This window comes from Micromonospora sp. CNZ286 (genome assembly GCF_014207755.1).
Window position 1 is genome coordinate 6829664 of sequence record NZ_JACHIZ010000001.1, and the last position, 55547, is coordinate 6885210.

Here is a 55547-nt window from a genome sequence, read left to right on the forward strand (position 1 = left end):
GCACGGCCAGGAAGCTGGCCAGGGCGGCCGCGCCGAAGTCGAGCAGCAGCAGGAATGCGATGTAGGGCCGGTGCCACCGGGACACCCGGCGCCGGGCTCGGGCCCACGCCGACCGGGGTACGCCGTTGTGCGACGGCGGAGTCGGCGGCTGGATCTCAAAGCTGTCGACGTGCCGCACGCTCTTGCTCCGGCCTCTGTCGGTTACCGGGCGCTGGAGGCTTGTCGTCACCTCAACCCATGTCCTCCCGCATGACCCGCGTCCTCACTCGGCGTGAGGGCCCGGGTCGCTCACCGTCCCAGTCTCCCACGCGGGCCCGGCCCGGACCGGCCCCCGCGAGGAAGCCGTTCCGCTGGTGCTCGGTGAGATCTGGCCGGCTCCGAATCAGTTGTGAAGCCGGGGACCGAGCCACTATACCGATGGATGACGGCTCGGGTAGAGGGGCGGACCGGGAGCATCGGCGATCCCGGGTCGATTCCACTCGGTAACCGGCGAATGCCATTACTCACCGTACGAGGCGGGACAACCTTCGGTCAGCCAGCGGCTTGCCACCGGTCTGACAGGTGGGGCAGTACTGAAGGCTCGAATCGGCGAACGAGACCTCCCGCACCGTGTCGCCGCAGACCGGACACGGCAGCCCCTTGCGGGCGTGCACCTTGAGGCCCGAACGCTTCTCGCCCTTCAGCTCCGCGGCCCGCTGCCCCATCGACCGGCGTACCGCGTCGCCGAGGACCGTCCGCGTCGCCGCGTGCAGACCGGCGAGCTGGTCGTCGGTGAGCCGGTCGGTGATCGCGAACGGCGAGAGCCGCGCCGCGTGCAGGATCTCGTCCGAGTACGCGTTCCCCACCCCGGCGAGCACCGACTGGTCGGTCAGCACGCCCTTCACCTGACCCCGGCGGCTGCGCAGCCGTTCGGCGAAGGTCGGCAGGTCCGCCTCCAGCGCGTCCGGCCCGAGCTTCGCCACGCCCGGCACCTGCGCCGGGTCGGTGACCAGGTAGGCGGCCAGCTTCTTCTGGGTGCCGGCCTCGGTCAGGTCGAAGCCGGAGCCGTCGTCGAGGCGTACCCGCACCGCGATCGGGCCCTTGCCGGGCCGCAGCGGGGTCGCCGCCGGGAACGCCTCCCGGTAGTGCAGCCAGCCCGCCCGGGCCAGGTGGACCACCAGGTGCAGACCCTCGTCGAACCGCACGTCCAGGAACTTGCCGTACCGGCCGGCGCCGGTGACCGCACGGCCGGCGACCGCGCTCGGCGGCGGATCGTACGTCTTCAGGGCGCTGATCGCGGCGACCTCGAACCGCTCGACGCGGCGGCCCACCGCACGCTCGCGCAGGTAACCGGCGAGCGCTTCCACCTCCGGAAGTTCGGGCACGGTACAACGGTAGCCTTCTTTCCCGTGAGCGCGAGGAATGAGCTGGCGAGTCCCATGCGCGAGCGCGAGGAGTGAGCTTGCGAGCCCCGCAGCCGCGAGCAGAGATCGGCACAGTCGCGAACGAAAGGCGAGCTCTGTGAGAATCGTGGTGGCGCACAACCGGTACCGGGAAGCCCAGCCCTCCGGCGAGAACACCATCGTCGACGCGGAGATCGCCCAGCTCACCGCCGCCGGCGTGGAGGTGCTGCCGTTCCTGCGCAGCTCGGACGAGATCCCGTCGATGTCCAAGCCGGCCAAGGCGCTGCTGCCGATCTCGCCGATCTGGGCGCCGAAGGCCCAGCACGACCTCGACCGCCTGCTCACCGAGCACCGGCCGGACGTGTTGCACCTGCACAACCCGTACCCTCTGCTCTCGCCCTGGGTGGTGCGGACCGCGCACAAGCGCGGCGTGCCGGTGGTGCAGACGGTGCACAACTACCGGCAGGTCTGCTCCTCGGGCCTCTACTTCCGCGACGGCGTGATCTGCCAGGACTGCCGGGGGCGGACGCTGGGCGTACCGGCGATCGTGCACCGCTGCTACCGCAACTCCCGGGCGCAGAGCGCGCTGATGGCGACCACGCTCGCCGTGCACCGCCCCACCTGGAAGTCGGTGGACCGGTACATCGCGCTCACCACGGCGGTGGCTGATCATCTGCGCGACTACGGCATCCCGGACGAGCGGATCGTGGTCAAGCCGAACGCCGTGCCCGACCCGGGCACCCCGGCGCCGTCCGGGAACGGCTTCCTCTTCATGGGCCGGCTCAGCCCCGAGAAGGGCCTCGATCTGCTGCTCGCGGCGTGGCGGCGGCACCCGGTGGGTGCGCTCGGCCCGCTGCGCATCGCCGGTGACGGCGAGCTGCGTCCGCTGGCCGAGGCGGCCGCCGCCGAGCGGCCCGACGTGCTCTACCTGGGTCAGCTCGACCGTTCCGGGGTACGCGCGGCGCTGGCCGACAGTTCCGTGGTGCTGGCCACCTCCACCTGGCACGACGTGCTGCCCACGGTGATCATCGAGGCGCTGGCGGCCGGTCGGCCGGTGCTCGGCACCGCGCTCGGCGGCATCCCGTACCTGGTGGGCGCGGACGGCCCGCGTGAGCCCGCCGGCACCGGCCCGGCCGAGGTGGCCACAGCGGCCCCGGGCGACGGGCGGGTCGCGTTGCCGTCAGGGGTGCAGCGCGGCGAGGCCGGCTGGGTGGTGGCGCCCGAGGTGGACGTGCTCGCCGCCGCGCTGCCGCTGGCCGCCGCCGAGGCACGCATGCTCGCCGGTCCGGCCCGGTCCCGCTACGAGCGCACCTTCCACCCCGACGTGATCACGAAGCGCCTGATCGACATCTACGCCGGCCTGGCCGGAGGTCGTCCCGCGCGCTGACCGAGGTGTTAGGAGGGGCCCCTTTCAATGCACGAGGCGTTAAGAAGGGGCCCTTCCTTACCGCAGGGAGGCGCGGGCGGAGAAGGCGATGCTTGCCAGCAGGAATCCGCCGTTGACCACGGTGAACGCGACCATCAGCCAGAGCGCCAGCGCGGGGGCGAAGGCCAGCACCAGGCCGGCCAGGAAGATCACCGCGCCGTAGTCGCGGACCAGCTTGACCAGGCGTACCGGGAGCGAGGTCGAGGTCACCATGCTCGCCGCGTTCGGCCCCGACTGCATCACCGAGGTCACCAGGTTGACCATCCAGGTGCCCGCGAACACCGCCACCAGCCAGACCGGCGTGGACGGGCGCTGCGCCACGGCTGTCGCGCCGATGGCGGCCACCAGCGCGATCTGGGCGGCCACGTCGCAGAGCACGTCGATCCGGGCGCCGGCCGCGCTGCCCTGACCGGTCACCCGCGCGAGCTGCCCGTCGGCGCAGTCCAGCGCGTACGCGATCTGCCAGGCGACCAGGGCGACCAGCCCGACCACCCAGGCCGGTACGGTGCCGGCGGCCACGTCGTCGGCGAGCGCCACCACTGTGACCGAGGCGGCCAGCCCCAGCACCAGGTTGGCGAGCGTCAGCGCGGTCGGGCGCAACCCGAGGCGCTGCGCGGCCAGCGCGAAGGCCGCCCCGATCCACTGGCTGATCGACTCGCTGAACAGGCCGCCTCCCCGGTTGACCCGGTGGAAGTCGGCGACGGTGGGACGGGGCTCAGCCAATGTGGTCGCGGAGGGCACCGGCGTAGTCTGCCAGCCGCTCCCGCGTCTCGGTAGCGGACATCGCGAGGTGTTCGAGGATGGTGTAGCGGTCCGGCCGGGTGGCCGGCGCGAACTGCACCGCCTCGACGAACTGGTCGTCGGTCAGCTCGACCTCGGCCGGCAGCCGGGGCAGCCCGTGCCGGGTCAGGCAGGCCGCCATCTCGGCGAACCGGCGCTCGTCGCCGCGCAGGTAGGTGCAGAACAGCGCGCCGAGCCCGGCCAGCTCGCCGTGCGAGGCGGTGCCGGGGAACAGCGCGTCGATCGCGTGCATGATCTCGTGGCAGCCGCCGCTGCACGGCCGGCTGGTGCCCTCGATCGCCATCGCCAGACCACTGGAGATCAGCGCGTCGGCGAGCACCGTGACGAAGCCGTCGTCGCTCATGTCGCCCGGGTGGTTGAGCACCGCCTCGGCGCCGGCGCGCGACAGCGAGGCGGCCAGCCCGTCGACCCGCTCACCGCGTACCCGCCGGGCCAGTTCCCAGTCCGCCAGTGCGCTGATGTTGCTCACCACGTCGCCGACGCCGGCCCGGTTGTGCCGCTCCGGCCCGGCCTCCACGAAGTCCAGGTCCACGATCACCGCGATCGGGATGTGCACACCGTAGGAGCCCTTCAGGCCCTCCGTGATCAGGCTCGCCACCGGGGAGGCGATGCCGTCGTTGGCGAGGCTCGTCGCCACCGACACCATCGGCAGCCCTCGCCGGGTCGCCGCGTACTTGGCCACGTCGATGGTCTTGCCGCCGCCGATGCCGACCACCGCGTCGTACGACCGGGTGCGCAGCTTCGCCCCCAGGTCGTCGGCGGCGTCGAGCGTCCCCCCGGCCACCGTGAACACGTCGGCCGAGCGCAGCGACGGCCGGATCAGCTCGGCGATCCGTTCGCCCTGCCCCGGCCCGACCACCACGGCGACGTCGCCACCGGCCGAGATCCGCCCGTCGGAGAGGATCGCCGCCAGGTCGGCCACCGCGCCCCGCCGCACGTCGATGTGCAGCGGGGTGAGGACGCTGCGGGCTAGTAGCGGCACGCGATCTCCCGCGCCCGGGCCAGATCGGCGTGGTTGTCGACCTCGACCCAGGAGACGTCGCCGATCGGGGCCGCCCGCACCTCGCCGCCGCGCTCGGCGAACTCCTGGTAGCCGTCCTCGTAGTAGAGGTTCGGGTCGCGCCGCCAGGTCGCCTCCAGCGCGTCCGCGAGCGGCTCGGCCACCTGCGGCTCGATGAGCGTCGCGCCGATGTACTCGCCGTACGCCTCGCCCGGGTCCATCAGCTTGGTGATCCGGGTGAGCTGGCCGGCGGCGTCGAAGGTGGTCTTCATCTCCTCCTCGGCCAGCGGCTTGAGCGTGTCCACGGCGAGCAGGATGCCCGGGCCGCGCTCGGCCAGCAGCGTCTTCTCCACGCTCACCGGGTGCACGGTGTCGCCGTTGACCAGCAGCACGCCCCGGGAGAAGTGCTCACGCGCCAGCCAGAGCGAGTACGCGTTGTTCCACTCCTCGGCCTTGTCGTTGTAAACCAGGGTGATCGTGACGCCGTACTTCTCCTCCAGGGCGGCCTGGCGCTGCCGCACCGCGTCGGCCGCGTAGCCGACCACGATCACGACCTCGTTCAGCCCCACCTCGGCGAGGTTGCGCAGCGCGATGTCGAGGATGGTGGTCTCCCCGTCGACCGGCACCAGGGCCTTGGGCAGGGTGTCGGTGTACGGCCGCAGCCGGCGCCCCGCACCTGCGGCGAGCACCATCCCGATCATGCCGACACGCTCCTCTTCTCGACCCGATTCCACCCGGCGAGGATATCGCCGGGCACCGACCGGGAGTGGTTCAGCCCGTCAGCCCGATCGAGCGCAGCGCCGCGAAGCCGTCCTCCGCGATCCGCCGGATCATTCCGTCGTTGACATCCCGGTGCTCGTCGAGCAGCGCGATCTCCGACTCCGCAAGCCAGCGGAACTCGGTGTGCTTGCCGGCTTCCAGCCGGGGCCGGCTCAGGTCGCCGTCCACCCGGACCAGGAAGTCGGTCTCCACCCGGGTCAGCCCGTCGTCGGCGGTGTACCGGTATTCGCCGACCAGGCCGAGCACGTGCGACAGGGCCCAGCCGGTCTCCTCGGTGACCTCCCGGCGCAGCGCGTCGTCGATCTCCTCGCCCGGTTCGAGGTGGCCGCCGACGATGTCCCAGCAGTTCGGGAAGAGGCGTCGCTCGGGGGATCGGCGTTGGATGAAGATGCGGCCGTCGTCGTCGACGATCAGCGCGCCGGCGCAGCGGAGGGGCTCGGTGGGCACCCTCCGACAGTAGCCATCCGGGCCGTCTCCGGCGATGCCCGTTCTTGTCCCGGTACGCATCGATGGCCCACCATGTCCGTACTCAGTCGCCGTCCCACAGGGGTGATGTGTGATGCAGGTACGGGAAGCGATGTCCAGCGAGGTACTCGTGGTCGGGCCGGAGCACACGCTCCGGCAGGCCGCCCGGATGATGTCGGCCCGCGGTGTCGGGTCGGCGGTCGTGATCGACCCGGACTCCGAGGGGGTCGGGATCATGACCGAACGCGATGTGCTGAAGGCGATCGGCGCCGGGCTCGACCCGGATGTCGAGCGCACCGGGGCACACCTGACCTGGGACGTCGTCTACGCCGGCCCGGACTGGACGGTCGAGGAGGCAGCCGCGGCGATGGCCCGGGGCGGGTTCCGTCACCTGGTCGTGCTCGACGGCCGGGAGGTGGCGGGAGTGATCTCGGTACGGGACCTGATGCGGGTCTGGGCGGGTGAGCACGCACCGACCCGTACCTGATCCGCCCGGCGCGTACGCGCCGGGGAAAGGGCGATGGCCCGGCCGATATCGGCCGGGCCATCGTCGTATCTGTTCCGTTCCGGTCGTGCCCGCCCGTCAGGGGCCGACGAAGACCGAGGTGCCGCGCCAGTCCACGTCGTCGACGCTCGGACCGCTGCGCACCGTGGCGGAGCCGGTCGGCACGCCGTCGGACCACGCCATCGAGGACAGGGTGCCGGTGCTCCGGGAGACGACGTAGAGCGTGTCGCCGTCCAGGAACAGGCCGCCCGCGTCGGCGAAGGCCGTGGTGCCGGTGACCGTGTTGCGCTCGGCGCCGACGGTGCCGGTGTCCGGCGCGAACCCGCGCCAGAACAGCGTGCTCTGACCGGCCAGCGAGTAGTAGATCCGGCCGCCCTTGTAGAACATGGCGGTCACGTTCGGCAGTTCGGCGGAGAAGTTACCGGTCATGCCGGCGTACGTGGAGCCCTCCGGCGCGGAGCCGGTGACGACCAGGTCCCACTTGGCGTCGTGGTACGGGTCCAGCTTCTTCGGGGTGCCGAACTCGCTGCCGTCGAACGAGCGCTTGTAGAGGTCGCCGCCGACGCCGTAGAACAGGTCACCGCCGACCCAGAAGGCGCCCTTGACGCCCGACCAGCCGGTGTTGTCCGCGTTCGGCACCGACATCGCGTTGCCGACCGAAGTCGCACCGTCGTACGTGCGCTTGGTGATGCTGTCGACGGTGGTGGCCGGCGGCACCGGGGGCAGCTTGACGATCTCGATGCCCTGCACCAGAGGGTTCTCCAGGACGCGACCGAAGTCGATGTCGATGTTGCCGTCGCTGGTGATCGGGAACGCGCGCATGGTGCCCCGGTTGGTGGCGCCGATCGCGGCGATCGGGTCGAAGTTGCTCAGCTTGACCACGCCGTCGATCGTCACGTTGAACTTGCGCTTGCCGGCGGTGGCGGTGCCGGCCCAGCGGTTCGCCAGGTAGAGCCGCACCTGCACCGGCGTGCCGGCCGGGACCGGGAAGTCCCACTGCATGTCCGGCGCGGGCGACTCGTCCCACCGCTCCGCGTTGAACAGCTCCACCGGGGTGCCCGACGGCACCGTGCCGTCGAGGGAGGCGTTCGTGGTGTAGCTGGTCACCTGGTTGCCGGCGTTGTGGTAGGTGCTCGGCGCGGCGGCGGTGTCCGCAGCCCAGGCCGGGCCGCTCGGCGCGGCCAGCTGGTCGCCGCCCGCGTTGACCCGGTAGAGCACGTCGGAGGCGTCCGGCGTGGGCGCGGTCTTGACGATCTCGATGCCGTGCAGAAGCGGGTTCTGGAGCACCCGGCCGAAGTCGATGTCGACCACGCCGTCGCTGACCACCGAGATGGACTGCATGGTGCCGCGGTCGGTCCCGCCGGCGGTGACGACCGGGTCGAAGTCGTTCAGCTTGAGCACGCCGTCGATGCTGACGTCGAACTTGCGGGCGCCCGGCTTGCTCGTGCCGGACCAGCGGTTGGCCATGTAGATCCGGACGTCGACCCGGGTGCCGGCCGCGACCGGGATGTCCCACTGCATGTCCGGCGCGGTCGCCTCGTCCCACCGCTCGGTGTTGAACAGCGTGGCCGGCGTGCTCGCCGGCACGGTGGGGTCGAACGTCGCGTTCGTGGTGTAGCTGGTGACCTGGTTGCCCGTGTTGTGGTACGGGCTGGGCTCGGTGGCGCTGTCGGCGGCCCAGTCCGGCCCGCCGTCGGTGGCCGGGATGGCGGGACCACCGGCGTTGACCCGGTAGAGCACCTCGGTCTGCGCCGCGCGACCGGCCTGGTAGACGTTGCCCGGCAGACCCTTGGTGCTGGTCGAGTGCGGGGCGTTGCCGCCGTCCAGCGGGAAGAAGGCGAGCCGCTTGCGCTGGTAGTCGAAGTTGCCGATGTACTCCTGGTCGCTGCCGAGCCAGAGGCCCTCCTGGGTCACCAGCATCTCGGTGACGCCGTAGCCGCGCGGGTGGCGGCCCGGGTTCCAGGACAGCGGCAGGCCGCTCACCGGGTCGAGCGCCGCGATGCTGGCCCGCGGCACCGCGCCCGGTCCGGCCTTGTCGCGGGCGAGCGGGTTGTTCGACCAGCGGAAGTGACCGCCGACGTAGACGGCCTTCTCGCTGATGCCGACCGAGAGGAAGGTGTCGCCGCCGCTGAAGTTCGTCCAGGTCGGCTTCTGGCCGTCGCCGCTGGCGGCGGTCTCCCAGCGGGCCGCGGAGTCGCAGAGCGTGCCCGGGTACGACGCGCCGGTGGTGACCACGACGAAGTACTTGCTGTCCGGGGAGAACTGGATGTCGCGCACCCACGAGTCGAACGCGGCGTACTTGCAGGCCGCGGAGTAGCCGTCGGTGTTCCAGTCGGCGACGGTCGTCGAGCTCTCGCCCAGGTTGATCCGCACGATCTGGTCGTGCACGACGTCGTCGGCCTTCTTGAAGTTGCCGATCACCACGAGGTGCTTGCCGTCGGGGGAGACGGCGAGCTTCTCCGTACCGACACCGGCCGAGGCGCCGTTGTTGGTCGGCGTCCAGTTGTGGTGCTCGGTGAGCGACACGGTGAGGTAGTCGTCCACCGCACCGGTGGTCGGGTTCAGCGAGGCCAGCCCGTTGCGGTTGGTCGTCGCGGTCACAGTGGTGAAGATGCCGCCCACCAGCAGGTGGCCGTCGACGAGCGCGATGTCGTTCACGGTGCCGTTGAACGCCGGGCCCTTGAACCCGTCGACGGGGGTGCCGTCCGCGACGTTCAGCAGGGCCAGCTTGCGGAAGTTCTTGTCGCCGACCTTGTTGAACTTGCCGGCGACGTACACCGTGCCCGGGGTCGGGCCGGCGATGACGGCGGTGACGTCACCGTCGAGCACCGGCGCGAACGCGTTGTCGATCTTGCCGGTCGCCTTGTCGAAGGCGAGCAGTCCGCGGCGTTCGACCGGGGTGGGTGAGGAACCCCGGTTCTGCGCGTTGGTGAACGAGCCGCCGACGATCACCTTGCTGCCGGCGTCGTGGATGGCCACGACGTTGCCGTCGTTGATGTTCGGCGTCTTCTCCGAGGGCACCTCGCCGACCATCGTGCTGTGGTCGGGCGCGGACGCCGCGGCCGGCGCGGCGAGCGCCGGTACCGGTGTGAACAAGGTGGCGATGCCGAGCACGGCAGCGCCGAAGGCGGACACCGAGCGGTGTCTCAGGATCGAGGAAGCCACAGGCTACTCCGGGGGGAAACGTCGGAGGCGCTGCGATCGTGGTCGGTGCCGACATGAGGCGGGGCGTCACCCGACCGACCGCAGACGTGAGAGCAATACCTTCTCGCATTCGGCCGTCGCCCGTCCACCCGGGTTGGGCCTTTTTGACCGAGGAAACGCACCGGGTCACACGAAAAGACGAACGACGATCACCTGGTGGACACGGAGGGTGTTCCTGAGGAAACACTCAGGTCGGGCATCGGCGGCTGGAAGTACGGATCGGTCGCCATCTCCCGGAATACCTGCTCGCTCTCCGGGTCGTTGCCGAAGGTGCTGTCGTAGATGGGCTTCTCCGTCTGCCGGGCCGCGAAGTAGACCGCCGCCTTGATCTGCGGGTGCTTCTTCAGGTACGGCCCGACCTCGCGCATCCATTCGGCCCGCTGGCCCGGCCGCCCGTCCTGGGTCAGGCCGTACTCGCCGATGATGACCGGTCGCGGGTGCTTCTTGGCGAACGCCATGAAGTGGTCCATCCGGTTGGAGAAGCTGTTCCACTCCGGACTGGGATAGACGTCCGCGCAGAGCCAGTCGACCTGGTCGTCGCCCGGGTAGTAGGCGGCGGCCCGGCGCTGCGGCTCGGCGAACCCGTCCGCGTGCGGGCACCACACCCACCCGGCGTTGGTGACGCCCATCTCGGCGAAGATGCCGCGGACGTGCTTCCAGGCGGCGACGTAGTCCTCCGGCGAGTGCATGCTCGCGGCCAGGTTCGGCCGGTCCATCTCCCACCGGTAACGCAGCAGCACCGGAACGCCGAACTCCTTGACGTCCTTCGCGCGTTCCCGGATCAGCGCGTCGTAGACGCCGCTGACCGTGGACCGGGTGTCGGTGCCCTGCCACGAGATCATCTGGAGCTTGCCCCGGGACTGGAACAACTTCTCGGTGGCGCTCGGGAACGGCTCGTTCCACTCGTGGAACATGTGCGCGATGGCGAGCTTGCCGCCGGCCGCCTGGTTGAACGCGTCGAACGCCGCGGCCCGCCCGCTGGCGTTGTGGTACTGCGGCTTGACCCAGGTGCCGAGCCAGGCCCCCTTCTCCGGCGGCTCCGGCCCCCACCCGGTGGTGCGGACCGGAGCGGTCCGCGGTGTCACAGTCGGCGGGGGCGGCACCGCCGTCGCCGTCTCGTCGGATCGCTCCGAGCCGATGTCACAGGCCGCCACGGCCGGGGCCAGGAATGCCAGGCCCAGCACGGCAGCCATCGTCAGTCGTAACCGTCGTACCACCGCAACCTCTCCCCAGGACGGTCGCCGGCCACGGTATGGGGCCCTGACGGATCCGCGTGGGCGGAGAGGCACGCCGGGCCGGGCGGGCGACCCCTGGCACTCTACCTGTGACGCGGCGCTCAGGCGGGGTAGCCGAGTTGCGTCAGCAGCGGCCCGGCCTGAGCCATCACGTCGGCCAGATCCTTTTCGGTCAGTCGCTGCCGCCACCGGCCCACCGAGCCCGGCCGCGCCTTGGCGAAGCGGGCGTGCAGCGCCTCCCGCCCGGCCGGGTCACCGACCTCCAGGAAGTCGGCCACGACCTCGGCCGCCTCGGCCGGGCGGGTGACGATGTCCTCGTACCGCAGGTGCCGCACCCGTTCCGCGGGCAGCTCGGCGAGCTGCGTGAGCGCGCTGCTGGTGAACCGCCGCCACATCCAGGCCGACCGGCCCAGGTCGGAGACCTGCGTGAACTCCTCGCGCCGCTCCGGCTCCACCCAGAACCGGGGCGCGGCGCCCCACGGCGTACCGCCCCGGCCGCTGCGGCCGGTGCCGGTGGACGCGGCGTTCAGCCAGGGCTGCTCGGCGTGCGACACCGCCACGTCCCGCCCGTCCCGGTAGACGTGCAGGAAGACCGCGTCCGGGAAGACCTCGGTCAGGAACGGCACGATGAAACAGTTCTCCGGGTCCTTCTCGGCGAACCGCAGGCCGCCGTGCCCGGACGCGGCGAGCAGCGCGCCGTAGTAGCCGCGGAAGTAGCGGGCGGCCCGCTGCGGCGTCCAGCTTCCCTCGTAGACACAGCGGGCGACCGCCTTGGTCAGGCGCGGTTCGAAGTGGTACGACACGTCCGGCAGCGCGCCGACGCAACTGCCGAGGAACGTGGTGCCGGAACGCGGGGCGCCCAGGATGAAGATCGGACGCTCCACCTTCAGGGTGAGCCGGCGGCCGCCCCCCTCGACCGGCCGTTCCAGCTCGCGGCGTTCCTTGCGGTCCGCCAGGAGACCGACCGCGGCGAGCTTCGCGGCCTTCACGGTGGACAGGCCGGAGTGCGGGGCGGGGGAGTCGCTTGTCATCGAAGGTCCCATCGGTGCGCAGGATCGGTCAGGACTGGGCGGCCGGGTCCGCCCCGGCCCGGTTACGGCCGCGGCGGAGGGCGCGCAGCGCGTCGAGGTGCAGGGTGCGCCGCCAGCGCCAGACGCCCGTCGCGTACGCGACCAGCCCGGCGACCGTCACCAGCGCGAGTACCAGCGGACCGGCGCCGAGCAGGGTCGCCAGGCCGAGCGGCAGACCCAGCGTGACCACCGCCAGCGCCATCGCGGCCCGGGTACCGGCGCCGAACGGGTGCAGCCGCATCGACCACCAGAGCTGGGTCAGCGGCACCAGGTTGGTGACCAGGATGGAGACGGTCCAGGCCAGGGCCGCGCCGAGGATGCCGTACCGCGGGATGAGCACCAGGTTGCCGACCACGTTGAGCACGGTGCCGGTCATCGCGTTGTAGAACGTCCACGCGGTGCGCCCGGCCATGTTGAGCACCATGTCGACCATGCCGCAGCCGGTGGCCAGCAGCATGGTCAGCGCCAGCAGCACCACGACCCGACGTCCGTCGCCGTACCCGGATCCGAACAGTGCCAGCATCGGCGTGGCGAACGCCGCGAAGATCAGGTACGCGGGCCAGGAGAGCAGCACGAGCCAGCCGGTGGCGGCCTGGTAGAGCTGGCGCGCCTCGGCCCGGTCGTCGCGGGCGAACGCGGCGGCCAGCCGGTGCTGCACCGAGCTGGACAGCGCGACGCTGGAGAGCTGACCCAGCGCCAGGAACCGGGTCGCGGCCGTGTAGATCGCCGCGTCCGCCGGGCCGCGCAGCGCGCTGAGCAGCACGATGTCCAGCCGCTGCACCACGATCGCGGCCAGGCTGCTGACGGCGCGGGGCCCGGTGAACCGCCAGAACGGCCCGGCCAGCTCGCGCGCCGGCACCGGCCGGGTCACCTGCCGCCCGGCCCGGCCGACCAGCCGGCTCAGCCAGAACAGCGCGACCACCGCGGCGATCAGGTACGGCACCACCCAGGCCAGCGGCAGCGCGACGGTGGCGGACATGCCGAGCCAGGCGGCCACCGCCACACCCAGGAACTGCACCAGCGTGCGGCCGAGCCGCTCAACAGTCAGCAGCGGGCGCATCTGGCCGAAGCCGCGGCAGGCGGCGAGCGCGTAGTCGTTCAGCGCGGCCAGCGGCACGAACGCCAGCAGGATGCGCAGCGCGGTCACCGCCTCCGGCCCGGCCTCCGGCATGGTGGCCCGGGCCAGCGCCGGTGCGGCCAGCCAGCCGGCCAGCCCGAGCAGCGTGCCGACCACGAGCACCGGCAGCAACCCGACCAGGATGGTGCCCCGGATCTGGTCGCGGCGGTCGAGCGTGCGCTGGCGGCTGACGAAGTAGACGGTGCCGACGTCGGTGCCGAGCCGGGCCGCCGACGCGGCGATCATGAACGCGCTGGTGGCGGCGAAGAACATGCCCGCCTCGCGGACCGACCAGCCGCGGGCGATGACGATGTTCAGGCCGAAGCCGGCGACCGCGGCCAGCCCGACCCCGACCAGGTTGGCGAAGCCCTGCCGGGCCGCGCCGCCCAGCCCCGCGCCCGGCCCGGGGGGCGGTGCGGTGAGCGTCGGGGTGCCGCCGGCGTCCGCCCGCGTCACCGCCGCCACGACGGCACGCGTCCCCACCACGTCGCCAGCCGCTCGTCGTACGGCGCGAAGTGGTCCTCCAGCCGGGTCCGCAGCTCCGCCGACATGGGCGAACGGGAGCGCGAGTTGTGCTTGCCGAACGCGATGTCCGCCCAGCGGGGCAGCCCGAGGAAGTCGCAGACCGCGTCGAAGGAAGGGCGCGGGTCGGCGAAGAAGTCGTCGCTGTCGATGACGTGCATGCGGTCCCGGCCGACCAGCGCCTCCAGGCGCTCCAGCTGCTCGATGTAGCGGCCGCGGGCCAGGTACGCGTTGTGCTGGAGGTGCTCGCTGGCGTACGACGCGGAGCTGATCATCCGCTCCCGCTCGCCCGCCGTACGGGACTCCTCCAGCGCGAGCGCCCGCTCGAAGTCCGCCTCGGTCTCGTAGCCGCGGGCCAGCTCGTGCGAGTGCGCGGAGTAGGCGCGCTCCACCGGGTCACGCAGCAGCACCAGCAGCTTCACCGAGGGCAGGTCCCGGGCGATCCGTTGCCCGGCCAGCGGATGGAACATGTAGTACGGGCTGGACTCGCCGGTGATCCCGCGTACCCCGATCTGGGCCTTCACCGCCTCGGCCTTGCCGGTGGTGGGGAAGTGCCCGAGGTACCAGCTCATCCCCCGGTGGTAGTCCATGTCGAAGTAGTGCACGCCCTTGTGGTAGGCGGGCGGCAGCACACCGGGATGCTGCGACAGCGTCTTGAACAGCGAGGTGGTGCCGCAGCGCTGCGCCCCCACGATCAGGAATCCCGGCACCATCCGCGAACCGGCGGTCAGCCGGCCGACCGTCCGGCTCACCGACTTCACCGCGCGGAGCGCCTGCTCCTTGGCCAGCGTCACGTCCCCACTCCTCACTCTCACCCGGCCCGGCGGGCCAGGTGTTCCTCGACGGCGGGCAGCAGCCAGGTGTCGACGTGCCCCAGTCGCGCACCCGCCTCCGCCTGCCGGTCCCGCAGGTAGCGCGCCGCGAGCTCCACCAGGTAGAGCACGGCGACCAGATCGGCGCCCCCGCCGGTCTGGTCGAACGGCGCCAGGGTGGCCCCGGCGCCGGCGATCAGCGCTCGGGCCGCCTCGACCGGTTCCACCCCGTCGTGGCTCATCGCGCCCTGCACCGCCAGGTGCAGCGCGTCGTACCCGGCCGGCACGTCCGCCTCGAACCGCTCCCAGTCCCAGACCAGCACCCGGCCGTCGGCCAGCACGGCGCTGTTGCCGCCGTTCCAGTCACCGTGCCAGGCGCCGAAGGCCACCACCGGGTCGGCGTCCGCGACGGACTTCAGCGCCGCGCGCAGCCGCCCGGCCTCCGGCCGGGGTCCGAGCGCGTCCACCGCCTCGGTGAGCCGGGCCGCGTGCCCGCTGGCCGCCCAGGACTGCCGGCGTACGCCGAGACAGCCCGCGACCGCCACCATCGCGTCGCGTTCGGCCGCCTCCGCGGCGGCCGGGGTGGCCCGGGGCAGCCGCACCGGCAGCGCCTCCTGGACCAGCAGCGCGTGGCCGTGCCAGTCGCCGTGGTGGCGTACCCCGGCCAGCACCACCGGGCCGAGCGGCACCTCGGCGAGGCGGCGCAGCGCGTCCGCCTCGGCGTGCACCAGCGCGCGGGTCAGCGGGTCGACGCCGAGCTTGGCGTACCCGAGGGCCCGGCCGTCCGGGGCGAGCAGTTGCAGCACCGGCTTGCGGTTCGCCCGGGCCGGCCCGATGTGCAGGCTCACCAGCGCCGGCTCGCCGAGCACCTCGGTCAGGTGCGCGTCCAGCCCGCCGCCGTCGACCACCAGCCGGTCGCGGAACACCAGTGGGCCCAGCCCGAGCCGGAACGCCGTGGACAGCCCTTGCCGGACCAGCTTGGCCTTGCGGCCGACCGCCTCGGTGGAGTGCCGGACCGCGCTCGCCGCCGCCCGGCCCGAGCCGGTGGGCACGAGCAGCCGGGGGCGGGACGCCGAGGGCACCACCACCCAGCCGGCGCCGCCGCGGCGCAGGCTGGGCTCGGCCGGCGCGGGCCAGATCAGCCCGGCCAGTTCACCGAGGTACGCGGCACGGCCGTCGCCGTCCGGGGGTACGCGGAACACCATCAGCTGTCACCGGTCTTTTCCAGTCGGGCCCGTAGCCCGGCGATCGTGCCCTGGGGTGGCGCCGGCGCGAGGGACCGGCGTATCCGGTCGTTGCGGGCCAGCAGGGCGACAGTGATCAGGGCGTAGGCGAGTGTCGCTTCCATCGCACCGTAGGTGAACTGGAAGAAGAGCATGAGGATGAGGATGAGCGTGCCGGCGATGCCGATCGCGCTGTGGTCGCGGCGGTAGCGCCAGATGCAGTAGATGAAGAAGGCGTTGTAGCAGATCGCGCCGACCCAGCCCTGCCCGACGAGCAGCGCCCAGACCTGGCCGTTGCTGCCCAGTTCCCGGTTGCCGCACTGCTTGCAGTCCTCGGACTTGCCGATGGCGATGGACCGGTTGCTGCCGATCAGCGCCCGGTTGCCGCCGTACCCGAGGATCGGCGAGTGGTTGGCCGCGGCGACCGCGCCCTGGGACAGCGTGGTCCGGATGTCGTCGCTGTGGCCGTTCTGGAGGCGTTCGTCGAAGGTGCGGCCGAGCGGTGTGGCGACGATCAGCACCCCGATCAGCCCGACCGCCAGGGCGAGCCCGCCGAGCACCACCATTCGGCCGCGCAGCGCGAGCCGCAGCGCGACGTACGCGGCGGCGATGCCGAGACCGATCCAGAGGCCCCGGTTCAGCGAGTAGACGATCGGGAAGATCGCGGCCAGGGCGATCGCCACGCCCGCGGTACGGCGCATCGGCTTGCCCAGCACGACCCAGCCGACGATCAGCCAGACCAGCAGGATGGCGGTGTTCTGGCCCCACGAGTTCGTGTAGGTGAACGGCGCGGACGGGCGGGGCGAGCTGGCCTCCCCCTCGATCACCTGCTGCACCTGGGCGAACTTGATCTCCATGAGCGAGGTGACGTACGGGTGACCGGCGATCGACTGGGGCAGGACGAATCGCAGCGGCGCGACGAACGTGAGGTTCGGGAACAGCGAGCCGATCCAGCCGCCGAGCACCACGACCACGCCCATGAACCCGAACAGGCGGACCATCCGGCGCTGGGACAGCTCCCGCTCCCGCAGGTTGTAGACGTAGAGCATGGTCACGGTCATGGCGACGTAGTTGGCGAGCCGGATGCCCCAGCCGATGTACTTGCCGCTGCCGCCGGGTGGCAGCGTGTTCGGCGCGGTGAGGTCGAGGGTGAGCACGGACAGGAACACCCAGAGCAGCAGGACCATCCAGATCCCGAAGCCGGGCGGCACCCGGATCGGGCCCCGCTTGCGCATCTGCACCACCATCGGCACCGCGAAGATGACGAAGACGAAGCTCGACACGCCGAGCACCCACCACAGCGGGTACAGCAGGAAGACCGAGATCAGCGGCCACGCCGTCGGCAGCCGCCACGACCAGCTCTCCGGCCGTACCGTCACCGGCCGCAGGCGGTTCCCGTCCGGCGGCGACACCGCCCCGACCGGAACCGTCCCGCGCGCGGTGCGGGGCGGGGTGGCGGTGCTCATTTCACGGTGACCTTGGCGGTGGTCGGCGCGTAGATCACCCACGCGTTGCCGGGCTGGGGGTGCAGGAGATCGCCGCCGGTGTCGGCGAGCGTGCAGACCATGCCCAGGCCGGGCTTGCGCCACCGGCCCTTCGCGCTGTTCGGCCCGGACACCGCCAGCACCGCGCCCTCACCGAAGACGTTCGCCGAGGGCAGCGAACGCGGGGACGGGTTGCGGACGTCCAGCGTGCGGTACTCCATCGTCAGCACGATGACGGAGGCGGCGGTCACGGTGACCTTGCCGACCTTGCCGACCCAGACGGACTTGGCCTGGTCGTACCGCCAGACCATCGGCGGGCCGCCGGAGACGGTGACGGTGAGTTCGGTGGCCGGCGCGAGGTCGCGGGCGGCGAGCGCGTCGCCCTCGCCGGCGTGGTCGATCGGCGGGGTGGGCGGCTGGCCGCCCTTCGGGGCGGCCTTGAGCAGCGCGGCGGTCGACGTGTAGTCGCCGGAAAAGACCTTGCTGTCGTCGTCGGGCGTCACGCCGTCGAGGTCGGAGTTCTCGAACTGGGTGAGGAAGCCGGTGGGGCCGCCGTCGTAGCCGACGAACGGGCGCAGCACGGCGAGCGACCGGATGTCGACCGGCCGGATCTCGGTGACCGGGCCGATCTTGGTGGCGTCCTTGGAGTGGAACACGGCGGTCAGGTGCAGCGTGTCGGACTCGGCGAACTCGGCGTAGACCAGGTCGGCGGCGTCCAGGCCGGCCGGGGTGGTCGCGGGGCTCACCCGCAGCGGCACAGCGACCGCCTGGCGGGTGGCGGCGGCCGGGGTGCTCACCGGCGCGCCGGTCAGCGGGCCGGTGGGCAGGGTCGGCGAGGCACTGGCCGATGACGGCGAGGCGGTGACGTCGCCCGGGTCCACCACCTGGACCTTGCCCGGCTTGGGCTCGGGCTCGCTGCACCCCGCCCCGACGCCGAGGACGACGGCGGGGGCGATGGCGGCGCGGAGCATCTGCCGGCGGTTCACCCCAGGTCCTCGCCGGAGTCGAGCGCGTAGCTGCGGCCGTCGCCGTCACCCCGGGAGCGGTACGTGCCGCCGGTGCCGTTGAGCGGCACCGGCTTACCCGGCATGCCCTGGTTGCCGGGGTTCGGCGGCGGGGTGGCCTTGCCCGGTGCCGGCTTCGCCGGGGCGGGGCGGGACGACTGCATGCGCGGCAGCACCATCGTCGACTCGGCGGACGGGCCGGGGCTCGGCCGGGGCTTGGGCCGGTTGGCCGGTGCCACCGGCGTGCTCGGCGTGCCCGACGTGCTGCTCGCACCGCCCGAGGACGCCGGCCGGGCGGCGCCGGCCACCGGGGCGGGCAGGCGCGGGGCCAGCACGGCACCGATCACCGGCGCGTTCACCTGCTCGAACTGCTGCAGGGCGGCGGTGATCTCACCGCTGCGGGTCTTGCCCGCCTCGGCCACCATGATCACGGCGTCGACGTACCGGCCCAGGGCCTGGGCCTCCACGGCGAACGTGGGCTGCGCGGTCTCGATGATCACGTGGTCGAAGCGCGCGGACAGCTCGTGCATGATCTCCAGCAGACCGGCGACCGGCAGCTCGACCTCCGCGTCCAGGTCGCCCGGCACCAGCACCCGGAGCTGGCCCAGCCCCGGCACCGGCGCGAGCGCCTTGAGCGGGGGTACGTCGCGGCGCAGCACCGATGCCAGGTTGTGCCGGCCCTCGGCCACGCCGGTGATGGCGCCCACCGTCGAGTCGGGCTTGGTGGTGATCAGCGCGACCTGCTGGCCGGTACGGGCGTACGCGGCGGCGAGGTTGGCGGCGACGAATCCGGCGGCGGTGCCGGCCGAGGCGTCGCAGATCAGCAACTGGCGACCGCGCCCGCCCTGCGCCGGTTCGGGCACGGCGGACAGCAGCACGTTGCGCAGCCGGCCCAGCTCGCGGGAGACCCGGTGGGTGGCCGGCAGGACGGCCAGCGACGGCGCGCGCACCGGCAGTTCCAGCAGCAGCGGCAGGCCGACCCGGTCGGAGATGTCGCGACCGCGCCGGATCCGGGTGTCGAGCCGGTCCAGCACCAGCGCCAGCACGATGCCGAGCAGCAGGCCCGCGCCCATGCCGCTGGCGAGGTTGAGCGTGCGGTTCGGTGAGCTGGGCGAGTCGGGGAGACGGGCGTCGGAGATGATCTCGCCGGGGTCGGAGCCGGCCGAGACCAGCGGGCTGAGCCGGTTGTTCAGGCCGGTGATCTGGCTGGTGAGAAGGCTCCGTTCGGCCTCGGCCCGCTCCCGCTCGGGCGAGTTCGACGGCGACGCCGCAATCCGCCCGGCGACGGCACTGAGCTGCTTCTGCAGCTCGGCGATCTGCTGCTTGAGCGCGGTCGTCTCGTTCTCCAGCGCCTTCTGCGCGGTGGCCTTGCGCAGGTCCAGATACGCCTGGGCGAACGCGTGCGAGCCCGACTGGGCGCCCTCGGGGCTGTTCGCCTCGTACGCCACCTGGAGGATCTGGCTGTTCGGCGGCACCTTGACGGTCACCGACTTGACCAGCTGGTCGGCACCGGTGTCGACCTTCATCAGCGCCTTGGCCCGCTCGGCCACCACCAGCGAGCGGACCACCTGGGCCTCGGTGTCGAGGTTGACCTTGGCGTTGGGGTTGCTCTCCGCGCCCGAGCCGAGCGGGCGCACCAGCAGCGAGGTGGTCGAGGTGTAGCGCGCCTCCTGGATCTGGTTCAGCGCCAGCCCACCACCGAGACCGAGGGCCGCGGCGAGCAGCAGGATCCACCAGCGGCGGCGCAGCCAGCCCAGGTAGGCCATCAGGGCAAGACCGTCGGCGTCGCTCTCGGCCAAATGGGGTGAGGGCATCAGAGTCTGTCGCTCCCTTTCGACCGAGCCGGGCAGTCCACGGCACAGCTGGACCTGACCGTGGCCTTGAGTGTCCCCGATCCGAACGACGAGGGAAAGTCTGCTCACGTTCCGGTAAGCCTGCCCGGGTGTGGGCAGCCCGCGTAGAAATGGCCGATCGGCGCTGACCATTCGGCGGGTTTCCCGGTGTCGGGCCCGACCTGTCCCCGGATAAGCCGGCGTCGCCGACGGCTCTCGTGCGGAGCGGTGACGGAATCCTGACACATCTCACTTTCTTCCGCTGGCCCGCCCCGGCGGCGCGGGGCGAACCGGGCTGACCTGGACGGTGGCCGGCCGGTGGGCATCCCGGTGACGGGAATCGAGAGGTGAGCCGACCGGCGCGTCAGGATCCGTCCAATGGCCCCTTCAGTTGCCCAGGGGCGCGCCAGTAGGTTGTCAGGACGCGTCCGAGGGGCATTCACAAAAATCCGGACGCGTCATCCGCGTACGGGAGGACTTTTGTGGTGAGCGGGTCAACCGAGGACTCGGGGCAGGTCCTGCTGGTGGGTTCCAGTGGCGGGCACCTGGCCCAGCTCCTGGCCCTGGAACCGTGGTACCGGGATCGGCGCCGCGCATGGGTAACCTTCGACACCCCGGACGCGCGCTCGCTGCTCGCCGGTGAGGACGTGGTCTGGGCGCACCACCCCACCACACGCAACGTCAAGAACCTGGTACGCAACGCGTTCCTCGCGCTGAAGGTGATCCGCCGGCGTCAGGTCGACGCGGTGGTCACCACCGGCGCCGGGGTCGCCCTGCCGTTCGTGGTGGCGGCCCGGATGCGCAAGATCCCGACGGTCTACATCGAGGTGTACGACCGGATCGACAGCGCGACGCTCACCGCCCGGCTCTGCCGTCCCTTCCTCTCCGCGATGCTCGTGCAGTGGGACGAGCAGCGCCGGATGTACCCGGAGGCGACCGTCGTAGGGAACCTCCTCTGATGGCGCACATTCCGCAGCAACGGGACCGGCGTTCCGCGGCGCCGTACGTGCTGGTCGTGGTCGGCACCGACGTGCACCGCTTCGACCGGCTGGTCGGCTGGCTGGAACGCTGGCACGCGGCGCGGCCCGAGGTCCGGCTGGTCCTCCAGTACGGCCACAGCCGCACCCCGGCCCTGCCCGAGGCCACCCCGTTCCTCGGCCACGAGGAACTCCAGCGGGCGATGGCCGAGGCGACGCTCGTGGTCAGCCACGGCGGCCCGGCCACCATCACCGAGGCGCGCCGCAACGGACACCTGCCGATCGTGGTGCCCCGCGACCCGTCGCACGACGAGCACGTCGACAACCACCAGCAGCTGTTCTCCCGCCGTCTCGGCGCGGCCGGCATGGTGCGGCTGTGCGAGTCCGAGGCCGAGCTGCTCGCCGCGCTCGACGAGGGCCTGGCCGACCCGAACCGGTTCGTGCTGGCCGCCGACCCGAACCGCCCGGACCCGCGCGCCGAGGCGGTCGCCCGGGTCGGCGCGGTGATCGACGAGCTGGTGGCCCGGCGGGTACGACAACGAGCCGTCGGGCGTCGCGCATGAGCGCCCCGGATCCGGCGACGCCGCGGGTCCTCTTCGTCGGCGGCCTCGGCCGCAGCGGCTCCACGCTGCTGGAGCTGCTGCTGGCGCAGAGCGCCGACGTGTGTGCCGTCGGTGAGGTGGTGCACCTGTGGGAGCGGGCGCTCGGCGCCGACGAGCGGTGCGGCTGCGGTGAGCGGTTCACCGCCTGCCCGTTCTGGCGGCAGGTCGGCGACCAGGCGTTCGGCGGCTGGGCCGCTGTCGACCGGGACGACGTGCTGGCGCTCAAGGACCGCGTCGACCGGACCCGGCACATCCCCCGGCTCGCCAAGGAGGCGCTCCCGCCGGAGCAGCTGGCCGACGTCCGCCGCTACGCCGACCTGTACACCCGGATCTACCGGGCCGCGCTGTCGGTGACCGGCGCCCGGGTGGTGGTGGACTCCAGCAAGCACGCCTCGCTCGCCTTCGCCCTGCGCTGGGCCGAAGGGCTGGACCTGCGGGTACTGCACCTGGTCCGGGACAGCCGGGCGGTGGCGTACTCGTGGGGCAAGCAGGTGCGCCGCCCCGAGGTCGTCGACGGCGAGGACTTCATGCCGACCTTCTCGCCGTTCGAGGTGAGCAAGCTGTGGACCGCGCAGAACGCCGCGTTCCACCTGCTCGCCTCCCGGGCGAAGGTGCTGCGGCTGCGCTACGAGGACTTCACCGCCGACCCGGCCGGCACCGTACGCCGGGTGCGGGACTTCGCCGGCCTGCCGGACGACCCGGCGGCGCTGCGCATCCTGTCCGGAGCCGACGAGACCGGCGCGGCGCCCGAGCCGGCCGCGCCGTTCCGTGCGCACAGCGTCGCCGGCAACCCGCTGCGGTTCAGCGGCGGGCCGTTGACGGTGCGCCGGGACGAGGCGTGGCGGGACCGCCTGCCGCGCCGCAGCCGTGCCGTGGTCAGCCTGGCCACGCTTCCCCTGCGGGTCCGCTACGGCTATCTGGGCCAGCGGGGATCCGACGAGTCCGTGGAGAGAGCATGAGTGGGCCGAGCATCTCGGTCGTCGTACCGACGCGGGACCGTCCGGAGCTGCTGCGTGCGGCGCTCGACGCCATCCTCAGCCAGGCCCACCCGGGCCTGATCGAGGCGATCGTGGTCTACGACCAGTCCGAGCCGGACCGGTCGCTGGAGACCGACCGGGGTGACCGCCGGATCCGGGTGATCACGAATACCCGTACCGCAGGGCTGGCCGGCGCGCGCAACACCGGCATCGAGGCCGCCGCCGGCGACTGGGTGGCGTTCTGCGACGACGACGACGAGTGGCTGCCCGGCAAGCTGGCCGCCCAGTTCGGGGCGCTCGACGCGCACCCGGACGGCGCGCTGGTGAGCTGCGGCATCCGGGTCAGCTACGACGACCGTACGGTGGACCGTTCGCTGGACCGGGCCCGGATCTCGCTGGAGGCGCTGCTGCGCGACCGGCTCACCGAGCTGCACCCGTCCACGTTCCTGATCCGCCGGGCCGCGCTGCTCGACGCGATCGGCCTGGTGGACGAGCAGATCCCGGGCAGCTACGCGGAGGACTACGAGTTCCTGCTCCGCGCCGCCCGCTACGCCCCGCTGGTGAACGTGGAGAGCCCGTACGTGCTGGTCCGGTGGCACAAGCGGTCCTACTTCGCGCAGCGCTGGGAGACCATCTCGACCGCGTTGCAGTGGCTGCTGCGCCGCTACCCGGAGTTCGCCACGGTGCCGCACGGCGAGGCGCGGGTGGCCGGTCAGATCGCCTTCGCGCAGGCCGCGATGGGCAACCGGCGCGACGCGGTCCGCTGGGCCCGGCGCACGCTGGCCCGCAACCCGAAGGAGCCGCGCGCCTACCTGGCGCTGGCGGTGGCGAGCCGGGCCGTGCAGGCCGACCGGGTGCTGCGCACGCTGCACAAGCGCGGCCGGGGCATCTGAGCCGTACGCGAAGCGGGCGGGCGACCTCGGTCGCCCGCCCGTTCCCGTTCCGCTGTGATCAGGCCGTGCAGAAGGACTTCCACGCCTGGATGCTTGGCTGGTCGAGCAGCCGGAAGTCGCCCTGGCTGACGGTCTGGTTGTAGTACGCCACGAACTCCGGCCGCTGACCGTTGAGGAAGCTGGTCATCGACCGGATCCAGGCCGCCCGGCCGGTGCCCCCGTCACCGGGCACCAGGTCGCTGCCGGTCTCCGCGACGCCCCACGGCTTGCCCAGCGCCTTCGACTTGCTGATCATGGGGCCGTAGATCTCCTGCGGCGAGGCGTACCGCTTCCACTTCTTGCCCCAGTTGTAGCAGTCCCAGCCGAGCGCCTCGATCACGTCGCCACCCGGGTAGAACGCGTCGAAGCTGCGCCCGGACTTCGAGTCGAGCGTCCAGCACATCAGGATCAGCGTGTTGATCAGCTTCGGGTTGCCCGTCCGGTCGGCCAGGCCGGCGATCCGCTTCCACGCCGTCCGGTACGCCGTCGTGCTGAAGGCGCCGCGCTCGACGTCGTCCTCCGGCTCGTGGAAGTACGACCAGTAGACGTTGTGCTCGCGCGGGATCGAGGAGAACCAGGAGGTCAGGCGGGAGTCGAACTTGCCGGTGTTCACCTCCTGCGGCGACGCCTTGAAGGACACCACGACGGTCCGGTCCACCACGTCGGCCCGGCTGCCGGACCACGCCGGCGGCAGGCCGGGGAAGAAGATCCGGGCCATCCGCAGCTTGCCGAAGGTCTGGTCGGACCGGGCCAGCGCCTGGCCGAACGTCTCCCCGCCCTGCACACCGATCGAGGCGCCGGGCAGCGTCAGTCGCGTACCGCTGAAGGCCGGCCCGGCGTCCGCGGAGGCCGACGGACGCGCCGAGGGCTTGCCGCCGAGACCCTGGTCGGCGCTCGGCGACGCACCCGGGGTGCCGGGCGTGCCGGGGCCCATCGAGGTGGCCGGCCCGACCGAGCCGGGCGTCCCGCCGGCCTGCCGTTCCGCCGCGTCGGGTCGCAGCGTGGCCACCGCGACCCCGCTGCCGGCCACGGCCAGGACCAGTGCCGCCGCGAGGGCGACCCGCCAGCGACGACGGGAGCCGCCGGACGACGGCACGGGGGCCGGGGCGAGTGGCGGCGCGGGCGGCCGGCCCGGCCCGCCGGTGGCCGGTCCGTGCGGAACGTCCACCGGGGGCGGTCCGGTCAGGGTGGCGGTCGCTGTGGTGCCCGCACCCCAGCCCGCCTCGCCCGCCGGGCCGCCCGGCCCGAAGTCGCCCGCCGGTCCCCGGCCGGGCTCGTCGTGCGGCGCCCAGCCGGTGTGACCGTCCGCCGGACCGGCCTGAGTGGCCCAGGCGTCGTCGTGCGGCTCACCCTGCGGCCAGGCGGCGTCGCCGTGGCCCGCGGGCCCGTGCTGCGGCCAGGGGCCGTCCTGCTGCGGCGCCCAGCCGTTCGTCGTGCCGGGAGCGGCGTCCCAGCCGGCCGGGTCGTGCCCGGGCCCGTCGTGGTGACCGGCGTCGGGCCGGTCACGCTCGGGCCAGGGCAGGTCACCGCCCGGCCGGGCCGGTGGTGGCGGTGGCGCGCTCTCGGCCTCCGGCCAGGGCAGCGAAGGGCCGCCCACCTGACGCGGAATGTCCTGACCCGGCCACAGGCCGGTCGGCTGCCCGAAGGCATTGTGCGGCTCTCGGTCGGCCGGCATGACCCTCCCTGGCTGTCGGCGGCCCGTGGTCGGGGCTCAGATCGCCACGCATACCTGCCCGACGATAACCCTCATCCACCTGGCCGTACGTACCGTGACACTCAGCCGAACGCCTCACCCTGGTCACCGGTGACGGTCGAAGCGGGCATCTCGACCCCGGTCCGGGCGATCGCGTCGAGCAACTGGTCGGCCAGTTCGGGCCGGCAGACCAGCAGATCGGGCAGCCGCGGGTCGGCCCGGTTGTAGCGCAGCGGCGAACCGTCGATCCGGGACGCGTGCATGCCCGCACCGAGCGCCACGGCGACCGGGGCGGCACTGTCCCACTCGTACTGACCGCCCGCGTGGACGTACGCGTCGACCTCGCCGGTCACCACCGCGCAGACCTTCACACCGGCCGAGCCCATCGGCACGGCGGTGGCGCCGAGCATCTCGACCAGCTCGCCCACGAACGCCGGCGGGCGGCTGCGGCTCACCGCGATCCGGATCGGCCCGTCGGACGCCTTCGGCTGCGGGCAGGTGGTGCCGAGCACGAGCGGCGTACCGTCCACCGTGGTCCGGGCCGGCATGCCCACCGCGCCGGCGACCAGGGCGCCGTCCGGGGCGGCGGAGCGCTGCCAGAGCGCCACGTGCACCGCCCAGTCGTCCCGCCCCTCCTCGGAGAACTCACGCGTGCCGTCCAGCGGGTCGATGATCCAGACCCGGTCCGCCTCGTGCCGGGGCGCGCGCTCGCCGTCCGCCCACGCGCGGCGCGAGTCGGCCTCCTCCTCGGAGAGCACCGCGTCGGCCGGCCGCAGCCGGGCCAGCGCCGCCGTCATCAGCTCGTGCGACGCCCGGTCGCCGGCGTCCTTGAGCGCCTTCGGGTCGGCGAAGCCCTGCCGGTCCCGCAGCGCGGTGAGCGCCTTGCCGGCCTCGGTCGCCAGCCACTGCGCGAACCGCTGGTCGTCGAGCCGTCCCGCCTCGTCCTCGGTCACGAGCCCCATCCCTTGTTCTCCCGGGTCTGCCGCGACCCGTCATCCTTCGGCGTCCGGTCGGACCGGCGCCAGCGTCCGTCGGATCGTAGACAGTCGCGAGGCGGTCTCGGATCCCCCGGAGGCACCGGTGGTCCGGCCGGCCGCCCGCATGTTGAACTTCGCGTGTATCGCGGTCGGACCCGCCGGGCCAGGCCCTAGGCTCTGCGCATGACCGCCGAGCAGCTGATCTCGTTCGCCCGTGGCGCGCCTTCGCTGGACATCGTCGATGTCGAGGGGCTCAAGGCCGCCGCCGTCCGCGCCTTCGACGCCGACCCCGCCGGGGTCACCGCGTACGGCACCTCCGTCGGCTACCCGCCCTTGCGGAAGTGGATCGCCGAGAAGCACGGTGTCGAGGCCGACCAGGTGCTGATCACCAACGGTTCGCTGCAGGCCGACGCGTTCCTCTTCGACCACCTGGTCCGCCGGGGCGACGCGGTGGTGGTCGAGCGTCCGACGTACGACCGCACGCTGCTCAACCTCAAGCAGATGGGCGGCGAGGTGCACGGCGTGACGATCCAGCCGGACGGCCTGGACACCGCCGAGCTGCGCAAGCTGCTGGAGTCCGGGGTGCGGCCGCGGCTGGCGCACGTGATCCCCAACTACCAGAACCCGGCCGGCGTGACCCTCTCCCTGGAGAAGCGCCGTGAGCTGCTGGACCTTGCCGCCGAGTACGACTTCACGATCTTCGAGGACGACCCGTACGCGGACATCCGGTTCCGGGGCGAGCCGCTGCCCTCGATGCTGTCGATGGACACCCGGGGCGTGGTGGTGCACGCCTCCAGCTTCACCAAGACGGTCTGCCCGGGCGTACGGGTCGGCTACCTGGTCGGCCCGGCCGAGCTGATCGCGGCGATCGCCAAGCGGGCCACCAACCTCTACATCTCGCCCGGCATGGTGGCCCAGGCGATCGTGCACCAGTTCTGCGTCTCCGGCGCGATCGAGGAGTCGATCCGGACGGTCCGTTCGGCGCTCGGTGAGCGGTCGGCGGTGCTGGCCGAGTCGCTGCGCCGGCACATCCCGGAGGCCCGGTTCGTGGAGCCGGACGGCGGCTACTTCCTCTGGGTGGAGCTGCCCGAGGACGTCGAGGTCGACCGCCTCGCCCCGGCTGCCGCCGAGCGCGGCGTGGCGGTGGTGAAGGGCAGCGACTTCATGGTCGACGGCGGCCGGCACGCGCTGCGCCTGGCGTACTCGGCGGTCACAGCGGACCGGATCGACGAGGGTGTGCGGCGTCTCGCCGAGGCCATGGCCGCCGTTCGCGGCTGATTTTCTGTCGGGTTTCTGACAAAAAGGCCCCGCTGGCCGGTTCGGCACTCCCGCCGGACCGGCCGGCACCCCCACAATGCTGCGAGTGCCGCTCACCTTCTGCCGGTGACCAGCCCGCACGCCGGACGACCGGCCGGGCCGGCGGCACGCCCAGCATCACTCCCGCCCCCAAGGGGTGCCGGGTGGGCCGTGTCGCCCCTCACCCCCCTGACGCGGCCCGGCCCGCCCGGCGCCGCCGCGTGACGCCCGTCGCAACCGCCCGTCCCCCGCACCCGCGCCCGCGCTGCGCTTCCCGCCGGTCGGCGTAACCTGCAAGCCGCAGCTGTAGGGGAAGGGGGCGAGAGATGACGGACCGGGTGGCACGCGACCGAACCGCCGGCACCGACGGCAGCCGGGCACTGCGCCCCCGCGCCTGGTCGGCCCCGGTCCGCGCGATGTCCCGCATCCTCAACGCCGACGGCTCCCCGCGTACGGCCCAGCCGGCCGGCCCGGAGCGCAGCGGCATCGTCGACTGCGGGCTGTACGTCGACGGCGAGCGCCGCCCCGGCCACCCCCGGTACGCCGAGGCCCTGGCCGCCGCCCGGCAGGAGCGGGACGGCTTCGTCTGGCTCGGTCTGCACGAGCCGGACCTGGCCGAGATGACCGAGATCGCCGCCACCTTCGGCCTGCACGAGCTGGCCGTGGAGGACGCGGTCAAGGCCCAGCAGCGCCCGAAGCTGGAACACTTCGGCGAGATCGTCTTCCTGGTGCTGCGTACCGCCCGCTACTGCGAGCACGCCGAGCTGACCGAGAACTCCGAGGTGGTGGAGACCGGTCAGGTGATGCTCTTCATCGGGCCGCACTTCGTGATCAGCGTGCGGCACGGCGACGCCTGCCGGCTGGCGCCGGTGCGCGCCGACCTGGAGGCGAAGCGGGACCTGCTGCGGCACGGCCCGTGGGCGGTCGCGTACGCGATCACCGACCGCGTGGTGGACCTCTACCTGGAGGTGGCCGACCGGCTGGAAGACGACCTCGACGTGCTGGAGGCGGACGTCTTCGACCGGCAGAGCAGCGGGCGGATCCAGCGGATCTACCAGATGAAGCGGGAGCTGGTCGAGTTCAAGCGGGCGGTGGCGCCGTTGCAGCGCCCGCTGATGACGCTCACCTCGCAGGTCAACCGCGCGGTGCCGCAGGAGGTGCGGCGCTACTTCCGCGACGTGCAGGACCACCTCAGCCGCACGGTCGAGCAGGTGAACTCCTACGACGACCTGCTCAACTCGATCCTCCAGGCCCGGCTGGCCCAGGTCACCGTCGACCAGAACAACGACATGCGCAAGATCGCCGCTTGGGCCGCGATCGGTGCGGTGTGGACGGCGATCGCCGGCATCTACGGCATGAACTTCGACAACATGCCCGAGCTGAAATGGACGTACGGCTATCCGGGCGTCTGGGCGCTGATGCTCGCGGCGTCCTTCACGCTGTACCGCCTGTTCCGCCGCAACGGCTGGCTGTAACCGCGGCACCGCGGCCGGCCGCCGCGGGCCGCGCCACCCCGTACACGCGGAAGCGCCGGCCACGCGGGGTGTCCCGCGTGCCGGCGCTGATCCGACGGTACGAGGTCAGCGGCGACCGCCGGCCTTCGCGGCGTTCTTGCCGGCCTGCACGGCCTTGGTGATGTCGTCGGCCGGGCGGCCGGAGGCGTCCCGGGCGCCCTCGGCGACGGAGGGGACCTGGTCGTTCGGGTGGATCACCGGCTGGCTGCCGGAGGTGGCGGTCGACGCGCTGCTGCCCTTGGCCACCGCCGAAGAACCGGCGCCGGTCGGGCCGGCCTGCGTCACCTTCGCGCTCGCGTCCGGGGTCTCCACCACGATCGTGTCCACGTCCTCCCGCATCGGCTCCAGCTTGTCGTGACCGTTCGTGCCGAGCGTGCCCGTCGCGCCGAGCGTGCCGGTCGGGTCGTACTCGGCCCACTCCTGCTGCTCGCGGCGACGGCGCATGGCCATCGCACCGGCCAGGCCGGCGACGGTGCCGGCCACCAGCAGGCCCGCGGTCATGCCCCGCGACCTGCGCTGCTTCTTCTTTCCGGCCTTCATGTTCTTCGCCTTCTTCGTCATCGCGGACTGCTTCGCGGCCATCACCTTGCGGCCACTCGACGCCTTGCCGGCGGCCTCGACCCGGGCGTTGCGCACGGCCAGCAGCACCGGCGCGAGCGCCGCGGCGGTCGACGCGAACCCGCTGGACGCGCGGTCCCGGACCAGGACCGCGGTGGGCGCGACGGCGACCCGGGCTGCCTGGACCCGCGGGCCGACAGTGGCGCCGGCCCCCTTCGCCGCGTGCGTGGCGGCCTGCCTCAGGTGACCGATGCCCTGGTTCAGCTCGACCCTCGCGAGCTGGCCCTGGGTCTTTCGCCGCCCGATTCCAAACACGGTCCCACCTCCTGGGAGTTGTTCCTTCGTCATCCTCCACCTTCGAATGCCTCCGCATGGCCAGATCGGGCACATGGGAGGATCCGCAAGGAACTGAACTACGAGTGAGGAGTACCCGTGGCCGAGGCTGTCTACGCCACCTTGCACACCAACGCCGGCCCGATCCGGCTGGAGCTCTTCCCGAACCACGCACCGAAGACCGTCCGCAACTTCGTGGAGCTGGCCGAGGGCACCCGGGAGTACATCGACCCGCGTACCGGTCAGCCGGGCAGCGGGCCGTACTACGACGGCACCGTCTCGCACCGCGTGATCAGCGGTTTCATGATTCAGATGGGCGACCCGACCGGCACCGGCCGCGGTGGCCCGGGCTACAAGTTCGCCGACGAGTTCCACCCCGAGCTGCGCTTCGACCGGCCGTACCTGCTGGCGATGGCGAACGCCGGGCCGGGCACCAACGGCTCGCAGTTCTTCATCACGGTGTCGCCCACGCCACACCTGAACAACCGGCACACCATCTTCGGCCAGGTGGCCGACGAGCAGTCCGCGAAGGTGGTCGACTCGATCGCCAACACCCCGACCGGCCCGAGCGACCGGCCGATCCAGGACGTGGTGATCGAGCGCGTCGAGATCGAGCACAAGCAGTCCTGAGCGGCACGCGGGTACCTTTGCTCGCATGACTGAGCGCTCCGGCCAGCCAGGCGACGCCACCGGGGGTCCGGTGCCGACCACTCCGGTCTGCTACCGGCACCCCGGCCGGGAGACTTACATCCGGTGCACCCGGTGCGACCGGCCGATCTGCACCGAGTGCATGCGGGACGCCTCCGTCGGCCACCAGTGCCCGGAGTGCGTCGCCGAGGGCCGCCGCAGCGTGCGGCCGGCGCGTACCGCCTTCGGTGGCGGTGCCGCCGGCCGCCAGGGCAACGTCACGAAGGCGCTGATCGCGCTGAACGTGGTGATGATGCTGCTGTCCATCCTCTCGGCCCGCAGCGGTACCGCCGTGGCCGGCGGTGGCCTGGGCGGCCTGATGGGCAACGGGACGCCGCTCACCGAGTGGGGGGCGGTGCTGGGCCTGGCGCGCTTCCCCGACGGGCACGTCGGCGGGGTGGCCGACGGCGAGTGGTACCGGCTGGTCACCGCCATGTTCCTGCACTACGGCGTGCTGCACCTGCTGCTGAACATGTGGGCGCTCTGGGTGCTCGGCCGGACGCTGGAGGCGGTGCTCGGGCCGCTGCGCTTCCTGGCGCTCTACCTGCTCGCCGGGCTCGGCGGCAACGTCGCCGCGTACGTCTTCACCGAGCCGAACCGGTTCACGGCCGGCGCCTCGACCGCCGTGTTCGGCCTGTTCGCCGCCGTCTTCGTGATCATGCGGCGGCTGGGCCGGGACACCTCGGCGATTGTGCCGATCCTGGTGATCAACCTGATCTTCACGTTCACCGTGCCGAGCATCTCGGTGGCCGGGCACCTCGGCGGTCTGGTGGCCGGCGCGCTGGTGGCGCTGGTCCTGGCGTACGCCCCACGGTCGCGGCGCACCCTGTTCCAGGTCGCGGGCTGCGCGATCGTGCTGGTCGCGCTGATCGGCCTGACGCTCGTCCGGTCCGCCGCGCTGCTCGGCTGAGCCTCAGCGCGCGGGGCGGGCCTCGTCCAGTGCCGCGGCCACCTCGTCCAGCGGGGCGTCCAGGTCGCGGCGGCCGAACAGGTGCAGCGACTCCCCGGCGTCGATCTCCAGCGTCTCGGCGGTGATCCCGCGCCGGCTGCGCCGGTCCAGGCGGATCGCCTCCACGGCGTCCCACGGCAGCCGGCGCCGCCCGGCGAACCCCCGCAGCACGGTGAGCCCGTCCGGGTCGACGGCGAGGCGGACCGGCGCGACCACGTCGCGCAGCGCCCAGGCGAGCAGACCGGCGGCGGCCAGTCCGGCGAGCGCCGGACGGACCGGGTCACCGCCGGCGAACACCAGCCCCAGGGCGACGAGCGCGAGCGCGCCCACCGCCTTGAGCACCGGCACCTCGCGCGGCACCCGCCACTGCCGGACCGGCGGCGACTGTGGATCCATCCGCCCAGCATGCCAGCCGCACCTGCCGGACGCCGGGGGAGGACGACCGGTCGGATCAGCACGTAGGATCGGGGCAAGCGAGGTTACCGGGGAGTAGACATGAGTGACGCGGTCATCGTCGGCGCGGTACGGACCCCGGTCGGGCGGCGCAAGGGCAGCCTCGCCGGAGTGCACCCGGTCGACCTCTCGGCGCACGTGCTGCGCGCGCTCGCCGAGCGCACCGGCATCGACCCGGGCCAGGTCGACGACGTCGTGTGGGGCTGTGTGTCGCAGGTCGGCGAGCAGTCCTGGAACGTGGCCCGCAACGCCGTGCTCGCCGCCGGCTGGCCGGAGTCGGTACCGGGCACCACGCTCGACCGCCAGTGCGGCTCCAGCCAGCAGGCGCTGCACTTCGCCGCCGCGACGGTCCTCTCCGGCCAGGCCGACCTGGTCGTGGCCGGTGGCGTCGAGTCGATGACCCGGGTGCCGATGGGTTCCAGCGTCGCCGGCGGCATGCCGTTCAGCGCGGCGATCCTGGAGCGCTACCGCGGCGTCGAGGGCGTCGCGGAGGACTCCCCGCTGCCGTTCAACCAGGGCGTCGGGGCCGAGCTGATCGCGCAGCGGTGGCGCTTCTCGCGTACCCAGCTCGACGAGTTCGCGCTGGCTAGCCACGAGAAGGCGGCCGCCGCGCAGGACGCGGGCGCGTTCGAGGCCGAGCTGGCGCCGGTGGCGCTCGCCGACGGCGGCAAGTTCTCCGCCGACGAGGGCATCCGCCGCGACACCTCGCTGGCCAAGCTCGGCGAGCTGGCCACCCCGTTCCGCGCGGACGGCGTGGTCACCGCCGGGTCCGCGTCGCAGATCTCCGACGGCGCCGCCGCGCTCGCGGTCACCACCGCCGAGTGGGCCAGCCGGCACGGCCTGCGCCCGCTGGCCCGGGTGCACACCGCGGTGGTCGCCGCCGACGACCCGGTCACCATGCTCACCGCGCCGATCCCGGCCACCGCGAAGGCGCTGCGCCGCGCGGGGCTGGGCATCGAGGAGATCGGGGTGTACGAGGTGAACGAGGCGTTCGCCCCGGTGCCGCTGGCGTGGCTGGCCGAGACCGAGGCGGACCCGGAGCGGCTCAACCCGCGGGGCGGGGCGATCGCGCTCGGTCACCCGCTCGGCGGCTCCGGCGCGCGGATCATGACCACGATGCTCCAGCACATGCGGGACAACGGCATCCGCTACGGCCTCCAGACCATGTGCGAGGGCGGCGGCATGGCCAACGCCACGATCGTCGAGCTGCTCTGATCCGACCGGCCGCCGGTGTCGCACCGCTGGTGCGACTTGCACGTGTGGAAGTTCCAGAAATCGGGCGTGACCCATATCACCCCTGGTCATCGGCTCGTTGGACCGGGCATGGACGTGTTCTCGCGAACGTTCCTTCCGGCCGCCGCCGAGACCGGCCTGGCGACCCAGACCGTCACCCGGCACATGCCGGTGTTCCGCCGATGCGTCGGCTCCGGCGACGCGACCATCCTGGTCACCCGGTGCAGCCGCCCGGACGACCCGGTGGGCGGCGACTACCTGATGCTCCTCACCCACCGGCGGCTGGTGGTCACCCGGCAGACCCGGGTGCTGCACCGGCTGCGCCTGCACCTCAACACCGAACTGCGCGAGCTGAGCAACGTGACGTGGAGCCCCGACGCCCGCGCGCACAGCGTGGAGCTGGCGGCCACCGCGATCGACGGGGTACGCGAGCGTTTCGTCCTGCGTACCCACCACCCGAAGCAGGTGTGGCAGCTCGACGCGTTGCTCAACCACGCCTTCCGGACCCGCCTGCGTACGCCCGCCGAGCGGGTGGTGGCGACCATCGGCGAGTCGCCGGCGGGCGCCCGGCCGACGGTGCTGCGGCCCGCCCCGGCCCGCTGACGTGCTCCTTACCTGATCCGAACATTCCCTGACCGGCCGGGCGGTCGCGGGTCGGTCATCATGAGCCGGTGACCACCGCCGCCCCGCCCGGGCTCGTCCTCGTGGTGGAGGACGAGCCGGCCATCGCCGACCTGGTCCGGCTCTACCTGACCCGGGACGGGTTCGGCGTACACCTGGAACGTGACGGCGAGGCCGGGCTGGCCGCCGCGCGGCGCCTGCGCCCGGTGGCCTGCGTGCTCGACATCGCGTTGCCCGGCCTGGCCGGCACCGAGATCTGCCGCCGCCTGCGCGCGGCGGGTGACTGGACGCCTGTCATCTTCCTCACCGCCCGCGACGACGAGGTGGACCGCGTCGTCGGGCTGGAACTGGGCGCTGACGACTACGTCACCAAGCCGTTCAGCCCGCGCGAACTGCTCGCCCGGCTGCGGGCGGTGCTGCGCCGCACCGCCGGCGTGCCCGCCGAGCAGCCCCGCACGCTCGGCGCCGTCACACTCGACCCGGCCCGGCGGACCGTGACGGCCGGCGGTACGCCGGTGCAGCTCACCTCCACCGAGTTCGACCTGCTGGCCCACCTGATGGCGCGGCCCGGCCGGGTGTTCACACGGGAGGAGCTGCTGGCGGGCGTGTGGGGGTACGCGGCGCACGCCGGCACCCGGACCGTCGACGTGCACGTGGCGCAGGTGCGGGCCAAACTCGGCCCGGACAGCGTGATCCGCACCCATCGGGGCGTCGGGTACGCCGCCGATGCCTGAGCAGCCCACAGTGCCGATGCCGCCCACGGTGGCGATGCCGCCCACCGGTCCGCCCCGCAGCGGCCGCCGCCCCGGGCGGACGCTCACCGCGCGCGCCGTGCTCGCCACCTGCGCGGTGGCGCTGGTGTCGGTGCTCGTCACCGCGCTCGTCGCGGTGCCCCTCGCGGTACGCGGCGCGGAACGCCGGGACCAGGAGGCGCTCGCCGCCCAGGCCCGGCTCGCCGCCGACGTGCTCCGGGTGCGGCCGGTACGCCAGCGCGACGGCGCCGGGGACCGGCTCATCCGGCAACTGCGCCAGCAGCAGATCGACGTGTACGTGATCCGGGACGGCCGGGCCGACCGGCCGGGCCTGCCCCGGCCGCTGGTGACGCGGGTGGCCGGCGGCGAGAACATCTCCGGCCGCCGGCTCGTCGAGGGGCAACGCCGGCTGGTCGAGGCGCGGTCGCTGCCCGGCGGGGACGGGGTGGTGCTGACCCGGGCCCGGAGCTCCGCGCCCTGGCGGCAGGTGTTGCGCGGACTCTGGCTGCCGCTGCTCGCCGGACTCGCCGCCGGGGCGGCCGCCGGACTGCTGCTCGCCCGCCGGCTGGCCCGGCCGATCCGTACCGCCGCCACCGCCGCCGCCCGGCTGCGCGCCGGGGACCGGGCGGTCCGGGTGCCGGTCGAGCCGCCCGACGAGGTGGCCGACCTGGCGCATGCGCTCAACGGCCTGGCCGCCGCGCTCGCCACGAGCGAGGGGCGGCAGCGCGAGTTCCTGCTCTCCGTCTCGCACGAGTTGCGGACCCCGCTGACCGCCATCCGCGGCTACGCCGAGGCGCTGGCCGACGGCGTGATCGAGGCCGACGCCGTGCCGGCGACCGGCCGGACCGTGCTCGCCGAGGCCGAACACCTGGACCGGCTGGTCCGCGACCTGCTGGCGCTGGCCCGGTTGGAGGCTGTCGACTTCCCCCTGGAACCGGTGCCGGTCGACCTGGCCGGGCTCGCCGCCGACGCGGAGCGCGCATGGTCCGGCCGGTGCGCGGCGCTCGGGGTGCCGTTCCGGCTGGAGACGCCGGGTGTGCCGGTGCCGGCGTACACCGATCCGGGCCGGATCCGGCAGGTGGTGGACGGGCTGCTGGAGAACGCGCTGCGGGTCGTGCCTCCGGGGGCGCCGGTCGTGCTCGCGGTCCGCGCGGACGGTCCGGCGGGCGGCGGGGTGCTGGAGGTCCGCGACGGCGGACCCGGCTTCACGGACGACGACCTGAGGGTGGCGTTCGAGCGGGGCGCGCTGCACGAGCGGTACCGGGGGGTGCGCAAGGTGGGCAGCGGGCTGGGCCTGGCGCTCGCCGCCGGGCTGGTCCGCCGGCTCGGCGGGGACATCGCCGCCGGGCACGCCCCGGAGGGCGGGGCCGCCTTCACCGTCCGGGTGCCGGCGGATCCTTACGCGGCTCGAACATCGGCTTGACCGTCCCCTCGCGTCGGTGCGGAACGCTCGGGTCGTCACCGCGAGGAGAGGACCACAGATGAGACGTCAGCGAATCGTCACCGGCGCCACCGCACTGCTCGCCGCCGCGGCGCTCGGGCTCGCCGGGTGCGGCGTGAGCCGCCCCGGCGCGGCGCCGGACGACGCGGTCGAGGTGAGCGCCGCCCTGGGCGTGGACGGCCAGGCGCTCGCCGCGCTCGGCGTCGACGCCGACGAACTGGACGTGGATCCGGTCGCCGCCCCGGCACCCTCCGGCACGCCGCAGGCCGGGCCGGACGGCAAGGGCGAGCGGGCGAAGGACGGGCACAAGCGGCACCGCGCCCGGGTGCTGCTGCGGCGCAACACGCTGCACGGCGAGGCGGTGGTCCGGACCAGGGACGGCGGTACGAAGACCGTCGCGGTCCAGCGCGGCGAGGTGACCGCGATCGACGGCAGGTCGATGACCGTGAAGTCCACCGACGGCTTCACCGCGACGTGGACGTTCGGCGAGAAACTGCGGGTGGTCGAGCGGCGGACCACGATCCGATCGACCGACATCAAGATCGGTACGACGGTCGGGGTGGCCGGCGCGAAGGACGGCGACAAGAGCGTGGCCCGGCTCGTGGTGGTGCCACTTCGCCAGGAATAGGGTGCCTGGGCTGTCGTGACCTGAGCAATGTGCCAGGCTACGCTATGCCCCGACCTGCCATCGCCTCCGTGGAGATTCCGTGAAGCTCTCGATCCTCATGCCGGTCTACAACGAGGAAGAACGTATCGCGGATGCCCTGAAGCAGGCATTGGCAGTCGACTACCCCTGCGAGATCGAGCTCGTCGTCGTGGACGACGGCAGCCGGGACGGCACCGGTGAGATCCTCGGCCGCGTGGACGACGCCCGACTGCGGGTGATCACCCACCAGCGCAACGCCGGTAAGGGCGCGGCCATCAAGACGGCTGTCGACAGCGCCGAGGGCGAGTACATGGTCATCCTCGACGCCGACCTGGAGTACGACCCGCAGGACATCCCGCGCCTGCTGGAGCCGGTGCTCGACGGCCGGGCGACTGTCGTCTACGGCAATCGGACCTTCGGGAGCCACAGCTCGTACAGCTTCTGGTACGTGATGGGCAACAAGGGCGTCACGCTCGCCGCGAACGTGCTCTACAACTCCTACATCGGCGACCTGGAGACCTGCTTCAAGCTGATGCCGCTGGAGCTGTACCGCTCGCTCCAGGTCCGCTCCCGGGGCTTCGGCATGGAGGCGGAGGTCACCGGCAAGCTGCTGCGCCGCCGCATCCGCCCGTACGAGGTGCCGATCAGCTACCGCGCCCGGGGTCGCGAGGAGGGCAAGAAGATCACCTGGAAGGACGGCGTCGAGGCGATCTGGATCCTGGCCCGCGAGCGCGCCCGCCGCCGCCCGGCCGGTCCCGCCGCCGCGCACTGAGCCTGAATCGACGGAACCCCGCGACCCCGGCACGAACCGAGGTCGCGGGGTTCCGCCGTGTCCGGCCCGCTCAGGTGAGGAACGCGTCGACCGAGCGGCGCAGCCCGGCGGCGTCCAGGCCGTGCCAGCGCTCGTGGTCCTCGGCGCTGCCGTAGCGGCGCAGGTCCTTGCGGCCCACCCCGAGCGCGAGCAGCCGGTGCGGCCGGTCGGCCAGCGCCTCCGACACCACCCGCGCCGACGTGCCCGCCAGGTACGGCTCGACCAGGATCACCTCGGTCCCGGCGAGCGCCCGCAGCCCGGCCGTGTCGAACGGTCGCGGCCGGTGGGTGTAGGCCACAGTGACCGGCCGGTCGGCCGTCGCCGCCACCGCCGCGTCCAGCACCGGACCGACCGCGACGAGCAGCGGAGCGCCCGGCCCGGCGTCGCGCACCACGTGCAGGTCACCCGCCTGCGGGTACGCCTGCGCGTTGGTCCGGACGGACAACCGCAGGTACGCCGAGTCCTGCCCGCACACCACGTCGCGCAGCAGCGGCCGGACCTCGTCCGGGTGCCCCGGTACGTGCACTGTCCAGCCGTCCAGCGTGTCCAGCAGTGCCACGTCCGCCGGCCCGAGGTGGGTGCGTCCCGCCGCCGCCCGGTCGTACGAGCCGCCGATGCCGACGAGCACCGCGCCGACGTCCTGGTGGTCGAGGTCCAGCTTGATCTGCTCGTACGCCCGCTCGACCAGGAACGGGGCGTAGCTGTGCACGACCGGCCGCTGCCCGGTCAGCGCCAGCCCACCGGCCACCCCGATCATCAACTGTTCCCGGATGCCCACGTTGATCACCCGGTCCGGGTACCGGGCGGCGGCCGGCTCGAACGCGGCGGCGGAGATGTCGGCGAGCACGACTGTCGTCCGCGGATCGGCGAGCACCTCCTCGGTGCTGGTGACGAACGCGTCCCGCATGGTGCTGGTCATGCTCACTCCCCGTCCGTGACGACCGCGACGACGACGTGCGGCCGGTGATCGTCGTGCCCGGTGAGGGCGGCGTGCAGGGCGTCGTGGTCGCGCCCGTCGACTGTGGCGGCGCTCCACCCGTTCACCGTGAACCGGCTCGCCGCGCCGCCCGGCCAGCCGTATGTGGCCGAGCGGTTGTCCAGCACGATCGCTGTCAGGTTGCCCAGCCCGGTCGCGCCCGCGTACGCGATCGCCTCGTGGTTGGAGCCCTCGTCCAGTTCGGCGTCGCCGAGCAGCACGTACACCCGGGGTCCGGTGCGGCCCTGGGCCCGCAGCCCGAGCGCGGTGCCCACGCCCAGCCCGAGCCCGTGGCCCAGTGAACCGGAACCGATCTCCACCCCCGGCACCAGCGTCCGGTCCGGGTGGTCGCCGAGCCGGCTCGCCGGGCCGCCCTGGTCGTCCAGCCACTCGGCCGGCAGGAAACCGCGGGCGGCGAGCAGCGCGTAGTACCCGGCGACCGCGTGGCCCTTGGAGAGCAGGAAGCGGTCCCGGTCCGGTTCGGCAACGGTGGCCGGGGTGACCCGGAGCACCCGGTCGTAGAGCACCTGGAGCACGTCGAGCGTCGAGTACACGTTGGCGCCGAACTCGCGGCCGGCGCGTACCCGGTCCAGGAGCGCGCCCAGGTCGGTGGCGGTGGTCGTCGTCATACCGATAGCCTCGGACTTGAAGCGAACTTCAACTCAAGGCCGTGTGATGCACGAAGCAACACTGACCATCGGGCAGCTCGCCGACCGCAGTGGTGTCGCCCCTTCGGCGCTGCGCTACTACGAGCGGCTCGGCCTGATCCACGCCGCCCGCACCGGCGGGAACCAGCGCCGCTACGCCCGTACCGAGCTGCGCCGGGTCGCGTTCATCCGGATCTCCCAGCAGGTGGGTGTGTCGCTGGAGGAGATCCGGGCGGCGCTCGACTCGCTGCCGTCGGGGCGTACCCCCACGCCCGACGACTGGGCCGCGCTGTCCCGCGCCTGGCGGGACCGGCTGGACGAGCGGATCCGGCTGCTCGGCAAGCTCCGCGACGACCTGGACGGCTGCATCGGCTGCGGCTGCCTGTCCTTGCAGCGCTGCACGCTCTACAACCCGGAGGACTCGCTCGCCGCCGAGGGCCCCGGCCCGCGCCTCATGCTCCCGCGTCCCGGCCAGGGCTGACCCCTACCGGACCAGAAGCACCTTGCCCAGGTGGTCGTTGGTCTCCACCAGGCGGTGCGCGGCGGCGGCGTCAGCCATGTCCACCCGGGCGTGCACGACGGGCCGGATCCGGCCCGCCTCCACCAGGGGCCACACCTGCTCGCGTACGCCCCGGACGATCGCCGCCTTCCCCTCCACCGGGCGGGACCGCAGCGCGGTCGCGTGCACCGCCGCGCGCTTCGCCAGCAGCATCCCCAGGTCGAGTTCGCCCTTGCGCCCGCCCTGCATGCCGATCACCACGAGCCGCCCGCCGCTCGCCAGCGCCGCCACGTTCCGGGGCAGGTAGGACGCGCCCATGATGTCCAGGATCACGTCGGCGCCCCGGCCGTCGGTGACCCGGCGTACCTCGTCGACGAAGTCCTGCTCGCGGTAGTCGATCGTGTGCGCGGCGCCCAGCTCACGCAGCCGGTCGTGCTTGGCCGAGCGCGCGGTCACCACCACAGTCGCGCCGAGCGCCACGCCGAGCTGGATCGCGAACGTCCCGATCCCGCTGCCGCCGCCGTGCACCAGCAGCGTGTCCCCCTCGGCCAGCCGGGCCAGGTCCACCACGTTCGACCAGACCGTGCACGCCACCTCCGGCAGCGCAGACGCGTCGACCAGGTCCACCCCGGCCGGCACCGGCAGCAACTGCCCGGCCGGCACCGCGACCTGCTCGGCGTAGCCGCCGCCGGCGAGCAGCGCGCAGACCTCCTGGCCCACCGACCAGCCGGTCACGCCGGGACCGAGCGCACGCACCGTCCCCGAACACTCCAGACCGGGGTATGCGGACGCGCCCGGCGGCGGCGGGTAGTGCCCCTGCCGCTGCAACAGGTCGGCCCGGTTCACAGCGCTGGCCCGCACCTCCACGATCACCTCGCCGGGACCGGGCTCCGGATCCGGCACGTGGGTCCAGACGAGCGCCTCGGGTCCGCCGGGTTCGCTGATCGTGATCGCGCGCATGACTCAGTCTTACCCGATCTGCCCGTCGGTCCACGCGCGGGCGAGGATCTCCGTCACCGTCTCCTCCGGGGTCTGGCCGGAGGTGTCCAGCCAGAGCCCGATCCGGGGGGTGTCGGCGCGGAACCCGGCGTCCAGGTCCGCCACCGGCCAGTCGCCGTACCCCTTCTTCGACCGGTCCCGCTCGCGGGCGGCGACCACCTCGGGGCGCGGCGCGAGCACCACCACGGCCACCGGCCGGTGCCGGATCCGGCCGATCATGACCGGCAGGTCCGCTGACGATCATGCGGCGGAACACGCCGCCGCGCAGGTGCACCGCACGGGGCAGCCGCCACGCCAGCCCTTCAGCCACTGTGGACCTGCCGGCTGCCATGATTCCGCTGATCAGCACCACTGCCGGGCTCTCCTGCACGCACACATTCGCGCAAGGGAGGTGGGACGGCGGCTTGCCCGGTTCGGGGTTCGTGGCAGACTGGTCCCCGGTCGCGCACCCCTCGGGGGCGTGCCGGGAGGGTTCGCCTAGTGGCCGATGGCGCTGGTCTTGAAAACCGGTAAGGCAGCGATGTCTTCGTGGGTTCGAATCCCACACCCTCCGCCAGTAGCTGATCTCCCTTCACGCAGCTCAGCCCATCCTCCAAGGCGGGCGTTGTCCGCTGGCGGGGCATCGTGGGGGAAGAAGCCGTAACAGGAGATGCTCCTTCTCCTGGGGCGCCGAGCACCAGACCGTCGATCTGCACCGCGAACGGCACGGCAGGGCGGCCGAGGAGTAACGGCGGGGCGGCGGAACAGCGGGAGCGTCGGGCCGGTCGTAGGCTGCGGGGTGCGGCGACGGCGGGAGGCCCTGGTGGCGGAGACGACGACTGTGGCTGAGGTGACGGCCGAGCTGGCCGCGCTCGATGATCCGAAGATCCGTGCGGTGAACGAGCGCCACGGTGACGATCACGGGGTCAACCTGGGCAAGCTGCGGGCGGTCGCAAAGCGGCTGAAGACGCAGCAGGAGCTGGCCCGCGAGCTGTGGGCGACCGGCGACAGCGCGGCCCGGCTGCTCGCGATGCTGATCTGCCGGCCGAAGGCGTACGGGCGGGACGAGCTGGACGCCATGCTGCGCGAGGCGCGTACGCCGAAGGTGCACGACTGGCTCGTGAACTATGTGGTGAAGAAGAGCCCGCACGCCGAGCCACTGCGCCTGGCCTGGTCGGCCGACAGGGATCCGGTGGTGGCGAGCGCCGGCTGGGCGCTGACCACCGAGCGGGTGGCACGGAATCCGGACGGGCTGGACCTGGCCGGCCTGCTCGACGTGATCGAGGCGGAGATGGCGGGCGCGCCGGAGCGCCTCCAGTGGGCGATGAACCACTGCCTGGCGCAGATCGGGATCGAGCACCCTGCGTACCGGGACCGCGCGATCGGGATCGGCGAGCGGCTCGGGGTGCTCAAGGACTATCCGACGCCGCCGGGATGCACGTCGCCGTACGCGCCGGTCTGGATCAACGAGATGGTGCGCCGACAGGACGGTGGCGCGGACAACGGGGTATGAAGGGGCGCAGGACATTCGCGTACCCGGAAGGACCGTTTCGATGACCCTGGAACGACCGATCGCCCCGGACCCGTACGAGCTGCTGCCGACGGTGCCGTCGTTCGACCTGACCAGCGACGACGTGCACAACGGCGAGCCGATGGACGCGCGGTACGCGCACGGCAGCACCGGCGGCGAGAACATCTCACCGCAGTTGTCCTGGTCGGGCTTCCCGGCCGAGACCAAGAGCTTCGTGGTCACGTGCTTCGACCCGGACGCCCCGACCGGCAGCGGCTTCTGGCACTGGGTGCTGGTGAACGTGCCGGTCTCCGTCACCGAGCTGCCCACCGGCGTGCGTGAGGCCGACCTGGGTGGCGCGTTCAGCGCCCGCAACGACTACGGCGACACCGGCTACGGCGGTGCGGCGCCGCCGGCCGGGGACCGCCCGCACCGGTACGTGTTCGCGGTGCACGCGGTGGACGTGGACCGCCTCGACATCCCGGCCGGGGCCAGCCCGGCCTTCGTCGGCTTCAATCTGGCGTTCCACACCCTGGCCCGGGCGGTCATCCGCCCGACGTACCAGATCAAGGAGTGAGGTGTAAGGAAGGGCCCCTTGTTAACAGACGTCTGTTAACAAGGGGCCCTTCCTTACACGCGGGCGACGGCGAAGACGGACTGGCCGAACGGCGGCCGGACGCGCTGCTCGGCGGCCTTGGTGACTGGCAGCACGAGGGTGTCGTAGACCTTCACCATCGGGCCCTCCTTCGGCATCAGCCGGAAGACCTTGGTGGCCATGAAGTAGCCGATCAGGCCGAGCGCGTTGGCGTAGTGGATCCGCTCGACGGTGAGGCCCGCCTCGGTCATCGCCGCGGCGAGCGTCTTCTTCGTGTAGCGACGGACGTGGCCGGTGGCGATGTCGGCGGGGCTCATGGCGAACTGGAACGCCGGCACGATGATGACCACGGCGCCGCCGGGGCGGACCAGGTCCCGCATGCTGCGCAGCGCGCCCACGTGGTCGTCGATGTGCTCCAGCACGTTGTAGGAGACGGCCGCGCTGTAGTCGCCGCGCTCGTGGTGCGGGAGCAGCATCTGCCGGACCTCGACGCCCGGGTGGTCGGACAGCCGCTCCTTGAGCTGGATCAGCCGGTCCGGGTCGGCCTCGGTGGCGGTGATCCGGGGTGCGTACGCGGCCCAGGCGGAGGCGTAGTCGCCGAGGCCGCTGCCGATCTCGATCGGGTTGTCACCGAGGTAGGGCACCGCCAGCTCGACGAACCACTGCCGGTGGTTGACAGCCGTCGCCAGGCCTTCGAGCACCTCGGACTGGACGCGCTGATCCCCAGTGATTTCTGCCATGCGTCGATTCCTCACGATATGACTGACCCGCGCCTGGACCGTCAGAGTCAACCATCTGGATGGCTGAGGGGGAAATCGGGGGACGGAGGGGGGCCGAATTGTGATCCGGAGGGGTGCCTGTTCGGCGGTCGGCGAACTCGGCACATAGTACGTGATTCCCCGGAACATTGCACGTGCCCGTCATACCCTGACTACGCTCTGAAATGTCATGACTACTCCGGAAAGCGACGCGAGTGCGGCCAAATCGGGGCGGGGCGGGCGGATCGACGCGCTCGCCGTGCTCAGCTTCGTGCTGCTCGCGTTCTGGGTCACCGCCCGGCTCTGGGTCGATCCGCGCAATGGCGTCCGGGACAATCGGACAGATCAGGCGCAATTCGAATGGATGATGGCGCATGGTGCTCGCGTCGTCACTGATTTCGCCTATCCGTTCACCTCGGACCGGATGAATGTGCCGGATGTCGTCAATCTCATGGCTAATACGTCCGTATTATCCGTTTCATTGCCGCTGACCCCGATAACGCTCTGGGCAGGCCCGCGCTGGTCCCTTCTGATTTTCCTCACTCTCGGGCTCGCCGCCACCGGCGTGTCCTGGTATTTCCTGCTCTCCCGAGTTGTCGTGAAGTCCCGCGGTCCGGCCTGGCTGGGTGCCGCCTTCTGCGCGTTCGCGCCGGCGATGATCTCGCACGCCAACTCGCACCCCAACATCGTCAGCCAGTACGTGGTGCCGCTGATCATCTGGCGGACGCTGCGCCTGGCCGAACCCGGCCGGTGGCTGCGCAACGGCGTCCTGCTCGGCCTGGTGATCGTCTGGCAGGCGTTCCTCAACCTGGAGATCCTGCTGATGACCGCCATCGGGCTCGGCGTGGTGGTGCTCGCGCTGGCGCTCGGCCGTCCCGCGCTGCGCTCGGCGGCCCGCCCGTTCGCCGCCGGGCTCGGGGTCGCCGCGACGGTCGCCGGGGCGCTGCTCGCGTACCCGCTCTGGGTGCAGTTCTTCGGCCCCGGCGCGTACAGCGGGCTCTCCACGCTGATCCGGGGCTACTCCACCGACCTCGCCGCGTACGTGGCCTGGTCGCGGGAGTCGGTGGCGGGCGACGCCCGGGGCAGCGAACCGCTCGTGAAGAACGCCACCGAGGAGAACGCGTTCTTCGGCTGGCCGCTGGTGATCCTGGTGATCGCGCTGGTCTGGTGGCTGCGCCGCAACGCCGTGGTGCTCGGGCTGGCAGCGGTCGGGCTCGTGTTCGTACTCTTCTCGCTCGGCCGGGAGATCCGCTACGACGGGCGGGACACCGGCATCCCCGGCCCCTGGGCCGCGCTGGAGAACCTGCCGGTCCTGCACTCGGTGGTGCCCACCCGCTGGTCGCTCGCGCTCACCCCGATCATCGGCGTGCTGCTCGCGTTCGGTGCCGACCGGGCCCGGCGGCTCGCCGTACGGCACCCGGACGCGCGCGACCAGATCCGGTTCGCCACCGTCACAGTGCTCGCCATGGCGCTGCTGCCGATCCTGCCCACCCCGCTGCCCGCGAAGCGCCTCGATCCGACTCCGACGTTCGTCACCTCCGGTGCCTGGCGTCCCTACGTCGCCGGCGGGCGGAGCATCGTCACGCTGCCGCTGCCCGACACCACGTACGCGGTCCCGCTGCGCTGGTCCGCCGAGACCCGGCTGGACATGCCGCTGGCCCGCGGCTACTTCCTCTATCCGGACACCCGCCCAGGCGGGGACCGGATCGCCCTCTTCACCGCGCCGCCGCGTCCCACCAGCACGTTCTTCGAGACGGTACGGCGCACCGACGCGGTCCCGCCGATCACGCCGCAGGACCGGGTGGCCGCCGTGGACGACCTGCGCTACTGGCGGGCCGGCGCGGTGCTCCTCGACCCCCGGCTGCCGCAGGCCGACGCGCTGCGCCGGGCGATGACGGAGCTGAGCGGGATCACGCCGAGGCGTACCGGCGGGGTGTGGTTGTGGGACGTCCGGCCGCTGGTCGAGTGAGCGGTCAGCCCTGGCGGACGCAGCAGCCCTGGCACACCTTGGGCCGGGGCAGCGTGAACGCCAGGCAGCAGGTGCGCCGCTGCACAGTCGGCTCGCCGGCCGGGCCGGGCACCAGTTCGACCAGGTCGCTCAGGTCGAGCGCGTCCAGCAGCGTGCCGACGGCCGCCGTGGCCGAGCCGGGCAGCGCGTCCGACGCGCGCAGGATGCCGTGGGCGATGCCGGAGGCCACCGAGCCGAGCAGCGTACGGGTGCCGATCCGGACCTCGCCCTGGATGGCGCCGATCAGCGGGGCGAAGTGGGCGTCGAGCAGGGACGCGCGCAGCGCGCCGAGCAGCGCCGCCTCGTCCGGGACCACCAGTACGCCCGGAGCGCCGGCGAGGGCCAGCGGGTCGCTCGGCAGCACCGCCACCGGGGTGGAGGCGCGCAGCCCCAGCGTGAGGAGCTGGTGGTGGTCCTCGAAGTGCACGAGCACGTCGGCCGGGTCGAGCAGCGGCACCCGGCGGGCGGACGCCCAGCCGAGCACCGCGGGTAGCGCGGTCCAGTAGCTGTAGGACTTCCAGGCCAGCGCGGCGCACGCGTGCGGGGTGCCGCCCCAGCGGCGGCCGGCGGCGGTCAGGAACTCGGACAGCAGCGTGCCGTCGATCAGCCGGGTGGCCGGGGACCAGCGGTCCAGCTCGTCGTGGACCAGCAGGCCGGGTGCGAGCCCGGGCAGGTCGTCGGTGCCGAACATGGCGCGCAGGGTCGCTGTCACAGGGGCGAGCGGGGTGGCGGCGTCGCGCCCCGGCATCACCGCAGTCACCTGGCCGTCCCCTGTCCTGTCGCCCTGCGGTCGGCGCGTGCCGTCGACCCAAGCTAAGGCTAGCCTAACCACCTTCCCGGCGGGAGGGGAAGTGGTGCCGCGGTATCGCGGGGAGGTCCCCGTCACTCCACGGCCGTGGCGTACTACCCGGCCTCGGAGACGAAAAACGCCGCCGGAGAACCGGCGGCAGACGGCGTAAGGATCGACGTACGCCGCTGAAAAGTCAAGGTGAGTGTCGAATACGAGGCAGTTTCCGTACACGTTCGGCCACTCAACGTGAAAATGGTCTTCCCGCGTACGAGGAAGCTGATGACGACCTCACCGATCGAGCGTGCCGCGGACTCGTTCGCGGCCGAACTCGCCCGGCACCGGACCGGCCGAGGGCTGTCCAAGAAGCAACTGGCCACGATGATGGGCTTCGACCCGTCCTACGTCAGTCACGTCGAAGGGCGCCGGCACCGGCCCACCGAGGACTTCGCCCGCCGGGCCGAGGCCGTCCTGGAGGCCAGCGGCGCGATCTGGCAGCGCTTCCGGGAGTACGACGAGCTGCGGCACGGCCGGACCGGCGCCGCGCACCGCGACCCGCCCGTGCCCGGCCAGTGGCTGCCCCCGGGGACCGGCCTCGTGGTGGAACGGGAGATGGCCACGCTCACCCACACCGGGGACGGCTACCACTGCGCGATCCGGCGGGAGCTGTACAACGCGGGCACCGAACCGGTCACCCGCTACCTGGTCCGGGTCGCCGTCGACCGCTACCCCAACGACCCGGGCCGCTCCAACCGGCACCACCGGGAACACCCGCTGACCTTCGCCGAGCTGCAGCTCACCGCGTACCGGGACGACGGCAACGGACGCGAGCCGATGCACTGGCGGGCCAAACACGACCGGGACGCGTTCAAGGAGATCTGGCTGCTGTTCGAGAACGACGAGGGACGCTTCCCGCTCTACCCCGGCGACCGGGTCACCATCGAGTACGCGTACCGCGTCGGCCGGGACAAGTGGGGCCCCTGGTTCCAACGGGCCGTACGCCTGCCCACCCGGCACCTGGCGGTGCGGCTCGACCTGCCCGCGGACCTCGACCCCAAGGTGTGGGGCGCGGAGACCTCGCTGTCGGCGGAGGAGGGGCCGCTGCGTACCCCGATCCAGCGTTCGGCGGACGGCGGCCGGGTGGTCTTCGACTGGGGGACCGACGACCCGCCGCTGAACGCCCGCTACCGGATGCAGTGGCGGTTCCGCAGCCCCGAGCCGGACGCCGAACCGGACAGCGCGCCCACCGGCGGCGCCCGGGTACGGGCCAGCGACCGGATGCGGGCCGTGGGCATCGTGCAGCGCGGCGACGACCTGCTGCGGCAGCGGGCCCGCCAGTTCGACCTGCCGGCCGACGAACAGCACGCCCGGCAGGTGATCGACCGGCTCGCCGCGATGCTGGTCCGCCTGGACGAGCTGCACCCGTTCAGCAAGGGCGTCGGCCTCGCCGCGCCCCAGCTCGGCATCGGCTGGTCAGCGGCGCTCGTGCGCCCGGCCGACCGGGCGGCCGACCCGGTGGTGCTGCTCAACCCCCGGGTGGTGGACGCCGCCACCGAGACCGACGAGCAGTACGAGGGCTGCCTGTCCTTCTTCGACCACCGCGGCCTGGTGCCCCGGCCGCTGCGCATCGACGTTGAGCACGCCCTGTGGGACGGCAGCCGGGTGATCACGTCCTACGAGTACGCGATGGCGCGGCTGGTCGCACACGAGATCGACCACCTGGAGGGGCGGCTCTACGTCGACCGGATGGCACCCGGCGTGCCGCTCGTGCCCGTGGAGGAGTACCGCGAGACCGGCACCCCCTGGCGTTACTGAGAAACGGGGGGCCGGGTCGCGTGCCCCAGGGGGCGGGGGCACGCGACCCGGCTCGGGGGGAGCAAGGTTCAGAGGTTGCCGAACGTGTCGTACCGGATGTGGTCGGGCGGGACGTCGTCGGCGGCGAGCGCCCGCAGGGTGGCCCGGACCATGGCGGCCGAGCCGGAGACGTAGCAGTCGTGCGTGGTCCACGGGCCGTACCGGGTGACCACCTCGGAGACGTCACCGAGTTCGCCGCCGAAGTCCGGGTCCTCGCTGCACGCCGGCGTCACCGACAACCACGGGTGGGACGCGACGAGGTCCTCCAGGCCGGGCAGCCCGTACAGCTCGTCCGGGCGGCGCGCGCCGTAGAAGACGTGCACCCAGCGGGTCCGGTTGACCCGGGTCAGCTCCTCCACCAGCGCCTTGATCGGCGCCAGGCCGACCCCGCCGGCCACGCAGAGGACGTCCCGGGTGGACTCCGGGTCCAGCGTCATCGAACCCATCGGCGCGGCCACCCGCAGCAGGTCACCCGGCTTGGTACGGCGCACCAGCGCGCCGGACACCCAACCGGCCGCACCCGGTGGCGTCCGGACGTGGAACTCCAGCACGTTCTCCTCGTTCGGCGCGTTCGCCACCGAGTACGTCCGCCACACCCGCGGGTGGTAGCGCGGCACCTCCACGCTCACGTACTGGCCGGCCCGCCACGGCAGCGGATCCTGGAGCGCGCGGACGGTCAGCACCGCCGTGTCCGGGCCGTGCCGCTCGTGCGTCAGCACCTCGGCGTGCCAGTACTGCGGGTTCTCGTCCGCCTCCGCGCCGGCCAGCATCCGCTCGCTGATGCCGGCGTACGCCTCCCGCCACGCCTGGTCGTACTCCAGGTTCCAGCCGTCCCCGGCGGTGCTGCGCAGCGCGTCGAGCAGCGCGACGCCCATCGTCGCGTAGTGCTCGGCCGACACGTGGTACTTGCGGTGGTCGCGGCCCAGCGCGCGCAGGTACTCGTCGAAGCTCTCCGGGTCGCCCACCGTCTGGGTCGCAGTGACGATGGCCTCCAGGATGCGGTCCCCCTGGCCGTTCATCTGCACCGGGAAGAGTTTGCGCAGCTCCGGGTCGAGGAGGAACAGCCGGGCGTAGAAGTGACCGCTGAGCCGCTCCCGGTGCTCCTCGACCAGGGTCCAGCTCTCCTTCAGCAGCCGCGCGAAGTTCTCCACAGGGGCACGCTCCTTCTCCGTACGGGCGGATCGGCCCGCATAGAATGTCCACGGAGCGTGTACGCCGGTCGCACAGGCTGTGCGACCGTCCGGCCCGGTCGCCGAAGTGCTTTCATGGTCCGGTGACGGTTGACGAGCTGGCCCGTCCGGTCTCCCGCCGGATGCTGGGCACCGAGACGCTGCTCGTGCTCGGTCTGTCCCTCGGCCAGTCGGCCGTGTACGCGCTCGTCTCGCTGATCGCGAAGCTGACCGCGACCGGCGGACTGTCCAAGCAGACCGCCGCGCTGAACACCTCCGCGTCGGCCCGGCCGTACCTCGACCTCACGTACCAGCTGCTCGGGATCGTCTTCGCGCTGCTGCCGGTACTGCTCGCCGTACACCTGCTGGCGCGCGACCCCGGCGACCCGGCACGGACGCTCGGCGTCGACTTCCGTCGGCCCGCCTCCGACCTGGCCCGGGGCGCGGGCCTGACCGCGCTCATCGGCCTGCCCGGGCTGGCGCTGTTCTGGGCGGCGGCGCAGCTCGGGCTCAACGCCACGCTGGTCCCGGCCGCGCTGCCGGACCTCTGGTGGACGGTGCCGGTGCTGATCCTCGCCGCCGTGCAGAACGCCGTGCTGGAGGAGGTGATCGTGGTCGGCTACCTGATCACCCGGCTGCGGCAGCTCAACTGGCGGATCGGCGCGGTGCTCGCCACGAGTGCGCTGCTGCGCGGCTCGTACCACCTCTACCAGGGCTTCGGCGCGTTCGTCGGCAACGCCGTCATGGGCGTGATCTTCGGGCTGTTCTACCTGCGTACCCGCCGGGTCGCCCCGCTGATCGTCGCGCACACGCTGCTCGACATCTTCGCGTTCGTCGGCTACGCGATGCTGCCGAAGTCCTGGTTCGACTGGCTCTGACCGCGCCGGCTCGCCGAACTGGTGCCGATCACGCCCGATACCGGGCGACCGCCCGCGCGGCCACCCGCTCGGCCGTCGCCGTACCGCCGGTCGCGGCCGCCAGCGCCGCCGCGCCCGGCAGCAACCGGGCGGCCAACCGCAGCCCGAGCCAGCCACCCGCCTGCGCGGCCACCGGCGTCGCCAGCCGCCAGGCCGCCTCCACCACGCGCCCCCACGGACCCTCCGCCGGAGCATCAGCCGCCCGAGCCGCCGCCAGCGCCGCCCGCGCGGTGCCGTCGTCCGGGTGCACCAACGTGAGCACCAGCAGCTCGGCCGCCCGATCCGGATGCGCCGGATCCCGCCCGTACGCCGCTGCCAGATGCAGCACCAGGTTCGCCTGCGTCCACAGCACCGTCGCCAGCTCCGCGACCGGCGCGAACAGCCCGGCGCCCGCCGCGAGCGCCCCACCCGTACCGGCCATCCGGACGAACCGCCGCGTCGCCAGCCGAGCCACCCCGTCGGCGTCCGCCTCCGGGTAGGCCCGCCGGACCTGCTCCACCCAGGCCGCGGCCCGCGGCCCGAGCGCGTCGACCGCCGCCAGGGCCAGCAGCTCCGGCGCGAACCCGGGGTGGTCGCGCAGCTGCGGCCCCACCGCCCGCCAGCCCTCCATCGGGGTACGCGCGACGTCGGGTTGTGCGGGTGCCCGCTCGACGACCGTGCCGTGCGTCGGCTCGTCGGACTGCTCCGCGTGGGGTGTCGTGGTGTCGGCGGCGGCTGGACTCGCCGTTGCCGGGATCGCCATCGCCGCCGACGGGGCGGCTTTCGTGGTCCGGCGGGTCCGTCCGGGCGAAGGTGCGGTGACGGGACGCTCCGCCGTGACCGGCTCGGTGCTGTCGGGCTGCCGTTCGGTGGGTGTGGGCTCCGTCGTGCTGATCGCCGTCTCCTGCTTCGGAGGCGACGCCTTCCGAGTGGCCTTCTTGACCGCCGGCGCAGCCTTCTTCACAACTGGGGCCGCTTTCTTCGCGACCGGGGCGGCCTTCTTGGCGGCGGGAGCGCGGCGCGCCCGTTTCGGTGTTTCCTCCCCGGCCGGTGGGGAGACCGGCCCGGCCGGAGGCTCGGTGGCTTGCTGCTGCTCTGCTGTGACGGGCCTCTCATCGGCCGGGAGCGTGCCCTCCCCGGCGCTCGGCGACGGCTCTGCGGCAGTCGTGCCCGAGGGAGTCGTGGACGTCCCCGAGGCGATCTGCTCTTTCGGCGGCGTACCCGGGCCGTCGACCGAAGCCTTCGGAGCGGCGTGCTCGCCGGGCGTACCCGGATCGGCCGGCGAACGGTCGGCGGCCGGGCGCGGGCGCGGCGCCGGCGATGCGTCGGCGGCCGGCGTCGGCGGCTGGAAGACGACAGTGGGCGCCGCCCGGCGCGGACGCCGGGGCGGCGGTGTGTCGCTCGTCGCGTTCTCCGCGGCGGGCTCCGGTGTCGGTGGGTTGAACGTCGGTCGTGGGGAGCGGCTCCGCCGGGCCTTGGGGGCGGGCTCGCGACGGGGCGGATCGCTCGGCGGCTGCTCCTGCATATCGATGGAGCGTAGCCGTGGGCGTGATCTGGCACACGACGAAAACGCGGTCGGAGCGGCCGGTCCGATAGTCGCTTTGCCCCGGGCGGGTACGGACCTGTATCCTCGGGCGCGGTGACCTCGTGGGTCACCAGGGAGACTTCGCCTAGTCTGGTCTATGGCGCCGCACTGCTAATGCGGTTGGGGTCTTAAAGCCCCTCCCGGGTTCGAATCCCGGAGTCTCCGCGCGAAAGCCGGTTGTGTAGACTGGCCGAGCACCAGGCGCCCGTAGCTCAACGGATAGAGCATCTGACTACGGATCAGAAGGTTAGGGGTTCGAGTCCCTTCGGGCGCACAGTACAGGGAGAAGCCCCCGACCAGCCGAAATGGCGAGGTCGGGGGCTTTCTCGTATCCGTCTTCGGCGAGTTCGGCGCGGCTGTGGGAGCCACGGTGGGATCTACTGGCCCCTCGCTGATGCGCGACGGTGAACAGCCGGGCACGGGCCTCGTCGAGGGATTCCGGCACGTCGTCCAGGTACGTACTTCCGGAAAACTTCCGGAAAATCGTTGACGTGTTCGAAACGCCGCTGCGATACTCCGAGCGCCGGCAACATCAATCTCTGTCGATTAAAGCCATGCGTCGTCAGGTGTCACCCGTCCCGAGGAGGACCTGCGCATGTACGCCAGCATCGGCGGCTTCCGCCGCCCGTCCACCCCCCGAACATCGCGTCTCACCGTCCGGTTGGCAGTGCTCGCCTCCACCGTGGCGCTGATTGCCGCCGGTCTCGCGGTCGCCGCCACTCCGTCCAGCGCCGCCGTCTGCAACGGGTACGTCGGCCTCACCTTCGACGACGGGCCGACCGGCAGCACCAGCGCACTGCTGTCCGTGCTGCGCGCGAACGGCGTACGGGCGACCATGTTCAACGTCGGGCAGAACGTGCAGAGCAACCAGTCCGCCGCGCGGGCCCAGGTCGACGCGGGCATGTGGGTGGCCAACCACAGTTGGAACCACGCGCACATGACCTCGATGAGCCAGAGCCAGATGCAGTCGGACCTCTCCCAGACCAACTCGGCGATCCAGTCGGCGACCGGCGTGCGGCCGCAGTTGTTCCGCCCGCCCTACGGGGAGACCAACTCGACCCTCCAGTCGGTCGCCTCGTCGCTCGGCCTGCGCCAGGTGATCTGGGACGTCGACTCCCAGGACTGGAACGGCGCCAGCGTCGGCCAGATCGTCTCCAACGCCGGCCGCCTCCAGGCCGGCCAGGTGATCCTGATGCACGACGGCATTCAGAACACCCGCGACGCGATTCCGCAGATCATGGCCAACCTGAGCAGCCGCAACCTCTGTCCGGGCATGATCTCACCGAGCACCGGCCGAGCGGTGGCCCCGGACGGCACTCCGCCGCCGACCACTCCGCCGCCGACCGGCACGCCGACCACTCCGCCTCCCAGCGGCGGGTGCACAGCGACGGCGACGACCCCCAACGTCTGGGGTGACCGGTACAACACCTCGGTGACGGTTCAGGGGGCCGGCAACTGGACCGTGGTCGTGGCTCTGACCCCGCCGCAGCGGGTCTCCACCACCTGGAACGGCTCCCCCAGTTGGGACAGCACCGGTTACGTGATGACTATGCGGTCCAACGGCAGCGGCAACACCTTCGGCTTCACCACGATGATGAACGGCAACAGCAGCGCCAGACCCCAGATCCGCTCCTGCACCACGGGCTGATCCCGGTGGCCCGCGCCAGGCCACCGAAAACGGCTCAGGTGGGTGTGGCCGACCAGGTGCCCCTACGGTGAACTCCAGCTGACCCTGGACCGTAGGGGCACCCCGGCGCTCAGTGTCCGATCGCTGTCGCCTCCAACTCCACCAGCACGTCGGGCTCGAAGAGGTGGTCGACGCCGATCAGCGACGCCGGCGGAAGCGGCTGCGGCAGCCCGAGTTCCTCGGCGACCGACTCGACCCCGGCCATGAACGGCCCGATCTTCTCGGGCGTCCAGTCGGTGACGTAGAAGGTCAACCGGACCACGTCCTCGAACGACGAGTCTGCGCCGGCGAGGGCGCGGCCGGTGTTGCGCAGCACCTGTGCGACCTGACCGGCCAGGTCTCCGGTGGCGACGGGTGAGCCGTCGTCCAGTCGTGCCACCTGGCCGCTGACGTGGATGTGGCGCGACCCGGTGGCGACTGCCACGTGGTGGTACGGCGTGTGCGGCTGAAGACCGGCAGGGCTGAGACGGGTGACTGACATGTGGGCTCCTCCACTGGGCAACTGAGGTTTACCATTGATACCTAGTTGACGGAGGACACTTCAAGGAGACCTGGTTTCATGAGCGATACCGCCACCCCCGGTGCCGAGCTGCGCATCGACGCACCGCACCGCGAGCTGCTCGATCAGGTGCTGGACAAGTGGTCGCTGAGCGTCCTGAACGAGCTGTGCGAGCGTCCGTGCCGCTTCAACGAGCTGCGCCGCGCGATCCCGGCGGTGACGCAGAAGTCGCTGACGGCGACCCTGCGACGACTGGAACGCAACGGCATCGTGGAACGGCACGTCGTGGCGACGCGCCCGGTCGCTGTCGAGTATCGGATCACCCCGCTGGGCAAGACGCTGCGTGCGCCGGTCGACGTGCTGCTCGAATGGGCCGACGCCCACATGGCGCAGATCGAGGACGCCCGACGGGCATTCGACGACGAGGTGGAGTGACCACCGGGGCGGCACCGCACGGTCCGCCCCGGCGTCGCGTGTCACTCGCAGACAGTGCCGTCGTTGTCCCGGTCGATGTACCAGTAGTACTCAGGATCCTTGCCCTGCCTGTACGGGCCGTACCCGTTCGCGTTCGCCTCCTTGCAGGTGCCGAAGCGCGGGTCGTTGCCGCCGCCCGAACTGCCGCCGCCGGTGCTTCCGCCGCCGGAGTCGCCGTTGCCGCCATCCGGCTCACAGGCCTCGCCGTCGAGGTCACGATCCAGCCCGGTCCGGTACCCCGGCTGGCCGCGCAGCAGCGGCGCCTTGCCGGCTGCGCGTACGGCATCGCAGTTCTTGTAGTAGACGGCGGGCTTCGTGGTCTTGCGCGGGGTCGGCTTCGACGCGGGCTTCGCGGTGGTCGGCGCGGCCGTGGTGGGTGACGGCGACGGCTCGGGCGACACGGTGCTGACCTCGGGCGCGGGGGCCGTGGTGGTGGGTGCCGCCACGGTCGGCACCTCCTGGGCGACAGCCTTCTCCGGTGCCTTGTCCGGTTCGGTGGCGGGGCCGGCGGCGATGCCGATGCCGAGCAGCCCGCCGCAGCAGGTGAGGACCGCGACGCCGCTGACGAGGAGCAGCTTGATCGCCGCGGGCTGGCGGCTCCACCACGACGGCCGTGGCGGTGGCGCGAACGGCATGCCGGGCTGATGAGGCGGTGGAGGCGGCGGGCCCTGCCCGTGCCACGGGTTCGGGGGAGGGATTTCGGTCACAGCGGGCAGTGTGGAGCGATGTGTCCGCACGGGAGTGTCGCTGAGCCGACAGACCGGCCCTTACCGGCGCGATAAGCGACGAAGTGGTGGGCAGCTGCCGGAATACCGGCATCGATGCGGCGGATGATCGGACTCGGCCCCTCGCCGAACGGCCGACGGCGAGGGGCGCAGTGGATCAGGCGTACGGCCGGGCCGTGAGCCGTCCCGCCGCCGCCAGCCGCTCGACGGCGGCCCGGTGGGGAACCGCGTGACTCGTACGACCGCCCACACCGGTGGTGGTGACGGCGGTGAACAGCGAGTTGAGCAGCGCCTCCTCCACCGCGTCCAGCACGGCGGCGAAGACCGGATCGATCGCGCCGTCCGGGATCGGCGGCTGGTCCGACGTGGTGAACGCGATCGCGTAGTCGCCGCTCGTGGTGCTGAAGGACGCACCCACCCGGGCCATCGCGAACACCGCCCGGCGGGCGAGCCGCCGGAGCTGGCGCGCGTCCAGCGGTACGTCGGTCGCCACCACGATCATGCACGAGTTGCCGGGTGGTTCGGTCCGGTCGGCGGCCGGGACCAGCTCGTCGACCGGTAGCGGCACGCCGAGTGCGGTGAGGAC

54 protein-coding genes and 3 tRNA genes (2 of these 57 running past the window's edge) are annotated in these 55547 nt (G+C 72.6%); 27 read left to right on the top strand and 30 right to left on the bottom strand.

Going from position 1 to position 55547, the window contains the following annotated elements:
- Both FHX31_RS30800 and FHX31_RS30805 read right to left on the bottom strand, forming a co-directional pair.
- A protein-coding gene (locus FHX31_RS30800; protein ID WP_013289286.1) for a sugar transferase crosses the window boundary here: on the bottom strand, positions 1-178 show its 5' portion. 1328 nt of this gene lie to the left of the window's left edge; only the first 178 of its 1506 coding nucleotides appear in the window; the start codon lies at positions 176-178; its stop codon lies off the left edge, out of view.
- A 325-nt stretch (positions 179-503) separates the two neighbouring features.
- The gene (locus FHX31_RS30805) at positions 504-1364 is read right to left on the bottom strand and encodes an Fpg/Nei family DNA glycosylase (protein ID WP_013477480.1); all 861 of its coding nucleotides are present in this window, start codon (positions 1362-1364) and stop codon (positions 504-506) included.
- Between the two features lie 136 nt (positions 1365-1500).
- On the opposite strand from FHX31_RS30805, the gene FHX31_RS30810 reads away from it, so the two are divergent.
- Positions 1501-2769, top strand: coding sequence for a glycosyltransferase family 4 protein (locus FHX31_RS30810; protein WP_123110189.1), 1269 nt, complete (start codon positions 1501-1503; stop codon positions 2767-2769).
- A gap of 57 nt (positions 2770-2826) precedes the next feature.
- On the opposite strand, the gene FHX31_RS30815 is transcribed toward FHX31_RS30810, so the two are convergent.
- From FHX31_RS30815 to FHX31_RS30830, 4 genes are all read right to left on the bottom strand, one after another.
- The gene (locus FHX31_RS30815) at positions 2827-3549 is read right to left on the bottom strand and encodes a CDP-alcohol phosphatidyltransferase family protein (RefSeq protein WP_013289283.1); all 723 of its coding nucleotides are present in this window, start codon (positions 3547-3549) and stop codon (positions 2827-2829) included.
- Complete coding sequence (locus FHX31_RS30820) at positions 3524-4591, bottom strand: iron-containing alcohol dehydrogenase family protein (RefSeq protein ID WP_091413337.1); 1068 nt, start codon at positions 4589-4591, stop codon at positions 3524-3526. Before FHX31_RS30820 ends, FHX31_RS30815 begins: the two co-directional genes overlap by 26 nt.
- Positions 4579-5310, bottom strand: a complete 732-nt coding sequence (locus FHX31_RS30825; protein WP_047890502.1) for a phosphocholine cytidylyltransferase family protein — start codon at positions 5308-5310, stop codon at positions 4579-4581. The genes FHX31_RS30820 and FHX31_RS30825 overlap by 13 nt, the downstream gene beginning before the upstream one ends.
- Before the next feature lie 70 nt (positions 5311-5380).
- On the bottom strand, positions 5381-5836 hold the full coding sequence (locus tag FHX31_RS30830) for an NUDIX domain-containing protein (RefSeq protein WP_235437298.1): 456 nt from the start codon (positions 5834-5836) through the stop codon (positions 5381-5383).
- A gap of 112 nt (positions 5837-5948) precedes the next feature.
- Here FHX31_RS30830 and FHX31_RS30835 point away from each other — a divergent pair, with 112 nt between their 5' ends.
- Positions 5949-6341: a CBS domain-containing protein gene (locus FHX31_RS30835; RefSeq protein WP_013289279.1), complete on the top strand. Its 393-nt coding sequence runs from the start codon at positions 5949-5951 to the stop codon at positions 6339-6341.
- Between the two features lie 96 nt (positions 6342-6437).
- On the opposite strand, the gene FHX31_RS30840 is transcribed toward FHX31_RS30835, so the two are convergent.
- The 9 genes from FHX31_RS30840 to FHX31_RS30880 form a co-directional block, all read right to left on the bottom strand.
- On the bottom strand, positions 6438-9524 hold the full coding sequence (locus tag FHX31_RS30840) for a malectin domain-containing carbohydrate-binding protein (protein ID WP_184977630.1): 3087 nt from the start codon (positions 9522-9524) through the stop codon (positions 6438-6440).
- A 188-nt stretch (positions 9525-9712) separates the two neighbouring features.
- Complete coding sequence (locus FHX31_RS30845; protein ID WP_013477474.1) at positions 9713-10756, bottom strand: glycoside hydrolase family 26 protein; 1044 nt, start codon at positions 10754-10756, stop codon at positions 9713-9715.
- A gap of 143 nt (positions 10757-10899) precedes the next feature.
- The gene (locus tag FHX31_RS30850; protein WP_030272655.1) at positions 10900-11829 is read right to left on the bottom strand and encodes a sulfotransferase family protein; all 930 of its coding nucleotides are present in this window, start codon (positions 11827-11829) and stop codon (positions 10900-10902) included.
- A gap of 28 nt (positions 11830-11857) precedes the next feature.
- Positions 11858-13471 (bottom strand): oligosaccharide flippase family protein, encoded by a 1614-nt coding sequence (locus tag FHX31_RS30855; protein WP_013289275.1) that lies wholly within the window; start codon positions 13469-13471, stop codon positions 11858-11860.
- Complete coding sequence (locus FHX31_RS30860) at positions 13438-14301, bottom strand: sulfotransferase family protein (protein WP_013477472.1); 864 nt, start codon at positions 14299-14301, stop codon at positions 13438-13440. The genes FHX31_RS30855 and FHX31_RS30860 overlap by 34 nt, the downstream gene beginning before the upstream one ends.
- 17 nt (positions 14302-14318) lie before the next feature.
- The gene (locus FHX31_RS30865; protein WP_013289273.1) at positions 14319-15524 is read right to left on the bottom strand and encodes a hypothetical protein; all 1206 of its coding nucleotides are present in this window, start codon (positions 15522-15524) and stop codon (positions 14319-14321) included.
- Positions 15524-17008: an O-antigen ligase family protein gene (locus FHX31_RS30870; RefSeq protein WP_013289272.1), complete on the bottom strand. Its 1485-nt coding sequence runs from the start codon at positions 17006-17008 to the stop codon at positions 15524-15526. The genes FHX31_RS30865 and FHX31_RS30870 overlap by 1 nt, the downstream gene beginning before the upstream one ends.
- Positions 17005-18012 (bottom strand): DUF3048 domain-containing protein, encoded by a 1008-nt coding sequence (locus tag FHX31_RS30875; RefSeq protein WP_184977631.1) that lies wholly within the window; start codon positions 18010-18012, stop codon positions 17005-17007. The genes FHX31_RS30870 and FHX31_RS30875 overlap by 4 nt, the downstream gene beginning before the upstream one ends.
- Entirely contained in the window at positions 18009-19844 is a 1836-nt protein-coding gene (locus FHX31_RS30880; protein ID WP_184977632.1) for a Wzz/FepE/Etk N-terminal domain-containing protein, read from the bottom strand. Before FHX31_RS30880 ends, FHX31_RS30875 begins: the two co-directional genes overlap by 4 nt.
- 500 nt (positions 19845-20344) lie before the next feature.
- Between FHX31_RS30880 and FHX31_RS30885 the strand changes: the two genes are divergently transcribed.
- The 4 genes from FHX31_RS30885 to FHX31_RS30900 are packed head-to-tail and all read left to right on the top strand — an operon-like array spanning position 20345 to position 23311.
- Positions 20345-20821, top strand: coding sequence for a glycosyltransferase family 28 protein (locus FHX31_RS30885; RefSeq protein ID WP_013289269.1), 477 nt, complete (start codon positions 20345-20347; stop codon positions 20819-20821).
- Positions 20821-21402, top strand: a complete 582-nt coding sequence (locus FHX31_RS30890) for a glycosyltransferase (protein ID WP_091330557.1) — start codon at positions 20821-20823, stop codon at positions 21400-21402. Before FHX31_RS30885 ends, FHX31_RS30890 begins: the two co-directional genes overlap by 1 nt.
- Entirely contained in the window at positions 21399-22400 is a 1002-nt protein-coding gene (locus tag FHX31_RS30895; RefSeq protein ID WP_013477470.1) for a sulfotransferase family protein, read from the top strand. The genes FHX31_RS30890 and FHX31_RS30895 overlap by 4 nt, the downstream gene beginning before the upstream one ends.
- The gene (locus FHX31_RS30900; protein ID WP_104115626.1) at positions 22397-23311 is read left to right on the top strand and encodes a glycosyltransferase family 2 protein; all 915 of its coding nucleotides are present in this window, start codon (positions 22397-22399) and stop codon (positions 23309-23311) included. The genes FHX31_RS30895 and FHX31_RS30900 overlap by 4 nt, the downstream gene beginning before the upstream one ends.
- A 58-nt stretch (positions 23312-23369) precedes the next feature.
- Here FHX31_RS30900 and FHX31_RS30905 read toward each other — a convergent pair whose 3' ends face one another.
- Both FHX31_RS30905 and FHX31_RS30910 read right to left on the bottom strand, forming a co-directional pair.
- Positions 23370-25025, bottom strand: a complete 1656-nt coding sequence (locus FHX31_RS30905; RefSeq protein WP_030272647.1) for a hypothetical protein — start codon at positions 25023-25025, stop codon at positions 23370-23372.
- Between the two features lie 101 nt (positions 25026-25126).
- Complete coding sequence (locus tag FHX31_RS30910) at positions 25127-26005, bottom strand: 3'(2'),5'-bisphosphate nucleotidase CysQ (RefSeq protein WP_047890494.1); 879 nt, start codon at positions 26003-26005, stop codon at positions 25127-25129.
- Between the two features lie 198 nt (positions 26006-26203).
- Here FHX31_RS30910 and FHX31_RS30915 point away from each other — a divergent pair, with 198 nt between their 5' ends.
- The gene (locus FHX31_RS30915) at positions 26204-27298 is read left to right on the top strand and encodes an aminotransferase-like domain-containing protein (protein WP_013289263.1); all 1095 of its coding nucleotides are present in this window, start codon (positions 26204-26206) and stop codon (positions 27296-27298) included.
- 344 nt (positions 27299-27642) lie between these two features.
- Positions 27643-28791, top strand: coding sequence for a magnesium/cobalt transporter CorA (gene corA, locus FHX31_RS30920; protein WP_013289262.1), 1149 nt, complete (start codon positions 27643-27645; stop codon positions 28789-28791).
- A gap of 105 nt (positions 28792-28896) precedes the next feature.
- Here corA and FHX31_RS30925 read toward each other — a convergent pair whose 3' ends face one another.
- Positions 28897-29736 carry a hypothetical protein gene (locus tag FHX31_RS30925; protein WP_184977633.1) on the bottom strand — a complete coding sequence of 280 codons (840 nt, stop codon included), beginning with the start codon at positions 29734-29736 and terminating at the stop codon, positions 28897-28899.
- An 84-nt stretch (positions 29737-29820) separates the two neighbouring features.
- Here FHX31_RS30925 and FHX31_RS30930 point away from each other — a divergent pair, with 84 nt between their 5' ends.
- Complete coding sequence (locus FHX31_RS30930) at positions 29821-30351, top strand: peptidylprolyl isomerase (protein WP_013289260.1); 531 nt, start codon at positions 29821-29823, stop codon at positions 30349-30351.
- Positions 30352-30376: 25 nt separating this feature from the next.
- Entirely contained in the window at positions 30377-31318 is a 942-nt protein-coding gene (locus tag FHX31_RS30935; protein ID WP_047890493.1) for a rhomboid family intramembrane serine protease, read from the top strand.
- Between the two features lie 3 nt (positions 31319-31321).
- On the opposite strand, the gene FHX31_RS30940 is transcribed toward FHX31_RS30935, so the two are convergent.
- Positions 31322-31753: a PH domain-containing protein gene (locus FHX31_RS30940; RefSeq protein WP_030272641.1), complete on the bottom strand. Its 432-nt coding sequence runs from the start codon at positions 31751-31753 to the stop codon at positions 31322-31324.
- Positions 31754-31852: 99 nt separating this feature from the next.
- On the opposite strand from FHX31_RS30940, the gene FHX31_RS30945 reads away from it, so the two are divergent.
- The 6 genes from FHX31_RS30945 to FHX31_RS30970 all read left to right on the top strand — a co-directional run bounded on the left by FHX31_RS30945 (position 31853) and on the right by FHX31_RS30970 (position 37275).
- A complete protein-coding gene (locus tag FHX31_RS30945; RefSeq protein ID WP_013289257.1) occupies positions 31853-33025 on the top strand; it encodes a thiolase family protein in 1173 nt (390 codons plus the stop codon).
- Positions 33026-33133: 108 nt separating this feature from the next.
- A complete protein-coding gene (locus FHX31_RS30950; RefSeq protein ID WP_013289256.1) occupies positions 33134-33646 on the top strand; it encodes a hypothetical protein in 513 nt (170 codons plus the stop codon).
- A gap of 68 nt (positions 33647-33714) precedes the next feature.
- Positions 33715-34398: a response regulator transcription factor gene (locus FHX31_RS30955; RefSeq protein WP_013289255.1), complete on the top strand. Its 684-nt coding sequence runs from the start codon at positions 33715-33717 to the stop codon at positions 34396-34398.
- Positions 34391-35839 (top strand): sensor histidine kinase, encoded by a 1449-nt coding sequence (locus tag FHX31_RS30960; RefSeq protein WP_184977634.1) that lies wholly within the window; start codon positions 34391-34393, stop codon positions 35837-35839. Before FHX31_RS30955 ends, FHX31_RS30960 begins: the two co-directional genes overlap by 8 nt.
- Positions 35840-35897: 58 nt before the next feature.
- Complete coding sequence (locus FHX31_RS30965; protein WP_013289253.1) at positions 35898-36485, top strand: hypothetical protein; 588 nt, start codon at positions 35898-35900, stop codon at positions 36483-36485.
- 79 nt (positions 36486-36564) lie between these two features.
- On the top strand, positions 36565-37275 hold the full coding sequence (locus tag FHX31_RS30970) for a glycosyltransferase family 2 protein (protein ID WP_013477461.1): 711 nt from the start codon (positions 36565-36567) through the stop codon (positions 37273-37275).
- 70 nt (positions 37276-37345) lie between these two features.
- Here the strand turns inward: FHX31_RS30970 and FHX31_RS30975 are convergent, their stop codons facing one another.
- Positions 37346-38221: a transketolase family protein gene (locus FHX31_RS30975; RefSeq protein WP_170215099.1), complete on the bottom strand. Its 876-nt coding sequence runs from the start codon at positions 38219-38221 to the stop codon at positions 37346-37348.
- Positions 38222-38235: 14 nt separating this feature from the next.
- Positions 38236-38919: a transketolase gene (locus tag FHX31_RS30980; protein WP_123110184.1), complete on the bottom strand. Its 684-nt coding sequence runs from the start codon at positions 38917-38919 to the stop codon at positions 38236-38238.
- A 46-nt stretch (positions 38920-38965) separates the two neighbouring features.
- Between FHX31_RS30980 and soxR the strand changes: the two genes are divergently transcribed.
- A complete protein-coding gene (gene soxR, locus FHX31_RS30985; protein WP_013289249.1) occupies positions 38966-39418 on the top strand; it encodes a redox-sensitive transcriptional activator SoxR in 453 nt (150 codons plus the stop codon).
- 3 nt (positions 39419-39421) lie between these two features.
- Here soxR and FHX31_RS30990 read toward each other — a convergent pair whose 3' ends face one another.
- Both FHX31_RS30990 and FHX31_RS30995 read right to left on the bottom strand, forming a co-directional pair.
- Complete coding sequence (locus tag FHX31_RS30990) at positions 39422-40396, bottom strand: NAD(P)H-quinone oxidoreductase (protein WP_123110183.1); 975 nt, start codon at positions 40394-40396, stop codon at positions 39422-39424.
- 9 nt (positions 40397-40405) lie between these two features.
- Positions 40406-40654, bottom strand: coding sequence for a hypothetical protein (locus FHX31_RS30995; RefSeq protein WP_240638241.1), 249 nt, complete (start codon positions 40652-40654; stop codon positions 40406-40408).
- A 247-nt stretch (positions 40655-40901) separates the two neighbouring features.
- Here FHX31_RS30995 and FHX31_RS31000 point away from each other — a divergent pair.
- The 3 genes from FHX31_RS31000 (at position 40902) to FHX31_RS31010 (ending at position 42501) form a co-directional block, all read left to right on the top strand.
- A tRNA-Ser gene (locus tag FHX31_RS31000) sits at positions 40902-40991 on the top strand.
- Positions 40992-41237: 246 nt separating this feature from the next.
- Complete coding sequence (locus tag FHX31_RS31005) at positions 41238-41927, top strand: DNA alkylation repair protein (protein ID WP_184977635.1); 690 nt, start codon at positions 41238-41240, stop codon at positions 41925-41927.
- Positions 41928-41967: 40 nt separating this feature from the next.
- Positions 41968-42501 (top strand): YbhB/YbcL family Raf kinase inhibitor-like protein, encoded by a 534-nt coding sequence (locus FHX31_RS31010; RefSeq protein WP_184977636.1) that lies wholly within the window; start codon positions 41968-41970, stop codon positions 42499-42501.
- Positions 42502-42554: 53 nt separating this feature from the next.
- On the opposite strand, the gene FHX31_RS31015 is transcribed toward FHX31_RS31010, so the two are convergent.
- A complete protein-coding gene (locus FHX31_RS31015) occupies positions 42555-43259 on the bottom strand; it encodes a class I SAM-dependent methyltransferase (protein ID WP_013289245.1) in 705 nt (234 codons plus the stop codon).
- Positions 43260-43467: 208 nt separating this feature from the next.
- On the opposite strand from FHX31_RS31015, the gene FHX31_RS31020 reads away from it, so the two are divergent.
- Positions 43468-45246: a DUF6311 domain-containing protein gene (locus FHX31_RS31020; RefSeq protein WP_184977637.1), complete on the top strand. Its 1779-nt coding sequence runs from the start codon at positions 43468-43470 to the stop codon at positions 45244-45246.
- A 4-nt stretch (positions 45247-45250) separates the two neighbouring features.
- Here FHX31_RS31020 and FHX31_RS31025 read toward each other — a convergent pair whose 3' ends face one another.
- A complete protein-coding gene (locus FHX31_RS31025; RefSeq protein WP_184977882.1) occupies positions 45251-46033 on the bottom strand; it encodes a hypothetical protein in 783 nt (260 codons plus the stop codon).
- A gap of 321 nt (positions 46034-46354) precedes the next feature.
- Between FHX31_RS31025 and FHX31_RS31030 the strand changes: the two genes are divergently transcribed.
- Entirely contained in the window at positions 46355-47887 is a 1533-nt protein-coding gene (locus FHX31_RS31030) for a peptide deformylase (RefSeq protein ID WP_030272626.1), read from the top strand.
- A 68-nt stretch (positions 47888-47955) separates the two neighbouring features.
- Here FHX31_RS31030 and FHX31_RS31035 read toward each other — a convergent pair whose 3' ends face one another.
- Positions 47956-49077: a globin domain-containing protein gene (locus FHX31_RS31035; protein ID WP_184977638.1), complete on the bottom strand. Its 1122-nt coding sequence runs from the start codon at positions 49075-49077 to the stop codon at positions 47956-47958.
- Positions 49078-49199: 122 nt separating this feature from the next.
- Here FHX31_RS31035 and FHX31_RS31040 point away from each other — a divergent pair, with 122 nt between their 5' ends.
- Positions 49200-49973 carry a CPBP family intramembrane glutamic endopeptidase gene (locus FHX31_RS31040; protein WP_013477452.1) on the top strand — a complete coding sequence of 258 codons (774 nt, stop codon included), beginning with the start codon at positions 49200-49202 and terminating at the stop codon, positions 49971-49973.
- Positions 49974-50001: 28 nt separating this feature from the next.
- Here the strand turns inward: FHX31_RS31040 and FHX31_RS31045 are convergent, their stop codons facing one another.
- Positions 50002-50754, bottom strand: a complete 753-nt coding sequence (locus FHX31_RS31045) for a hypothetical protein (protein WP_356957292.1) — start codon at positions 50752-50754, stop codon at positions 50002-50004.
- A gap of 896 nt (positions 50755-51650) precedes the next feature.
- On the opposite strand from FHX31_RS31045, the gene FHX31_RS31050 reads away from it, so the two are divergent.
- The 3 genes from FHX31_RS31050 (at position 51651) to FHX31_RS31060 (ending at position 53224) form a co-directional block, all read left to right on the top strand.
- A tRNA-Ser gene (locus FHX31_RS31050) sits at positions 51651-51741 on the top strand.
- A gap of 36 nt (positions 51742-51777) precedes the next feature.
- Positions 51778-51850 (top strand) — tRNA-Arg (locus FHX31_RS31055).
- Between the two features lie 321 nt (positions 51851-52171).
- A complete protein-coding gene (locus FHX31_RS31060; protein ID WP_184977640.1) occupies positions 52172-53224 on the top strand; it encodes a polysaccharide deacetylase family protein in 1053 nt (350 codons plus the stop codon).
- A 109-nt stretch (positions 53225-53333) separates the two neighbouring features.
- Here the strand turns inward: FHX31_RS31060 and FHX31_RS31065 are convergent, their stop codons facing one another.
- Positions 53334-53744 carry a RidA family protein gene (locus tag FHX31_RS31065; RefSeq protein WP_184977641.1) on the bottom strand — a complete coding sequence of 137 codons (411 nt, stop codon included), beginning with the start codon at positions 53742-53744 and terminating at the stop codon, positions 53334-53336.
- A 78-nt stretch (positions 53745-53822) separates the two neighbouring features.
- Here FHX31_RS31065 and FHX31_RS31070 point away from each other — a divergent pair, with 78 nt between their 5' ends.
- Positions 53823-54197, top strand: coding sequence for a winged helix-turn-helix transcriptional regulator (locus tag FHX31_RS31070; protein ID WP_013477431.1), 375 nt, complete (start codon positions 53823-53825; stop codon positions 54195-54197).
- Positions 54198-54238: 41 nt separating this feature from the next.
- On the opposite strand, the gene FHX31_RS31075 is transcribed toward FHX31_RS31070, so the two are convergent.
- Both FHX31_RS31075 and FHX31_RS31080 read right to left on the bottom strand, forming a co-directional pair.
- Complete coding sequence (locus FHX31_RS31075) at positions 54239-54871, bottom strand: excalibur calcium-binding domain-containing protein (protein WP_030272620.1); 633 nt, start codon at positions 54869-54871, stop codon at positions 54239-54241.
- Between the two features lie 247 nt (positions 54872-55118).
- Positions 55119-55547 carry the final stretch of a P1 family peptidase gene (locus FHX31_RS31080; protein ID WP_174361829.1) on the bottom strand. Its footprint extends 615 nt past the window's final position, so 429 of the gene's 1044 nt are visible here — the last part of the coding sequence; the start codon falls outside the window, past its right edge; it ends in the stop codon at positions 55119-55121.

Excerpts from the sequence above, each read along its gene's own strand:
- FHX31_RS30825 (WP_047890502.1), bottom strand. The coding sequence starts at position 5,310 with ATGATCGGGATGGTGCTCGCCGCAGGTGCGGGGCGCCGGCTGCGGCCG.
- FHX31_RS30835 (WP_013289279.1), top strand. The coding sequence starts at position 5,949 with ATGCAGGTACGGGAAGCGATGTCCAGCGAGGTACTCGTGGTCGGGCCG.
- FHX31_RS30845 (WP_013477474.1), bottom strand. The coding sequence starts at position 10,756 with ATGGCTGCCGTGCTGGGCCTGGCATTCCTGGCCCCGGCCGTGGCGGCC.
- FHX31_RS30850 (WP_030272655.1), bottom strand. The coding sequence starts at position 11,829 with ATGACAAGCGACTCCCCCGCCCCGCACTCCGGCCTGTCCACCGTGAAG.
- FHX31_RS30865 (WP_013289273.1), bottom strand. The coding sequence starts at position 15,524 with ATGGTGTTCCGCGTACCCCCGGACGGCGACGGCCGTGCCGCGTACCTC.
- FHX31_RS30870 (WP_013289272.1), bottom strand. The coding sequence starts at position 17,008 with ATGAGCACCGCCACCCCGCCCCGCACCGCGCGCGGGACGGTTCCGGTC.
- FHX31_RS30880 (WP_184977632.1), bottom strand. The coding sequence starts at position 19,844 with ATGCCCTCACCCCATTTGGCCGAGAGCGACGCCGACGGTCTTGCCCTG.
- FHX31_RS30890 (WP_091330557.1), top strand. The coding sequence starts at position 20,821 with ATGGCGCACATTCCGCAGCAACGGGACCGGCGTTCCGCGGCGCCGTAC.
- FHX31_RS30895 (WP_013477470.1), top strand. The coding sequence starts at position 21,399 with ATGAGCGCCCCGGATCCGGCGACGCCGCGGGTCCTCTTCGTCGGCGGC.
- FHX31_RS30900 (WP_104115626.1), top strand. The coding sequence starts at position 22,397 with ATGAGTGGGCCGAGCATCTCGGTCGTCGTACCGACGCGGGACCGTCCG.
- FHX31_RS30905 (WP_030272647.1), bottom strand. The coding sequence starts at position 25,025 with ATGCCGGCCGACCGAGAGCCGCACAATGCCTTCGGGCAGCCGACCGGC.
- FHX31_RS30910 (WP_047890494.1), bottom strand. The coding sequence starts at position 26,005 with ATGGGGCTCGTGACCGAGGACGAGGCGGGACGGCTCGACGACCAGCGG.
- FHX31_RS30915 (WP_013289263.1), top strand. The coding sequence starts at position 26,204 with ATGACCGCCGAGCAGCTGATCTCGTTCGCCCGTGGCGCGCCTTCGCTG.
- corA (WP_013289262.1), top strand. The coding sequence starts at position 27,643 with ATGACGGACCGGGTGGCACGCGACCGAACCGCCGGCACCGACGGCAGC.
- FHX31_RS30925 (WP_184977633.1), bottom strand. The coding sequence starts at position 29,736 with ATGACGAAGGAACAACTCCCAGGAGGTGGGACCGTGTTTGGAATCGGG.
- FHX31_RS30935 (WP_047890493.1), top strand. The coding sequence starts at position 30,377 with ATGACTGAGCGCTCCGGCCAGCCAGGCGACGCCACCGGGGGTCCGGTG.
- FHX31_RS30940 (WP_030272641.1), bottom strand. The coding sequence starts at position 31,753 with ATGGATCCACAGTCGCCGCCGGTCCGGCAGTGGCGGGTGCCGCGCGAG.
- FHX31_RS30945 (WP_013289257.1), top strand. The coding sequence starts at position 31,853 with ATGAGTGACGCGGTCATCGTCGGCGCGGTACGGACCCCGGTCGGGCGG.
- FHX31_RS30950 (WP_013289256.1), top strand. The coding sequence starts at position 33,134 with ATGGACGTGTTCTCGCGAACGTTCCTTCCGGCCGCCGCCGAGACCGGC.
- FHX31_RS30960 (WP_184977634.1), top strand. The coding sequence starts at position 34,391 with ATGCCTGAGCAGCCCACAGTGCCGATGCCGCCCACGGTGGCGATGCCG.
- FHX31_RS30965 (WP_013289253.1), top strand. The coding sequence starts at position 35,898 with ATGAGACGTCAGCGAATCGTCACCGGCGCCACCGCACTGCTCGCCGCC.
- FHX31_RS30975 (WP_170215099.1), bottom strand. The coding sequence starts at position 38,221 with ATGCGGGACGCGTTCGTCACCAGCACCGAGGAGGTGCTCGCCGATCCG.
- FHX31_RS30980 (WP_123110184.1), bottom strand. The coding sequence starts at position 38,919 with ATGACGACGACCACCGCCACCGACCTGGGCGCGCTCCTGGACCGGGTA.
- soxR (WP_013289249.1), top strand. The coding sequence starts at position 38,966 with ATGCACGAAGCAACACTGACCATCGGGCAGCTCGCCGACCGCAGTGGT.
- FHX31_RS30990 (WP_123110183.1), bottom strand. The coding sequence starts at position 40,396 with ATGCGCGCGATCACGATCAGCGAACCCGGCGGACCCGAGGCGCTCGTC.
- FHX31_RS30995 (WP_240638241.1), bottom strand. The coding sequence starts at position 40,654 with ATGATCGGCCGGATCCGGCACCGGCCGGTGGCCGTGGTGGTGCTCGCG.
- FHX31_RS31010 (WP_184977636.1), top strand. The coding sequence starts at position 41,968 with ATGACCCTGGAACGACCGATCGCCCCGGACCCGTACGAGCTGCTGCCG.
- FHX31_RS31015 (WP_013289245.1), bottom strand. The coding sequence starts at position 43,259 with ATGGCAGAAATCACTGGGGATCAGCGCGTCCAGTCCGAGGTGCTCGAA.
- FHX31_RS31020 (WP_184977637.1), top strand. The coding sequence starts at position 43,468 with ATGACTACTCCGGAAAGCGACGCGAGTGCGGCCAAATCGGGGCGGGGC.
- FHX31_RS31025 (WP_184977882.1), bottom strand. The coding sequence starts at position 46,033 with ATGCCGGGGCGCGACGCCGCCACCCCGCTCGCCCCTGTGACAGCGACC.
- FHX31_RS31030 (WP_030272626.1), top strand. The coding sequence starts at position 46,355 with ATGACGACCTCACCGATCGAGCGTGCCGCGGACTCGTTCGCGGCCGAA.
- FHX31_RS31045 (WP_356957292.1), bottom strand. The coding sequence starts at position 50,754 with ATGGCGATCCCGGCAACGGCGAGTCCAGCCGCCGCCGACACCACGACA.
- FHX31_RS31060 (WP_184977640.1), top strand. The coding sequence starts at position 52,172 with ATGTACGCCAGCATCGGCGGCTTCCGCCGCCCGTCCACCCCCCGAACA.
- FHX31_RS31065 (WP_184977641.1), bottom strand. The coding sequence starts at position 53,744 with ATGTCAGTCACCCGTCTCAGCCCTGCCGGTCTTCAGCCGCACACGCCG.
- FHX31_RS31070 (WP_013477431.1), top strand. The coding sequence starts at position 53,823 with ATGAGCGATACCGCCACCCCCGGTGCCGAGCTGCGCATCGACGCACCG.
- FHX31_RS31075 (WP_030272620.1), bottom strand. The coding sequence starts at position 54,871 with ATGCCGTTCGCGCCACCGCCACGGCCGTCGTGGTGGAGCCGCCAGCCC.